General features: G+C 68.7%; 46 protein-coding genes, 2 tRNA genes and 1 riboswitch. Of the genes, 32 read left to right on the top strand and 16 right to left on the bottom strand.

Going from position 1 to position 43,560, the window contains the following annotated elements:
• The 3 genes from minC to minE form a co-directional block, all read left to right on the top strand.
• On the top strand, window positions 1–477 hold a 477-nt coding region (minC, locus tag ACT6S0_RS09845; protein ID WP_444763724.1), incomplete at its 5' end, for a septum site-determining protein MinC.
• A 34-nt stretch (window positions 478–511) separates the two neighbouring features.
• Window positions 512–1,327, top strand: a complete 816-nt coding sequence (gene minD, locus ACT6S0_RS09850; RefSeq protein WP_444763725.1) for a septum site-determining protein MinD — start codon at window positions 512–514, stop codon at window positions 1,325–1,327.
• Window positions 1,328–1,340: 13 nt separating this feature from the next.
• Window positions 1,341–1,604: a cell division topological specificity factor MinE gene (minE, locus tag ACT6S0_RS09855; RefSeq protein WP_444763726.1), complete on the top strand. Its 264-nt coding sequence runs from the start codon at window positions 1,341–1,343 to the stop codon at window positions 1,602–1,604.
• A 5-nt stretch (window positions 1,605–1,609) separates the two neighbouring features.
• Here minE and ACT6S0_RS09860 read toward each other — a convergent pair whose 3' ends face one another.
• Both ACT6S0_RS09860 and ACT6S0_RS09865 read right to left on the bottom strand, forming a co-directional pair.
• Window positions 1,610–1,852 carry a VF530 family protein gene (locus tag ACT6S0_RS09860; RefSeq protein WP_444763727.1) on the bottom strand — a complete coding sequence of 81 codons (243 nt, stop codon included), beginning with the start codon at window positions 1,850–1,852 and terminating at the stop codon, window positions 1,610–1,612.
• Window positions 1,849–2,439, bottom strand: coding sequence for a lysophospholipid acyltransferase family protein (locus tag ACT6S0_RS09865; protein WP_444763728.1), 591 nt, complete (start codon window positions 2,437–2,439; stop codon window positions 1,849–1,851). Before ACT6S0_RS09865 ends, ACT6S0_RS09860 begins: the two co-directional genes overlap by 4 nt.
• A gap of 88 nt (window positions 2,440–2,527) precedes the next feature.
• On the opposite strand from ACT6S0_RS09865, the gene ACT6S0_RS09870 reads away from it, so the two are divergent.
• Complete coding sequence (locus ACT6S0_RS09870; RefSeq protein ID WP_444763729.1) at window positions 2,528–4,240, top strand: serine hydrolase domain-containing protein; 1,713 nt, start codon at window positions 2,528–2,530, stop codon at window positions 4,238–4,240.
• On the opposite strand, the gene ACT6S0_RS09875 is transcribed toward ACT6S0_RS09870, so the two are convergent.
• Complete coding sequence (locus ACT6S0_RS09875) at window positions 4,224–4,502, bottom strand: 2Fe-2S iron-sulfur cluster-binding protein (protein ID WP_444763730.1); 279 nt, start codon at window positions 4,500–4,502, stop codon at window positions 4,224–4,226. The two genes, ACT6S0_RS09870 and ACT6S0_RS09875, sit on opposite strands and share 17 nt — an antisense overlap.
• A gap of 55 nt (window positions 4,503–4,557) precedes the next feature.
• A riboswitch (FMN riboswitch) is annotated at window positions 4,558–4,711 on the top strand.
• Between the two features lie 243 nt (window positions 4,712–4,954).
• Here ACT6S0_RS09875 and ACT6S0_RS09880 point away from each other — a divergent pair.
• From ACT6S0_RS09880 to ACT6S0_RS09890, 3 genes are read left to right on the top strand one after another with little or no spacing between them, the layout of a single operon-like run.
• Window positions 4,955–5,443, top strand: a complete 489-nt coding sequence (locus ACT6S0_RS09880; RefSeq protein ID WP_444763731.1) for a 6,7-dimethyl-8-ribityllumazine synthase — start codon at window positions 4,955–4,957, stop codon at window positions 5,441–5,443.
• 51 nt (window positions 5,444–5,494) lie between these two features.
• On the top strand, window positions 5,495–5,989 hold the full coding sequence (locus tag ACT6S0_RS09885; protein WP_444763732.1) for a M48 metallopeptidase family protein: 495 nt from the start codon (window positions 5,495–5,497) through the stop codon (window positions 5,987–5,989).
• Window positions 5,986–6,912: a tRNA dihydrouridine synthase gene (locus tag ACT6S0_RS09890; RefSeq protein WP_444763733.1), complete on the top strand. Its 927-nt coding sequence runs from the start codon at window positions 5,986–5,988 to the stop codon at window positions 6,910–6,912. The genes ACT6S0_RS09885 and ACT6S0_RS09890 overlap by 4 nt, the downstream gene beginning before the upstream one ends.
• 161 nt (window positions 6,913–7,073) lie before the next feature.
• Here the strand turns inward: ACT6S0_RS09890 and ACT6S0_RS09895 are convergent, their stop codons facing one another.
• Window positions 7,074–7,733 (bottom strand): peroxiredoxin, encoded by a 660-nt coding sequence (locus ACT6S0_RS09895; protein ID WP_444763734.1) that lies wholly within the window; start codon window positions 7,731–7,733, stop codon window positions 7,074–7,076.
• Window positions 7,734–7,817: 84 nt separating this feature from the next.
• Window positions 7,818–8,804, bottom strand: coding sequence for a transcriptional regulator FtrA (gene ftrA, locus ACT6S0_RS09900; protein WP_444763735.1), 987 nt, complete (start codon window positions 8,802–8,804; stop codon window positions 7,818–7,820).
• Window positions 8,805–8,868: 64 nt separating this feature from the next.
• Between ftrA and ACT6S0_RS09905 the strand changes: the two genes are divergently transcribed.
• The 6 genes from ACT6S0_RS09905 (at window position 8,869) to ACT6S0_RS09930 (ending at window position 14,425) form a co-directional block, all read left to right on the top strand.
• Window positions 8,869–9,261 (top strand): rhodanese-like domain-containing protein, encoded by a 393-nt coding sequence (locus ACT6S0_RS09905; RefSeq protein ID WP_444763736.1) that lies wholly within the window; start codon window positions 8,869–8,871, stop codon window positions 9,259–9,261.
• A gap of 25 nt (window positions 9,262–9,286) precedes the next feature.
• Window positions 9,287–11,500, top strand: a complete 2,214-nt coding sequence (locus ACT6S0_RS09910; RefSeq protein WP_444763737.1) for an alpha/beta fold hydrolase — start codon at window positions 9,287–9,289, stop codon at window positions 11,498–11,500.
• A complete protein-coding gene (locus tag ACT6S0_RS09915; protein ID WP_444763738.1) occupies window positions 11,497–11,841 on the top strand; it encodes a translation initiation factor Sui1 in 345 nt (114 codons plus the stop codon). Before ACT6S0_RS09910 ends, ACT6S0_RS09915 begins: the two co-directional genes overlap by 4 nt.
• A gap of 94 nt (window positions 11,842–11,935) precedes the next feature.
• On the top strand, window positions 11,936–12,637 hold the full coding sequence (locus tag ACT6S0_RS09920) for a hypothetical protein (protein WP_444763739.1): 702 nt from the start codon (window positions 11,936–11,938) through the stop codon (window positions 12,635–12,637).
• A 28-nt stretch (window positions 12,638–12,665) separates the two neighbouring features.
• Window positions 12,666–13,814 carry a M48 family metalloprotease gene (locus ACT6S0_RS09925; RefSeq protein ID WP_444763740.1) on the top strand — a complete coding sequence of 383 codons (1,149 nt, stop codon included), beginning with the start codon at window positions 12,666–12,668 and terminating at the stop codon, window positions 13,812–13,814.
• 14 nt (window positions 13,815–13,828) lie between these two features.
• Window positions 13,829–14,425, top strand: a complete 597-nt coding sequence (locus ACT6S0_RS09930) for a hypothetical protein (protein WP_444763741.1) — start codon at window positions 13,829–13,831, stop codon at window positions 14,423–14,425.
• A 13-nt stretch (window positions 14,426–14,438) separates the two neighbouring features.
• Here ACT6S0_RS09930 and ACT6S0_RS09935 read toward each other — a convergent pair whose 3' ends face one another.
• On the bottom strand, window positions 14,439–14,948 hold the full coding sequence (locus ACT6S0_RS09935) for a hypothetical protein (RefSeq protein WP_444763742.1): 510 nt from the start codon (window positions 14,946–14,948) through the stop codon (window positions 14,439–14,441).
• Between the two features lie 128 nt (window positions 14,949–15,076).
• Between ACT6S0_RS09935 and dbpA the strand changes: the two genes are divergently transcribed.
• From dbpA to ACT6S0_RS09950, 3 genes are all read left to right on the top strand, one after another.
• Window positions 15,077–16,477: an ATP-dependent RNA helicase DbpA gene (gene dbpA / locus ACT6S0_RS09940; RefSeq protein WP_444763743.1), complete on the top strand. Its 1,401-nt coding sequence runs from the start codon at window positions 15,077–15,079 to the stop codon at window positions 16,475–16,477.
• A gap of 122 nt (window positions 16,478–16,599) precedes the next feature.
• Window positions 16,600–17,472, top strand: coding sequence for a hypothetical protein (locus ACT6S0_RS09945; RefSeq protein ID WP_444763744.1), 873 nt, complete (start codon window positions 16,600–16,602; stop codon window positions 17,470–17,472).
• Window positions 17,473–17,609: 137 nt separating this feature from the next.
• Window positions 17,610–17,837, top strand: coding sequence for a hypothetical protein (locus ACT6S0_RS09950; RefSeq protein WP_444763745.1), 228 nt, complete (start codon window positions 17,610–17,612; stop codon window positions 17,835–17,837).
• A 20-nt stretch (window positions 17,838–17,857) separates the two neighbouring features.
• Here the strand turns inward: ACT6S0_RS09950 and ACT6S0_RS09955 are convergent, their stop codons facing one another.
• The 6 genes from ACT6S0_RS09955 to ACT6S0_RS09980 all read right to left on the bottom strand — a co-directional run bounded on the left by ACT6S0_RS09955 (window position 17,858) and on the right by ACT6S0_RS09980 (window position 24,282).
• On the bottom strand, window positions 17,858–19,624 hold the full coding sequence (locus ACT6S0_RS09955) for a glutamine--tRNA ligase/YqeY domain fusion protein (protein WP_444763746.1): 1,767 nt from the start codon (window positions 19,622–19,624) through the stop codon (window positions 17,858–17,860).
• Between the two features lie 55 nt (window positions 19,625–19,679).
• Window positions 19,680–20,495, bottom strand: coding sequence for a hypothetical protein (locus tag ACT6S0_RS09960; protein WP_444763747.1), 816 nt, complete (start codon window positions 20,493–20,495; stop codon window positions 19,680–19,682).
• A 10-nt stretch (window positions 20,496–20,505) separates the two neighbouring features.
• Entirely contained in the window at window positions 20,506–20,760 is a 255-nt protein-coding gene (locus ACT6S0_RS09965; RefSeq protein ID WP_444763748.1) for a hypothetical protein, read from the bottom strand.
• Window positions 20,761–20,810: 50 nt separating this feature from the next.
• On the bottom strand, window positions 20,811–21,590 hold the full coding sequence (locus tag ACT6S0_RS09970; protein ID WP_444763749.1) for a LytR/AlgR family response regulator transcription factor: 780 nt from the start codon (window positions 21,588–21,590) through the stop codon (window positions 20,811–20,813).
• Window positions 21,581–22,657 (bottom strand): sensor histidine kinase, encoded by a 1,077-nt coding sequence (locus ACT6S0_RS09975; RefSeq protein WP_444763750.1) that lies wholly within the window; start codon window positions 22,655–22,657, stop codon window positions 21,581–21,583. The genes ACT6S0_RS09970 and ACT6S0_RS09975 overlap by 10 nt, the downstream gene beginning before the upstream one ends.
• An 80-nt stretch (window positions 22,658–22,737) precedes the next feature.
• The gene (locus tag ACT6S0_RS09980; protein ID WP_444763751.1) at window positions 22,738–24,282 is read right to left on the bottom strand and encodes a helicase HerA-like domain-containing protein; all 1,545 of its coding nucleotides are present in this window, start codon (window positions 24,280–24,282) and stop codon (window positions 22,738–22,740) included.
• Window positions 24,283–24,358: 76 nt separating this feature from the next.
• Here ACT6S0_RS09980 and ACT6S0_RS09985 point away from each other — a divergent pair, with 76 nt between their 5' ends.
• The 15 genes from ACT6S0_RS09985 to ACT6S0_RS10055 all read left to right on the top strand — a co-directional run bounded on the left by ACT6S0_RS09985 (window position 24,359) and on the right by ACT6S0_RS10055 (window position 35,764).
• On the top strand, window positions 24,359–25,081 hold the full coding sequence (locus ACT6S0_RS09985) for a YebC/PmpR family DNA-binding transcriptional regulator (protein ID WP_444763752.1): 723 nt from the start codon (window positions 24,359–24,361) through the stop codon (window positions 25,079–25,081).
• Window positions 25,081–26,382, top strand: coding sequence for a phosphoribosylamine--glycine ligase (gene purD, locus ACT6S0_RS09990; protein ID WP_444763753.1), 1,302 nt, complete (start codon window positions 25,081–25,083; stop codon window positions 26,380–26,382). Before ACT6S0_RS09985 ends, purD begins: the two co-directional genes overlap by 1 nt.
• The gene (locus ACT6S0_RS09995) at window positions 26,379–27,029 is read left to right on the top strand and encodes a 1-acyl-sn-glycerol-3-phosphate acyltransferase (RefSeq protein ID WP_444763754.1); all 651 of its coding nucleotides are present in this window, start codon (window positions 26,379–26,381) and stop codon (window positions 27,027–27,029) included. The genes purD and ACT6S0_RS09995 overlap by 4 nt, the downstream gene beginning before the upstream one ends.
• Entirely contained in the window at window positions 27,029–27,964 is a 936-nt protein-coding gene (gene hemF, locus ACT6S0_RS10000; protein ID WP_444763755.1) for an oxygen-dependent coproporphyrinogen oxidase, read from the top strand. The genes ACT6S0_RS09995 and hemF overlap by 1 nt, the downstream gene beginning before the upstream one ends.
• Window positions 27,961–28,548 carry a nicotinate (nicotinamide) nucleotide adenylyltransferase gene (nadD, locus tag ACT6S0_RS10005; RefSeq protein ID WP_444763756.1) on the top strand — a complete coding sequence of 196 codons (588 nt, stop codon included), beginning with the start codon at window positions 27,961–27,963 and terminating at the stop codon, window positions 28,546–28,548. Before hemF ends, nadD begins: the two co-directional genes overlap by 4 nt.
• Window positions 28,549–29,304, top strand: coding sequence for a ribosome silencing factor (gene rsfS, locus ACT6S0_RS10010; RefSeq protein WP_444763757.1), 756 nt, complete (start codon window positions 28,549–28,551; stop codon window positions 29,302–29,304).
• A complete protein-coding gene (rlmH, locus tag ACT6S0_RS10015; protein WP_444763758.1) occupies window positions 29,304–29,771 on the top strand; it encodes a 23S rRNA (pseudouridine(1915)-N(3))-methyltransferase RlmH in 468 nt (155 codons plus the stop codon). Before rsfS ends, rlmH begins: the two co-directional genes overlap by 1 nt.
• The gene (locus ACT6S0_RS10020) at window positions 29,768–30,379 is read left to right on the top strand and encodes a Maf family protein (protein WP_444763759.1); all 612 of its coding nucleotides are present in this window, start codon (window positions 29,768–29,770) and stop codon (window positions 30,377–30,379) included. The genes rlmH and ACT6S0_RS10020 overlap by 4 nt, the downstream gene beginning before the upstream one ends.
• Before the next feature lie 61 nt (window positions 30,380–30,440).
• On the top strand, window positions 30,441–31,928 hold the full coding sequence (rng, locus tag ACT6S0_RS10025; RefSeq protein WP_444763760.1) for a ribonuclease G: 1,488 nt from the start codon (window positions 30,441–30,443) through the stop codon (window positions 31,926–31,928).
• A gap of 68 nt (window positions 31,929–31,996) precedes the next feature.
• A complete protein-coding gene (gene tolB / locus ACT6S0_RS10030; RefSeq protein ID WP_444763761.1) occupies window positions 31,997–33,280 on the top strand; it encodes a Tol-Pal system beta propeller repeat protein TolB in 1,284 nt (427 codons plus the stop codon).
• A gap of 97 nt (window positions 33,281–33,377) precedes the next feature.
• Window positions 33,378–33,917 carry a peptidoglycan-associated lipoprotein Pal gene (gene pal / locus ACT6S0_RS10035; protein WP_444763762.1) on the top strand — a complete coding sequence of 180 codons (540 nt, stop codon included), beginning with the start codon at window positions 33,378–33,380 and terminating at the stop codon, window positions 33,915–33,917.
• Window positions 33,917–34,687, top strand: a complete 771-nt coding sequence (gene ybgF / locus ACT6S0_RS10040; RefSeq protein ID WP_444763763.1) for a tol-pal system protein YbgF — start codon at window positions 33,917–33,919, stop codon at window positions 34,685–34,687. Before pal ends, ybgF begins: the two co-directional genes overlap by 1 nt.
• Entirely contained in the window at window positions 34,687–35,478 is a 792-nt protein-coding gene (locus ACT6S0_RS10045; RefSeq protein ID WP_444763764.1) for a tRNA threonylcarbamoyladenosine dehydratase, read from the top strand. Before ybgF ends, ACT6S0_RS10045 begins: the two co-directional genes overlap by 1 nt.
• Before the next feature lie 62 nt (window positions 35,479–35,540).
• Window positions 35,541–35,616: transfer RNA gene (locus ACT6S0_RS10050), tRNA-Lys, on the top strand.
• A 72-nt stretch (window positions 35,617–35,688) separates the two neighbouring features.
• Window positions 35,689–35,764: transfer RNA gene (locus ACT6S0_RS10055), tRNA-Lys, on the top strand.
• 98 nt (window positions 35,765–35,862) lie between these two features.
• Here the strand turns inward: ACT6S0_RS10055 and ACT6S0_RS10060 are convergent.
• The 3 genes from ACT6S0_RS10060 to ACT6S0_RS10070 form a co-directional block, all read right to left on the bottom strand.
• On the bottom strand, window positions 35,863–36,651 hold the full coding sequence (locus tag ACT6S0_RS10060) for a glycoside hydrolase family 19 protein (RefSeq protein WP_444763765.1): 789 nt from the start codon (window positions 36,649–36,651) through the stop codon (window positions 35,863–35,865).
• A gap of 110 nt (window positions 36,652–36,761) precedes the next feature.
• On the bottom strand, window positions 36,762–37,553 hold the full coding sequence (locus tag ACT6S0_RS10065) for a substrate-binding periplasmic protein (RefSeq protein ID WP_444763766.1): 792 nt from the start codon (window positions 37,551–37,553) through the stop codon (window positions 36,762–36,764).
• A gap of 31 nt (window positions 37,554–37,584) precedes the next feature.
• On the bottom strand, window positions 37,585–39,117 hold the full coding sequence (locus ACT6S0_RS10070; RefSeq protein ID WP_444763767.1) for a glycine betaine ABC transporter substrate-binding protein: 1,533 nt from the start codon (window positions 39,115–39,117) through the stop codon (window positions 37,585–37,587).
• 127 nt (window positions 39,118–39,244) lie between these two features.
• On the opposite strand from ACT6S0_RS10070, the gene ACT6S0_RS10075 reads away from it, so the two are divergent.
• On the top strand, window positions 39,245–39,448 hold the full coding sequence (locus tag ACT6S0_RS10075) for a hypothetical protein (protein WP_444763768.1): 204 nt from the start codon (window positions 39,245–39,247) through the stop codon (window positions 39,446–39,448).
• Between the two features lie 54 nt (window positions 39,449–39,502).
• Here the strand turns inward: ACT6S0_RS10075 and ACT6S0_RS10080 are convergent.
• The coding region (locus tag ACT6S0_RS10080) for a GH36-type glycosyl hydrolase domain-containing protein (RefSeq protein WP_444763769.1) at window positions 39,503–43,560 on the bottom strand (4,058 nt) is incomplete at its 5' end.

The following is a 43,560-nucleotide window of genomic DNA, read 5'->3' on the forward strand; positions in this document are numbered from 1 at the left end:
GCCCTGGCCCATGAGCTGGGCCTGGCCGATGCGGCGGACGAGCCGGCCGCAGAGCGCGCCGCCCCGGCGCCCGCCGAAACCCTGCGCGAAGTTGTGCGCGAAGTCGTCGTCGAGAAGATCGTCGAAAGGCCAGCCGCGGCCGTGCCGACCTTGATCGTCGACAAGCCGCTGCGCTCCGGCCAGCGCATCTATGCCAAGGGCGGCGACCTGGTCGTGCTGGCCCTGGTCAACCATGGCGCCGAAGTCATTGCCGATGGCAGCGTGCATGTCTACGCGCCGCTGCGCGGCAAGGCCATTGCCGGGGCGCGCGGTGATACCTCGGCACGCATCTATGCCCAGAGCCTGGAGGCGGAGCTGCTGTCGATTGCGGGCATCTACCGCACGACCGAGAACCCGCTGCCGGCCGATGTGGCGGGCAAGCCGGCCCAGGTCTTTCTGGAAGGCGAGAAGCTGCTGATGCAGCCGCTCGCTTTCTGAATCCGATTGAGTTGAACGAACAGGAAAGCTCCAGATGACCAAGATCGTCGTCGTCACCTCCGGCAAGGGCGGGGTCGGCAAGACCACCACCAGCGCGAGCTTCGCCACGGGGCTCGCAATGCGCGGCCTGAAGACCTGCGTCATCGATTTCGACGTCGGCCTGCGCAACCTGGACCTCATCATGGGTGTCGAGCGCCGCGTCGTCTACGACCTGATCAATGTCGTCAACGACGAGATCAAGCTGACGCAGGCGCTGATCAAGGACAAGCAGCTCGACAAGCTCTACATCCTGGCCGCCTCGCAGACGCGGGACAAGGATGCGCTCAAGCAGGAAGGCGTGGAGCGCGTGCTCAACGAGCTCAAGGCGATGGAGTTCGACTACATCGTCTGCGACTCGCCGGCCGGTATCGAGACCGGCGCGCTGATGGCCATGCACTACGCCGACGAGGCGCTGGTGGTCACCAACCCCGAGGTCTCGTCGGTGCGCGACAGCGACCGCATCCTGGGCATGCTGAGCAGCAAGACCAAGCGCGCCATCGAGGGCGGCGAGCCCGTGAAGGAGCACCTGCTCATCACACGCTACAACCCCAACCGCGTCGAAGGCGGCCAGATGCTCAGCCTGGACGACATCCACGAGATTCTGCGCACGCCGCTGATCGGCGTCATCCCCGAGAGCGAGAGCGTGCTGCAAGCGTCCAACCAGGGCACGCCGGCCATCCACCTGGCCGAGACCGATGTGGCCGAGGCCTACAAAGACGTCGTTGCGCGCTTTCTGGGCGAAGACAAGCCGATGCGCTTCACCGAGGCCGTCAAGCCGAGCTGGTTCAAGCGCGTCTTCGGCGGCAAGTGAAGGAGACCATGCAATGGGATTCCTGAACTTCTTCCTCGGTGAAAAGAAGAGCTCGGCCAGCGTCGCCAAGGAGCGCCTGCAGCTCATCCTGGCGCACGAGCGCAATGGCCGCAGCTCCAGCCCCGACTACCTGCCACAGCTGCAGCGCGAGCTGGTGGCCGTGATCAGCAAGTACGTGTCGATCAACCCCGACGACATCAAGGTGCACATGGAACGCCAGGGCGACCTGGAGGTCCTGGAAGTCAAGATTGAACTTCCCGAGACCGGCGGCCGCTAACGCGCCTACCGCGCGGTGCGAGCCTGCTCGCGCCGCATGAAGAGGTAAAGGCTCTCCACCTTCGCGCGCGCCCACGGCGTCTTGCGCAGGAACTTCAGGCTGGACGCCACGCTCGGGTCGATGCGAAAGCACTTGATCTCGATGCGCTGGCCCAGTTCGGCCCAGCCGAAATGCTCGACCAGCGCGGTCACGATGGCTTCCAGCGTGAGGCCGTGCAGTGGGTCCTTGGACGTGGTCGTCGTGTTCATTCGTGCGTGAACTGGTCTGAGTTCTTGCCCTTGTACTGGGCGTAGTAGCGCTTGATCTCGGTCATGTCGGCATCGACGTCGCCGGTCGGTCGGAAGATCGGGCCGAGACCGACGAGCTTGCGTGGGTAGTCCATATAGGCCATGACGATGGGCAGCTCCGCCGTGACGGCGATCCAGTAGAAGCCGGTCTTCCAGTAGATGGTCTTGCTGCGCGTGCCCTCGGGCGGCACGATGAGCTGGACCGGGCCGTCGGCAGCCCGCAGTGCCGCCGCAGAAGCTTCAACCAGGTTGTTGGACTTGCTGCGGTCCACCGGGATGCCGCCCAGCCAGCGCATCAGCCCGCCGAACGGGAAGCGGAAGATCGAGTCCTTGCCTATCCAGTAGGGCGTCAGCCGCAGCGCGAAGGCGGCGAACAGGGTGTAGGGCAGGTCCCAGTTGCTGGTGTGCGGCGCGGCGATGAAGACGCTTTTGCGCGCCTGCGGCAGCAACTCGCCCTGGACCGTCCAGCCGGCCAGCTTCAGCCAGGCGATTGACAGGCGCCGCAACAAGGTACTGACCCCCGGGGTCGTGAAGATGGTGCGATGCATGACCTGGATTATCCGAGGCTGATGCGGTTCGGTCCTCGCATCGTGCAGCCTGTCGCAGCCCGGTTTGTCTTGGCGCAAGGACTCGGCGATGCTGCGGCGTTTGCAACCCACCGGCCCACAGAGCATGCGCAATCCAAACATCCCGGTCACCGTCCTGCTGCCAGTCCTCGCCCTGTTGATTGGCGCGACCCATGCTGGCCAGCCGGCCACGCCCGCCGCGATGGCGGCCTATGCCGACAAGCTGCTGGACGAGCAGAAGCTCAACCGCGACGGTCCCGGCCTGACGGTGCTGGTCGCGCGCGGCGACCAGCTGCTGTACAAGGGCGCGCGTGGCATGGCCAGCATCGAGCTCGGCGTGCCGATGCAGCCCGACCAGCTGATGCGCGTCGGCTCGGTCACCAAGCAGTTCGCCGCCGCCACGCTGCTCAAGCTGATCGACGAGGGCAAGTGCAGCTTCGACGATCCGCTGTCGAAGTACCTGCCCGACTATCCCAACGGCAGCAAGATCACGCTGCTGCAGTTGCTCAACCACACCTCGGGCGTGAAGAGCTATACCGGCATCTCCGGCTACATGCGCAACCAGATCCGCCGTGACCTGAGCACGGCGGAGCTGATCGGCGAGTTCAAGGACCTGCCGGTGGACTTCGCGCCCGGCGAGAAATGGGCCTACAACAACTCCGGCTATGTGCTGCTCGGCGCCGTCGTCGAGGCCATCTCGGGCAAGAGCTGGCACCAGGCGCTGGACGACGCCCTGCTCAAGCCGGCACAGATCGGCACCGTCCACTACCAGGCGGGCGACAAGCTTTTCAAAGGCCTGGCCCAGGGCTACACGCTCAACGGCCAGCGCGAGGTCGCGCCGGCTGGCTTCCTCAGCATGACCCAGCCCCACGCGGCCGGCGCGCTGATCGGCAACACCGAGGGCCTGTGGCGCTGGAACCAGGCGCTGCACGGCGGCAAGCTGATCAGCCAGGCCAGCTACGACCGCATGACCGCGCCCGAAGGCCCGGCCAAGCCGCGCCACTACGGGTTCGGCATCGGCACGGACAGGCTGCGCGACCAGAGGGTGCTCACGCACGACGGTGGCATCAACGGCTTCTCGTCGTCGCTGAGCTATCTGCCGGCCAGCCAGGTCACCGTCGCCATCCTGCGCAACAGCGACGCCCCCGGGTTCGCAACTGGCTTGATGGCGCGCAAGCTCGCGGCCTTCGCCATCGGCGCGCCCTTTGCCGATCAGAAGCCGGTGGCCGTGCCGGCGGAGCAGCTCAAGGGCGCCGAGGGTGTCTACACCCGTGAGGACAAGGCAACCCGGACGCTGCGCGTGCAGGATGGCGTCTTGCTGAGCCAGCGCAGCGGCAGCGGTATGGCGGCGCTGATTCCGCTGGGCATGGACCGCTTCGCCTTCCCCGACTCGCTGAGCGAGCTGCGGGTCGAGCGCGGTGCCGACGGCAAGGCAGCGGCGCTGACTGTCTTCAACAACGGCGACAGCGACGGCGAGCGCTGGACGCGCAGCGGCGAGCTGGCCGCCGAGAGCGCCTACCTCACGCTCAGTCCGGCGCAGATACAGCCATTGCTGGGGGACTACAGCGCCCCGCAGTTCGCCATCAAGGTCTTCGTCGACGAAAAGGGCGTGCTGCGTGGTCAGGCGCCAGGGCAGCCTTCATTCGCGCTGCGGGCGCGCACACCGCGTCAGCTCCATGTGCCCGAAGTCGATGCCAAGCTCGACTTCAGTGCCGAAGAAGCTCAGGCCGCATCGGTGACGCTGCTCCAGGCCGGCAAGAGGCTGGTCATGCCCCGCAAGTGATCGTCACATCGCTGCGCGCCTCGGCGACGCAGGGCAGGACGAAGCCGTCGGCCTTCTCCTCGGCCGACAGCCCCGGCCAGGGTATGCGGTGCTCGATGCGCCCTTCGACGACGCGCGAGATGCAGCTGCGGCAAGTGCCCGCGCGGCAGGACCAGGGCAGCTTGACGCCAGCGGCCAGGCCGGCCAGCAGCAGCGTCTGGTCGGGCGCGGCGGAAAAGGTCTCGCCGCCGGGCTGCAGCGTCACCAGGAATGTCTCGGACATGACCGGCATCATGCCGCCCCGCCGTTAGCATGCGCGCGCTGACCCGCAAGGTCAGCAGCGTTCTCAGGGCGGGGCGGAATTCCCCACCGGCGGTATGCGCCCGAAAGAGCGCGAGCCCGCGAGCGCCTTCGCCGCTGCGCGGTGGAGGGTCAGCAGACCTGGTGCGATGCCAGGGCCGACGGTCACAGTCCGGATGAAAGAGATCGCGTGGCGAAAACGCCGAACGAGTCCCTTGCGGGCTGCGCATCCCTGCTTTGGGCGCTGCAGCGTTGCAAACCCTCGCCATGGATGGCTATGGCTCCGGTTTGCGCCTTGCAGTTCATCCCAAACCAGGGCGCGCCGCCTCGCCCGGGACCCGGCCGGCGTTTCCCGGCGCTTTCCGTGTGAGCGGAGAGGGCCGCTGCTGCGTGCGCTTGCCCTGATTCAGGAAAACCGTCTTTCAAGAGGACACCATGAATCAGACCCTCCCCAGCTTCAATCTGACCCGCCTGCCACGCGTGGCCATCCTGGCCGCCAGCTGGCACAAGGACATCGTTGGCGTTGCCGTCTCGGCCATCCGACACGAGTTCGGCCGATGTCGAATCCCTGCCGAGCAGGTCACCGTCGTCGACGTGCCCGGCGCCTTCGAGATCCCGCTGCATGCCAAGCGCCTCGCGCTCACGGGCCGCTTCGACGCCGTCATCGCCTGCGGCCTCGTCGTCGATGGCGGCATCTACCGGCACGACTTCGTCGCCCAAGCCGTCATCAGCGCGCTGATGCAGGTGCAGCTGGACACCGACGTGCCGGTGTTCTCCGCCGTGCTGACGCCGCACCACTTCCATGAGCATGGCGAGCACAAGCGCTTCTTCGCCGAGCATTTCTCCACCAAGGGCGTCGAGGTGGCGCGTGCCTGCCTCGCGACAATAGCGAGCTTGGACCAGATCAAAGCGCAGGCTGTCTGACCTGCTGTTCGCGCAGCGCACCCAAATGCGCTGCGCCTCATTCCCCACTGCATGCTTGCCGCCCGCTACCTTGCCGGTTATCCGCCCGAACTGATTGCCCAGGCCGAACAGCTGCGCCTGGACGGGCGCCTGGCCGACCACATCGCCCGCCGCCTGCCCGAGCGCCATGAGGTGCGCAGCGACGGCGCGCTGTTCGACTATGTGCAGGCGCTGAAGGCCCGCCACCTGCGCAATGCCGAGCCGTTGAACTTCGTCGGCTACGACGCCAAGCTGCGCGTGCTGCAGCAGGCGCTGGGCACGCATACCCGCCGCACGCAAGTGCAGGGCGCCAAGCTGAAGATGCGCCGCGAGATCCGCGTCGCCGCGCTATTCAAGCAAGCGCCCGCCGCGCTGCTGCGCATGATCGTCGTGCACGAGCTGGCGCATCTGCGCGAGCTGGAGCACAACAAGCCCTTCTACAAGCTCTGCCAGCACATGGAGCCGGACTATTTCCAGCTGGAGTTCGATCTGCGGCTCTACTTGATGCAGCTGGAGCAGTCCCAATGATTCTGCTGGCCCCGATGGAAGGCCTGCTCGACCACATCCTGCGCGACGTGCTGACGCGGGTCGGGGGCGTGGACCGCTGCGTGTCCGAGTTCATCCGCGTGACCGACCAGTTGTTGCCCAGCCGCGTTTTCACGCGCATCGTGCCGGAGCTGAAGAGCGGCGGCCGGACGGCGGCTGGCGTGCCGGTGCACCCGCAGCTGCTCGGCTCCGACGTGACCTGCCTGGCCGAGAACGCGGCGCGCCTGGCCGAGCTGGAGCCCGAAGGCATCGACCTCAACTTCGGCTGCCCGGCCAAGTGCGTCAACCGCCACCGCGGCGGCGCCGTACTGCTCGACGAGCCCGAGCTGATCCACGCAATCGTCTCCGCCGTGCGTCGCGCGGTGCCTGCTGGCGTGATGGTGTCGGCCAAGATGCGCCTGGGCTACATGGACGACAGCAAGACGCTGGACGTCGCCCGCGCCATTCATGCGGCCGGCGCCCAGGAGATCGTCGTGCATGCCCGCACCAAGGCCGATGGCTACAGGCCGCCGGCCTACTGGGAGCGCATCGCCGCCGTGCGCGAAGCGGTGCCCATCACCATCATTGCCAACGGCGAGATCTGGACCGTCGAACATGCCGAGCTGGCCCGCGAGCGCAGCGGTTGCGAGCACCTGATGCTGGGCCGCGGCATGGTGGCCGACCCGGGCCTGGCGCTGCGCGTCGCCGGCCAACGGGCTGAGTCGGTGCCGTGGGCCGAGCTGTTGCCGCTGATGATGGTCTTCTTCGATCAGGTCCGCGGCCATGTCGCCGCCAAGCACCAGGGCGGTCGGCTCAAGCAATGGCTGCACTACCTGAAGCGCGCCTACCCGCAGGCGCAGGCCGCCTATGCCGAGCTGCGCACGGTCAACGATCCGGACGAACTGGCACGCCGCTTGTTGGCCTAGTACTGCAGCTTCGGAGACCAGTTTTGCCGCGCCCCTCGGGCGTCGGGTCCAGGACGGACCACAGCAACGCGATGTCCGGTGCGTCGCGCGCGGCCATGGTGCGATCAGCCACGGCCGCTCGACTTGCAGGCGTGGGGCCTACAAGGCCTCGCTCATCCAGGTCAGCCCGGTTGCTTGGTAATGCGCAGATAGGGCTTGGGCGCCTTCCAGCCGCCGGGGAACAACGCCTTGGCGTCCTCGTCGGAGACCGAGCCCGCGATGATCACGTCGTCGCCCTGCTTCCAGTTCACCGGCGTGGCCACCTTGTGCCTGGCGGTCAGCTGCATGCTGTCCAGCACGCGCAGGATCTCGTCGAAGTTGCGGCCCGTCGTCATCGGGTAGGTCAGCATCAGCTTGATGCGCTTGTCCGGCCCGACGATGAAGACCGAGCGCACGGTGGCATTCGTCGCAGCCGTGCGGCCCTCGGACGTGCCCTCAATCTCGGCCGGCAGCATGTTGTAGAGCTTGGCGACGTTGAGGTCGTGGTCGCCGATCATGGGGTATTTGGGCAGGTGGCCCTGGGTCTCCTCGATGTCGGCCGCCCAGCGGTGGTGGTTGTCGACCGGGTCCACCGACAGGCCGATCAGCTTGGCGCCGCGCTTGGTGAATTCGGGCTCGATCTTGGCCATGTAGCCCAACTCGGTCGTGCACACCGGCGTGAAGTCCTTGGGGTGGGAGAACAGCACGGCCCAGCTGTCGCCGATCCAGTCGTGGAACTTGATTTCGCCTTGCGTCGTCTGGGCGATGAAGTCGGGGGCGATGTCGTTGATGCGCAGGGACATGGCTCGCTCTCCTGGGGATGGTGGGGAGGTGAATGATAGGAAGGCGGCAAGCCCATGTTGCGCATGAGCTTGTTCGGAAAACGCCTATGCGCCGAACGTGGCCCGGTAGGCCCGCGGCGCCAGCCCCAGGCGGGCCTGGAAATGGTGGCGCAGCGCCTGGACACTGCCGAAGCCAGCCTGCGCCGCGACCGCCTCCACCGTCAGCGCGCTGGCCTCCAGCAGCCGCTGTGCCTCGGCCACACGTTCGGCGGTCAGCCAGTCGCCCGGGCTCTGCCCGGTCGCCTCGGTGAAGCGGCGCAGCAGCGTGCGCGGGCTCGTCGCGCTGGCGGCGGCCATGCGCGCCAGCGTCCAAGGCGCGCCGAGGTCGGCGCGCATCTGCGCCATCAGGCCGGCGAGCCGGTTGCCGTGGTCGCGCGGCACCGGCCGTTCGATGAACTGCGCCTGCCCGCCGCCCCGGTGGGCCGGCATGACGAGGCGGCGCGCGACGCTGTTGGCCGCCGCCACGCCGAAATCACTGCGCACCAGGTGCAGCATCAGATCGATCCCCGCTGCGCTGCCGGCCGAGGTGAAGACGCGGTCCTCCTCGACGTAGAGCACGCTGGCGTCCACATCGATGGCCGGGTGGCGCGCGCGCAGCAGCTCGGCATAGCGCCAGTGCGTGGCGGCGCGCCGGCCGTCCAGCAGGCCGGTGGCGGCCAGCACGAATGCGCCCGAGCAGATCGACGCCAGGCGTGCGCCGCGCTGCCAGGCCCGGCGTAGCCGTCCTGCCAACGCGTCGGGCACCGGCACGTCGGCGCACTTCCAGCCGGCCATGACGATGAGGTCGGCCTTGTCGAGCAGCTCGATACCGCCATCGCTCGTGACGGTCAGCCCGCCGTGCGCACGCAACGGACCGGGCTCGATGGCGGCACTGGCGAAGCGGTACCAGCCCGGCCCCATCTCGGGCCGCGCCAGGCCGAAGATTTCGGCGGCGATGGCGAATTCGAAGGTGCACAGGCCGTCGTAGACCGGCGCCACGACAAGCGGCCCTGGGGTTGCCACGTTTGGCGTGATCTTGGTGGTCTTGGTCATTTCAGCCAATTGTGGCCCGGGCCCGGCAAGGCGACCATGGCCCATCTTTCCAGCGGAGCCCGCCATGCCCTCTCACGTCGCCGCCGTTCCCGCCGCCCCGCCGGCCCAAGCCGAGGCCCATTTCGCCGCCGAGTTCAGCTTCGAGACCGACTGCTGGGACGTGCACGACGCGCTCGCCGGCACGCCCGACTTCGTGCTGCTGGACGTTCGCTCGGCCGAGCTGTTCGCCCGCGGCCATGTGCCGGGCGCCATCCACTTCCCGCACGGCAAGCTGGTCCAGAGCAAGCTCACCGCCTGGCCGATGGACACGCTGTTCGTCACCTACTGCGCCGGCCCGCATTGCAACGGCGCCGCGCGCGGCGCGCTGCGGCTGGCGCGGCTGGGCCGGCCGGTGAAGATCATGGCCGGTGGCATCACCGGCTGGCTGGACGAGGGCTTCGCGCTGGCAACGGGCTGAGCGGCGGCGCGGCTAGCATGTCGCGATGAAGATCCTCATGACCCTGTTGGCCGCCGCCTGCGTCACAAGCGCCGCCCTGGCCCAGACCGCAGCGCTCAGCCTGGAACGCATCACCGCCGACCCGCCGCTCGCCGGCCGCCTGCCGCGCCAGGCGGAGATTTCGCCCGGCGGCCAATGGGTCAGTTTCCTGCGCCCGTCCGCCACCGACAGCGAAGTGCTGGAGCTGTGGGCCCAACCCGCCGCCGGCGGCGCGCCGCGCAAGCTGGTGGCGGCAGCCGACCTGCTCGGCAGCGCCGACCAGCAGCTCAGCGAGGCCGAGAAGATGGCGCTGGAGCGCCAACGCATCACGCAGCGGGGCATCACCGGCTACCAGTGGTGTGGCGCCGGCGACAGCGCGCTGCTCTTCCCGCTGTCGGGCGACCTTTACCTGGTGCGCCTTGGCGCCAGCGGTGCACAGGCGACGCGCTTGACCGATACGCCCGATGCGCCCAAGCGCGACCCGCGCTGCGCGCCAGACGGCAGGAGCCTGGCCTATGTGCAGGGCGGCAACCTCTTCGTGATGCCGCTTGCGGGCGGCGCCCAGCCGCGCCAGCTGACGACCGACGGCAGCGACATCGTCTCCTGGGGCCTGGCCGATTTCATCGCCGCCGAGGAGCTGGGGCGGCAGCGCGGCTACTGGTGGAGCAGGGACGGCAAGGCGCTGCTGGCCTTGCGCGTCGACGAATCCGGGGTGGCCGTCAAGACCCGCGCGCAGATCTTTGCCGACCGCACGGCGATGACCGAGCAGCGCTACCCCGCAGCCGGTGAGGCGAACGCCAAGGTCGCGGCCTTCGTCATCGACGCGGTGACGGGCGAGCGCCGCGCACTGCCGTTGCCGGCGACGGCCGAGTACGTCAGCCGCGCTGGCTGGTTTGCCGACGGTACGCCCTGGCTGCAGTGGTTCACGCGCGACCAGACGCGGCTCACGTTGACGGAATTCAAGGCGGCCACGGCGCCGCGCGACATCACCGTCGAGACCGACCCCGCCTGGGTCGAGGTGCATGATGACCTGTTCGAGACGCCGCGCGGCCTGCTCTGGTCCAGCGAGGCCACGGGCCGCCGTCAACTCCTGCTGATCGACCGCGCCAGCGGCAGGCGCACGCCGCTCACGCATATGCCCGAGCCGGTGGCGCAGTCGGTTTGCGTCGGCGAGCGTGGCGTCGTCTTCACCGCCGCGACCGACCGCGGCAAGGGCCAGGAGTTGTATCTCGTGCCGCTGGCCGGCGGCAACGCGCAGGCCCTGCCCGGCGCGGCCGCACGCCACAAGCGCGACGCCAAGGCGGATGTCGGCTGCAGCCACCTGCTCATCACCCGCTCCGCCTGGGGCCAGCCGCCGCAGCTGGAACTGCGCAGCCTCGGGGGTGGCGGCGTCATCGCGCTGGCGGGCGATGCGCCTGCCGCCGAGCTGATGGCCTATGCCAACACGCCGTTGGCGCTGGACCTGACGGCGGGCGACGGCCACACGCCGCTGAACGCCTTCTTCTTCGCGCCGCAGCCCAAGCGCGACGGCAAGCATCCCGTCATCGTGCTGGCCTATGGCGGCCCGGGTGCCTCCACCGTGCACTGGGGCTGGGGCCGCGACATGCCGTTGATCGCCTACTGGCAGCAACGCGGTTATGGCGTGCTGACGCTGGATGTGCGCGGCATGGAGCATCGCGACCGTGCCTTCACGCGCGCCCACCACCGCGCCTTCGGTCAGGTCGAAGTGGCCGACCTGTTCGCAGCCGTGCGCCAGCTGCCCGGCCGCGTGAGCAGCGTGGATCCGGCGCGCATCGGCTTCTTCGGCTGGAGCTATGGCGGCTACCTGGGCGCGCGCGCCATGCTGGACGCCGACACGCCCTTCGCCGCGGCCGTGGCCATCGCGCCGGTGACGGACTGGACGCTCTATGACACTGCTTACACGGAGCGTTATCTCGGCATGCCCGAGGGTGGCAAGGCGGCCGCCTATGCCCGCGCCAACCTCACCACCCGCGCCAACCTGCTCAGCAAACCCCTGCTGCTGGTGCACGGCACGGCCGACGACAACGTGTTGTTCGAGCACACGCTGCGCCTGGTGGAGGCGCTGCAGAACGCCGGCAAGACCTTCGACCTGCAGATCTACCCCGGCAAGGCGCATGGCATCGCCGGCCGTGCGGCGCGGCTGCACCTGTATCGCACGATGGATGTCTTCTTCGAGCGGCACCTGAAGCCCGTGCCATGAGCCTCGTCTATTCCACCGAGCTGGGTCGCGTCTGCCCCGGCTGCGGCCAGGCGGTCGCGCAGTGCACTTGCAAGGCCAAGGCGCGCCCAGCGGGCGACGGCAGCGTGCGCATCAGCCGCGAGACGGCCGGCCGCAAGGGCAAGGGCGTCACTGTCATCAGGGGCCTGCCGCTGGACGACGCGGCGCTGGCTGCGTGCGCCAAGCAGCTCAAGGCGCTGTGCGGTAGCGGCGGTACGGTCAAGGACGGCGTCGTCGAGATCCAGGGCGACCATCTCGACAAGCTGCTGGCCTGGCTGAAGGCGCGGCCCGAGGGCTGGACGGTCAAGCGCGCCGGTGGTTAGGCTGCCCCTGAGCGGACGCCCGTGAAAACCTGGAGGGCCGGCAGCCGGCTCGGCGGGTACATTGCCGCCCGATAAATCGAAGGGAGAGAAGAAGATGACGGCAACATTGCGCGCGCTGCTCGCCAGCGTGCTGATCTGCAGTGCCTCGCTGGGCGCTTCCGCTGCGGAACGCAACCTCGCGCCGGCCTTCCAAGGCCTGCCAAAGGCGGCCCGCCTCGTGCTGATGCCCGTGGACGTCGAGCTGTACTCGATGTCGGCCGGTGGCGTGAACGAGCCCAAGGCGGACTGGACGACCAACGCCCAGCAGCACATGAAAGCCGAACTGGTGCAGCGCACCCGCAGCCTGGGCCTGACCACCGAGGTCATGGACGACCGCGCCGCCGACGAGTTCGCCGAACCGATGGCCCTGCACGCGGCCGTCGCCCGCTCCATCGCGCTGCACCACTCGACGGGCGGCGCCTGGGCGCTGCCGACCAAGGGCGGCAAGCTGGACTGGAGCTTCGACGACGCGCTGCACGACCTGAAGGCCAGGAGCGGCGCGGACTACGGCCTCTTCATCTGGGTCCGCGACAGCTATGCCAGCGCCGAGCGCAAGCTCGCCATGGTGGGCCTGGCCCTGCTGGGCGTTGGCATCACCGGCGGCGCGCAGGTGGGCTACGCCTCGCTGGTCGACCTGAACAGCGGCCGGGTGCTGTGGTTCAACCAGCTCGCACGCGCCACCGGCGACCTGCGCGAACCCAAGGAAGCCGCCGAATCCATCGACGTGCTGCTGACCGGCTTCCCAAAGCCCCGATGAGCCCCCTTCGCCGCGCTGGAGCGGCCGCATGAAGCGCCGCGCGCTGATCGGCTGCGCGCATTGCCTGGCGCTGTCCAGCCTGCTGGGCCCGGCCGCCGCGCGCGCCCAGGGCCAGAGCTGGGCCGCGCCGCAGCGCTTCGAGCGCCCGGATGTGTCCACCGACGAAGGTGGCTTGTGGGCGCTGATGGATCGCGAGGAGACGCGCCTGCGCCGCAGTCCGTTCATGCTGCGCGACGCCGCCCTGCAGAAGTACCTGCAGGACATGGTGGCCAGGCTCGCGCCCGCGCACGCAGCCGACATGCGCGTCTACCCGGTGCGCACCCCTTTCTTCAATGCCAGCATGGCGCCCAACGGCATGATGCAGGTCTGGACCGGGTTGCTGCTGCGCGTGGACAACGAGGCGCAGCTGGCGGCCGTCATCGGCCATGAGATCGGCCACTACCTGCAGCGCCACACGCTGGAGCGGCTGCGCGACGCCAAGTCGCGCTCGGCCTTTGGCATGTTCCTCGGCATGTTCGGCCTGGTCGGCCTGGTGGGTCAGCTCGTCACGCTGGCCGGCGCCTTCGGCTTCTCGCGCGACCAGGAGCGCCAGGCCGACCAGATCAGCGTCACGCTGATGCGCCAGGCCGGCTACGACACGCGCGAGGCCGCCAAGGTGTGGGAGAACCTGCGCCTGGAACTGGTGGCTGCACATGGCGGCGACCCGAGCGAGCGCAGCCCGCTGTTCGCCTCGCATCCCGGCTCGGTCGAGCGCGCCGTGGTTTTGCGCGAGCTGGCCTTGAGCGACGCAGGCGGCCACCTGGGCGAGGAGGAGCACCGCCGTGTGCTCGCCGGGTTGCAGGCGCGCATGCTGGACGACGAACTCAAGCGCGGCCAGACCGGCGAGACGCTGGCGCTGATGGACCGGCTGATCGGCCGGGAGCCCGGGCGCGCCGACCTGCTGTACGCCCGCGGCGAGGCGCGCCGGCTGCGCGGCAGCGCCGATGACCTGGATCTGGCGCTGGCAGACTTGGAGCGCGCCGTGGCGCTGGGCGTCGAGCCAGCGGAGACGCACCGCTCGCTGGGTTACCTGCACCTTGGCCGCAACCAGTCCGAGCGCTCGCGCGAGGCCTTCGCGCGCTACATCGAGAAAGCACCCGCCGCGCCCGATGCGGCGTTGATCAAGAGCCTGCTGTGAGGAGGAAGAAGACCATGCAACCATCCACCCCTATCCGCGGCCGCGTCGCCGCGCTGGCCCTGAGCCTGCTGCTGGCCGCCTGCGCGGCGCCCGTCAGCCGCGTGGAGGTCGGCGAGGTCGTCATCGGCAAGCGGCTGGCCGTCCAGGTCGACGCGGCCTGGAACCAGTTTGGCGGCGGCCTGACCGCGGGCGTGCCGACCTGGACGATGGAAGGCATCACCATCGACGCGCTGCGCTTCTACACCGACATCAAGGACGGTCAGAACTTCGGCCCGAACAACCCGCCCAAGGGCCGCCAGCCGCTGGTCTTCAAGGCTTCGATGCAGACGGCGGACATCGTCGCGATGTTCCAGTCACTGCAGACCCAGGACGGCTCCAGCTTCACGCTGGACAAGCTCGAGCCGGCCCAGTTCCTCGGTGGCGCCGGTTTCCGCTTCGAGTATTCGAGCGTGCGCAAGGTCGACGAAGTGCCGCTCAAGGGCGTCGCCTATGGCCGTGTCCGCGACGGCGAGCTCTTCCTCGTCAGCTACAGCGCACCGCGCCTGGTCTTCTTCCCGCGCTATCAGCCGCGCGTCGAGAACCTGATCAAAAGCGTGAGCCTGCGCGGCTGATCCGCCGCCGGGCCTACTGTCCCATCTGGCGTGCCTTCTGGCGTGCCATATAGGCGTTGTGGGCCAGCTCGCGCTCCCGCTGCTGGCGCGCCTCGCGCGTTTCCCAGTCGCCGCAGCTGAAGTAGGAGCCGCCGAACAGCCAGCCCGTGAGGCTGGAGCCGTCGATGGCGCGGCCCTCGCCGCCAGTGCAGACCATGGCGGCCTTGGAACTGCTCTCCGCCATCAACGCCGACTGCACGAGCATGGAGCGCGACATCAGCACCGACGCCGGCATGCCCACGGCCAGCAATATGCCGCCGATGACCACGCCCTTCGCCCAGCGCGGTACGCCCTGCGTTGCCTCCGCTGCGACGGGTGCGACGGGGTGCACCTGGGGGCGCTGGTGCGGCACGGTGGCCGTGAAGGTCGTCGCCTGCGTCACCGTGCCGGTGCGCGAGCCTTCGCGGCCACCGCCCCCTGCGCCGCTGAGCAGGCGGTGCGGGGCAGGGTCGGACGGTGTGGAGGAGGGCGTGGCGGTGGGCATCCGGTGCGCTGGCGGACAAGGCGAATGGCATGCTATTGAGTCGTTATCGGTGAGATGTCAGCAATTGCAAGCTTGCAGGCGCCGGGGCGCGGAACTGCGCAGCAAGTCACAGCCTCGACAATCCACGTATGACCGATATCGCTTTCTCTACCCTGCCGCTGAGCCCCGCCATGCTGGCCAACCTCGACCAGCTTGGCTATGCGCAGATGACGCCCATCCAGGCGGCCAGCCTGCCGCTGGCGCTCGCCGGCCGTGACGTCATCGGTGAGGCGCAGACCGGCTCCGGCAAGACGGCCGCCTTCGCCATTGCGCTGCTGCACCGCCTGGACACCGCTCAATCGCGCGTGCAGGCCCTGGTGCTGTGCCCAACGCGCGAGCTGGCCGACCAGGTCACGCAGGAGATACGCCGCCTGGCCCGCGCGGCCGACAACATCAAGGTGCTGGCGCTGTGCGGCGGCAGCCCGATGAAGCCGCAGATCGAGAGCCTGTCCTTCGGCGCCCACATCGCGGTGGGCACGCCGGGCCGCCTGATAGACCACCTGGAGCGCGACACGCTGGACCTGAGCGGGCTGAACACCCTGGTGCTGGACGAGGCCGACCGCATGCTGGACATGGGCTTCCTGGACGACATTAAGGCGATTGCCAGGCGCGCGCCGGCCAAGCGTCAAACGCTGTTGTTCTCGGCCACCTTCCCCGAGGGCGTGGGAGAGATCGCCGCCAAGTTCATGCGCGAGCCGCAGACCGTGAAGGTCGCCGGCTCGACGAGCGCTGCGGCGTCCACCATCCGGCAGATCGCCTTCGAGGTGACCGAGGACCAGCGGCTGGACGCCGTGCCGCGCCTGCTGCGCGCCTTCCGCCCGGAGTCGGCCATCGCCTTCTGCAACACCAAACAGCAATGCCGCGACCTGGAGGCCGTGCTGGCCGGCCAGGGCTTCATCGCGCTGGCCCTGCACGGCGACCTGGAGCAGCGCGACCGCGACCAGGTGCTGATCCAGTTCGCCAACCGCAGCGCCACCGTGCTGGTGGCCACCGACGTCGCGGCGCGCGGCCTGGATATCGCCAACCTGGCCTGCGTCATCAATGTCGACATCAGCGCCGACGTCGAGCAGCATGTGCACCGCATCGGCCGCACCGGCCGCGCCGGGGCCGAAGGCCTGGCGCTGAGCCTGGCCAGCCTGGACGAGATGGGCCGCATCGGGCGCATCGAGCTGCTGCAAGGCGAGGAGTTCAAGTGGCAGCCGCTGGCCGACTTGACCGACGCCCCGGGCGGTCCGCTGCTGCCGGCCATGGACACGCTGCAGATCCTCGGCGGGCGCAAGGAGAAGATCCGCCCCGGCGACATCCTCGGTGCGCTGACCGGCGAGGCCGGCTTTGCCGGCGCGCAGATCGGCAAGATCAATGTCACGGACTTCCACAGTTATGTTGCGGTGCAGCGCGACATCGCCGCCGAGGCCGTGCGGCGGCTTTCGGCGGGCAGGCTCAAGGGCCGCAAGGTCAAGGTCAGACGGCTGGCCGACCTCGCGGACTGAGGTCGAAACCTAACGCGGAACCTAGGGAGAGTCGAGTATTCCCGAGGCTGCGCGGCAGGGCTACATTGAACCCTCGCTCCCCGGTCTTGCTCCCTATGCACAGACGCTACCTGCTCAAAGGAATGCCTGCCTTGCTGGCCGTGATGGCCGTGATGGCCGGGCCGGCACGCGCGCAGGAGCTGACACTGACGCTGCGCGCACCGGACAGCGAGACCGACCTGCGCAATGCCTACGTCCGCGACGCGGTGCAGCTCGCGCTCGACAAGACCCGCGCCAGCGACGGCCCTTACCGGCTGCAACTGTCGGCGTCCATGAACAAGCGGCGCGCGCTGCTGGAGGCCGCGCAGCAGGCGGCGCCCAACTTCCTGGTCGTCACCGGCCCGGAGGCCGGGCGTGCCGCCGGCCTGGTGCCTGTGCTGTTCCCTATCCATCTCGGCGTGAACCGCTACCGCGTCTGCTTCGTGCACGCGCCTCAGCGAGCCCTGGTGCGCGAGGCCGGCACACTGAGTGCAGTGGCGCGGCTGCGCCATGTGCAGGGCCGCGGCTGGGCCGACGCCGACATCCTGCGCACCAACGGCTTCACGGTTGCCGAGGTGAACACCTACGAGGCGCTGTTTCAGATGGTGGCCCTGGGCCGCGCCGACCTGTTTTGCCGCAGCGTGCTGGAAGTGGGCCAGGAGGTGCAGGCCCATCTCGGCCTGATGGGCGACAAGGGACTGGCGCTGGACGACAGCCTGCTGCTTGCCTACGACCTGCCGCAATACATCTACACCCACCCCGGCAACCATGTCGCCGTCGAGCGCATCACCCGTGGCCTGCGCCTGGCTTTTGCCGACGGCTCGCTACAGGCCTTGCTTCGCCAGCACCTGCAGCCTTCACTGGCAATGCTGAACCTCTCGCAACGCCGGTTGATGACGCTGAGCGTGCCAAGCCCGGCCATCGTCGAGATGAATGACCGGCCCTTCCAGATCGACTTGCTGCGCACACTGCGTTAGCTGTCAGGGGCAACCGCCCCGGTGTGACATCTTGGCGCCTGGGCAGTCAAGCGAGGGGGCGGGGGGCCGTGGCCGCGACCTTTTCACGCGCAGCGACGGGAGCTGGCGCCTAGTCTTCAAGCAAGACGAGGTGCCCCATGAACTCACGCCCCATGCCCCTGATGAGCGACGACTACGAGCTGAGGTTCGAATCCCTGTTCCAGGCCGGCCGCGCGCTCGCCTTTCCTTGCGACTCGCGTGGCGGCGTCAGGATGGATTCGTTGAGCGACCGGGCGCGGCAAAACTACCTGTTCGCCCGCGCCGTCGTCGGCCGCGAATACGCCACGCCCATCGTGCTGCGCTGCGGTGGTGCGCAGGACCACTGACCGCGCGCGGCGCCCGCCGCCTACTTCGAGAAGCCGTCCTTCAGCCCGGTGATCTTGTTGAATACCGGCTTGTCGGCGCGGTGGTCGACACGGTCGGTGACGAAGTAGCCATGCCGCTCGAACTGCCAGCGCTGGTCGGCGGCGGCGCCGGCCAGTGAGGGCTCGACGAAGCCGTGCACGACGCGCAGCGAGTTGGGGTTGAGGAACTCGATGAAGTCGCGGCCGCCGGCATCGGGCTGGGGCTCGGCGAACAGGCGCTCGTACAGGCGCACCTCGGCGGCGACCGCCTCGTGCGCGCCGACCCAGCCGATGGTGCCCTTGACCTTGACGGCGTCGGCACCCGGCGTGCCGCTCTTGGTGTCGGCAATGATGGTGGCCAGCGCGGCGGTGATGTTGCCGGCGGCATCCTTCTCGGCGCCGGTGCATTCGATGATGTAGCCGGCCTTCAGACGCACCTTGTTGCCCGGGAACAGCCTGAAGTAGCCCTTGGGTGGCAGCTCGACAAAGTCCTCGGCCTCGATCCACAGCTCGGGACCGAGCGAGAACTGACGCACGCCGAGTTCCGGCTTGTGCGGGTGAGCGGGCGTCTCGCAGGGCTCGCGGTGCCCGGTGGACCCGAAGACTTCGGCGTAGTTCGTCAGCTTGAGCTTGAGCGGCTGCAGCACCGCGAAGGCGCGCGGTGCCTGCGGCTCCAGGTCGGCGCGCAGGGCCTGGTCGAGCACGGTGTCGTCGATCCAGGCGTTCTGCTTGCTCGCACCCGTGGCCTCGACCATGGCGCGCACGCTGGCCGGCGTGAAGCCGCGGCGGCGCAGACCCACCAGCGTGGGCATGCGCGGGTCGTCCCAGCCGCTGACATGACCCTCTTCCACCAGCTGGCGCAACTTGCGCTTGCTGGTGACGACGTAATTCAGGTTCAGGCGACCGAACTCGATCTGCTGCGGCAGCGGGCGCGCGAGCAGGCCGAGGTCGGCAAGCTGCCCGAGCAGCCAGTCGTAGAAGGGCCGCTGGTCCTCGAACTCCAGCGTGCAGATGCTGTGTGTGATGCGCTCGAGCGCGTCCTCGATGGGGTGGGCATAGGTGTACATCGGATAGATGCACCACTTGTTGCCGGTGGCGTGATGCTCCGCATGCTTGATGCGGTAGAGCGTCGGGTCGCGCAGGTTGATGTTGGGCGAGGCCATGTCGATCTTGGCGCGCAGCACCATCGCGCCGTCAGGATGCTTGCCGTCGCGCATCTCGCGAAAGCGGGCCAGGTTCTCGGCGGGCGTGCGGCTGCGGAAGGGGCTGTCGACACCGGGGCGGCCGAAGTCGCCGCGGTTGGCGCGCATGTCCTCGGCGCTCTGCTCGTCGACATAGGCGTGACCGGCGTTGACCAAGGCTTCCGCGGCGGCGTACATGAAGTCGAAATAGCTGCTGGCCTCAAAGAGGTTGTCGCCCCAGCTCCAGCCCAGCCACTGCACCATCTCCTTGATGGCGTTGACGTACTCCAGCTCCTCCTTCTCGGGGTTGGTGTCGTCGAAGCGCAGGTGGCAGGCGCCGCCGAAGTCGCGCGCCAGGCCGAAGTTCAGGCAGATGCTCTTGGCGTGGCCGATGTGCAGATAGCCATTCGGCTCGGGCGGGAAACGCGTGCGGATGCGTGCCTCGTCCAGCGGGCCGGCGGCGTGGTGGGCGGCGTCGCCGGGCGTGCCGGCGAAATGGCGGCCGGCAAAGGCGCCCGTCTCCAGGTCGCTCTCGATGCGCTGGCGCAGGAAATTGGTGGCAGGTGCGGCGGAGGCGGGCTGGCTCATGGGGGGCTTCGAAAAAACAGAACCGGGCCACAGGGCCCGGCCAACATGCGCGATTTTACGGAGCGGACGGGCCCCGCCGCAGCGGCAGACGCACATGGGCCAGCGCAATGCTGATCCACACCGCGACGCTGAAGTACAGCGTCATCCACACCACCTCGCTGCGCCAGTGTGACCACTCGTGCGAGACATGCCAGCGGCTGGCAGCGTCCGCCACGCCGGCGGCAACGCTGGTGTAGGCCTTGTTGGTCGCCTCGTCGGCCACCCAGCGCGCCCAGTACATGGGCACGTCGATGAAGAACATGTAGGCGGCGTAGATCATGCCGGCGGCGATGGTGAAGCCCAGCCAGCGCCGTCCGCGGGCGCTGGCCTGCGGCCACATGCCCGCCAGGGCGACGACGGTGAGCACGGCGGCCGTGCCCCAGAGGATTTCCTCGATGACATGCCCGATGTTGCGCGTGGTCAGCACCGCGTACCAGGAGTGGACCTCGGCGACGGCGATCAACGGCACCACCGCCCAGGCCACGCACAGGCTGAAGCGCTGTCCGGTGGACTGCGCCGCGGCGCGCAGCAGCAGCGCCCATTGCGTGGCAAAGCTCAGCTCGGCAATCGTGGCCACCGTGCGGCCGACCAGCACGCTGGACGCCCACGAGTCGACCATCACGACACGCGGCACGTCGAACACCGGCAGCAAAGAGCGGTAGCCGCAGCCGAGCACATAGAGGGCCGACAGCAGCAGCTGCAGGCGCTGGTGGGGCCAGGTCGTGCCATCCGGTCGGTTGCGGTGCAGCCAGGCGGTCGACGCCGTCCAGAGGATCAGGTTGAGGCCGGCGATGGTGCAGAGCAGCTGCCACCATGAGGTTGCGTCCACCATCGTGTTCTCCTCAGGCCGATTTGCGCGGCCGCCCGGTCTTGACCGGCTCCAGCCGGTCCAGCGCCGCCGCCAGGGATTCGGCGTCCAGCAAGGCAAGTGCCTGCAGGCCGGCGCGCAACAGCTCGCTCTTCCTGGCCTCGCGCTTCACCGCGTGCAGGCGGTGCTTGAGCTCGGCCAGCAGGGCGTAGTCGGCCTCCGGCATGGTGAAGCCGTCGCGCACGAGCTTCTGGCGCTTTTCGGGGGCGGTTTTGCGGGTGTGGGCCATAACGATGAAAACCGTTTATACGGTTCCCATCGCCCCGCTTCTATCGTGCGCTACAGGGCTTTGAAACGATTTGCGTGCACGCGACTCACCGTCAGCTTTTCCGGGCGGCGGCGCAGCTCCAGCAGCACGGTGCCGTTCTCCTGGCGCAGCGCGCGGGCGACGGCGTCGATCTGCACGACGGTGGACCGATGCACCTGCCAGAAGCGCTCGGTGTCCAGCTGCGGCAGCAGCTCGCGCAGCGACACCCGCACCCAGTAGTCGCGCTCGGCCGTCACGGCGCGCACGTATTTGTCGGCGGCCTCCAGGTAGACGATGTCGTCCATCGGCACCAGTTCGATGGCGTCGCCGACGGCGGCCTGCAGGTGGCGCAGCCGCGCGACGGGCGTCATCGCCCGCGTGAGCAATTCCTGCAGCGAGGCCAGCGTCGCGGCCGCCGCAGCCGGCTGGGCCAGGCGCGCCTGCAGCCGCGAGACGCTCTGCGCCAGGCGCTCCGGCGTGACGGGCTTGAGCAGGTAGTCGGCCGCTGCCGCGTCGAAGGCCTGCAGCGCGTACTGGTCATAGGCTGTCACGAAGACGAACAGCGGCAGGGCGCCGGCAACGTCGGGCCAGTCCTCGCTGATGGCCTGGGCGGCTTCCAGCCCGGTCATGCCGGGCATGCGGATATCGAGGAAACAGACCTGGGGCCGGTGCAGCAAGGCCAGTTCTACGGCGGCCGTGCCGCTGCCGGCCTGAGCGGTGACCTGCAGTTCGGGCCAGGCGGTCGCCAGCTCGGCGCGCAGGTTCTCGGCCAGCAGGGGCTCGTCTTCAGCGATGAGGGCGGTCACTTCCATACGGTGATCTCGATGCGGGCAATGCTGCCGCCTTGGGTCTGCGGTTTGAGCTCGAAGCGGGCGGCGTCGCCATAGCGGTGGGCCAGCCGTTCACGCACCTGCGCCAGACCGAATCCCGTGCCCACGCCAGCCAGCTCGCCGGGCGTGGCCAGGCCCGCTCCGCTGTCGGCCACTTCGAGCACCAGGTGGCCGTCGTCGCGGGCGGCGCTGACGCGCAGCTCGCCACCGTCCACATGCGGCTCCAGCCCATGCTTGATGGCGTTCTCCACCAGTGGCTGCAGCAGCAGCGGCGGGATGGCGATGGCGCCCAGTTCGGCCGGCAGGTCCAGCTTCACGCGCAGCCGCTCGCCCATGCGCAGCTGCATCAGCGCGAGGTAGTCGGACAGGCGCTCGAACTCGTCGGACAGCGGATGCTCGGTCGCGCGGCTGGCCTGCAGCGTGGCGCGCAGGTAGGCGATCAGCTGGTCCAGCATGCGCTGTGCCTCGTCGGGCCGGAGCTTGATCAGCACGCGCAGGTGGGCCAGCGTGTTGAACAGCATATGGGGTTCGAGCTGGCTCTGCAGCAGTGTCAGCCGGGCTTCGGCCGCTTGCCGCTCAGCCTCGGCGCGCTCGATGCGGGCCGAGTTGAGCTTGAACAGCGAAAAGAAGAACCACGTGGCAACCACCGAGACCAGCAGCGTGAAGCTGATCGACAGCGCGACGCGCCGGTCGGCGACATGCCAGGGCTGCAGCGAGCGGCCGCCGCTGATGAGGTCGCCCAGCCAAAGCCCGCCGCTGTAGCCGGCCAGCGAGCCGATCAGGATGCAGGGCAGCATCCAGCCCCAGCCCACCCAGCCATGGCGCAACGCCGGCGAGTCTCCTTGGCGTTGCCGCAGCAAGGCGGCCAGCCCGTACATCAGCAGCGAGATGTAGGTCGAAATCTGCACGCCCACCGTGAACGAATACAGCATGCCGTGCCAGAACTTCCCGCCGCGCATGACGTAGTTCAGCAGGCCCACCACCAGGCAGATGGCGACGGTGCCGCCGACATAGGTCGGCCAGTCGCGGCGGGAAGGGGCAGAGGTCATGCGATCAGCATCGCGCCGACCCTGCATCGGCGCCAGCCGCCTGCGACGAGCGGGGCAGGCAGGGTGCGGAAGGCATGCCGTCAGCGCCGGCGGCTGCCGCCACCCAGGATGCTGCCAAGCACGCCGCGGATGATCTCGCGGCCGACGGCCGAGCCGATGCTGCGCACGGCCGACTGCGCTGCCTTCTCGGCCAGCCCGGGATGGCGGCCACCGCGTGGGCCGGTGGTGCCGAACAGCACGTCCTTGAGGCCGCCCAGCATGCCGCCGCCTGCCTGCGCCGGGGCGGGTGCGGCTGGGCCGCCCTTGAACACGGCGCCGCCTTCGGCCGCCAAGCCGCCACCCGCCGGGCCAGCGTGCTGGGCAGCCAGCCGCTCATAGGCTGATTCGCGATCCAGCAGCTTTTCGTAGACGCCTGCAACCAAGGAGTTGGCCAGCAAGGCCTGGCGCTGGGCCGGCGTGATGGGGCCGATCTGGCTGCCCGGCGGCAGCACGAAGACGCGCTCGGTGACGCTGGGACGGCCCTTTTCGTCGAGCAGGCTCACCAGCGCCTCGCCCACGGCAAGTTCCGTGATCGCCGTGGCGATGTCCAGCCCGGGCTTGGCGCGCATCGTGTCGGCCGCGCTCTTGACGGCCTTCTGATCGCGCGGCGTGAAGGCTCGCAGCGCATGCTGCACGCGATTGCCGAGCTGGCCGAGCACCGCGTCGGGGATGTCCAACGGGTTCTGAGTGACGAAATAGACCCCCACGCCCTTGGAGCGCACCAGGCGCACGACCAGTTCGATGCGCTCGACCAGGGCGTCAGGCGCGTCCTTGAACAGCAGGTGAGCCTCGTCGAAGAAGAACACCAGCTTGGGCTTGTCGAGGTCGCCCACCTCGGGCAGGGTCTCGAACAGCTCGGACAGCATCCACAGCAGGAAGGTCGCGTACAGACGCGGCGCGTTCATCAGCTTGTCGGCGGCCAGGATGTTGATGATGCCGGCGCCGCCGTCCACCTGCATGAAGTCGGCGATGTTGAGCATGGGCTCGCCGAAGAATTTGTCGCCACCCTGGGCCTCGATCTGCAGCAGGCCGCGCTGGATGGCGCCGACGCTGGCGGCCGACACATTGCCGTACTGGGTGGTGAACTGACTCGCGTTGTCGCCCACGTGCTGCAGCATGGCGCGCAGGTCCTTCAGGTCCAGCAGCAGCAGGCCGTGGTCGTCGGCGATCTTGAAGACCATCTGCAAAACACCAGCCTGGGTCTCGTTGAGCGCCAGCATGCGGGCCAGCAGCAGCGGGCCCATGTCGGACACGGTGGCGCGTACCGGGTGGCCTTGCTCGCCGAAGACATCCCACAGCGTCGTCGGGCAGGCCAGCTTCTCGGGCGCGTCTATGCCGCGGTCCTTCAGGGTCGCCAGCAGCTTCTCGCCGGGGTTGCCGGCCTGGCTGATGCCGGTCAGGTCGCCCTTCACGTCGGCCATGAAGACGGGCACGCCGAGCCTCGAAAAACTCTCGGCGAGCTTCTGCAGGCTGATGGTCTTGCCGGTGCCGGTGGCGCCGGTGATCAGCCCGTGGCGATTGGCCAGGGCCGGCAGCAGCAGGCACTCGATGTCGCCATGGCGGGCCAGCAGGATCGGGTCGGTCATGGTGCGTCCTCTAAAATCGCGAGCTTGCCAACGATAAATCAGGCGGCCTTCGATGCCGCCTCCAGGAGCCAAACATATGGCCGGTCATTCCAAATGGGCCAACATCCAGCATCGCAAAGGCCGCCAGGACGAGAAGCGCGGCAAGATCTGGACGCGCATCATCCGTGAGATCACGGTGGCTGCGCGCCAGGGTGGTCCGGACATCAAGGACAACCCGCGCCTGCGCCTGGCTGTCGACAAGGCCAAGGCAGCCAACATGCCGGCCGACCGCATCAAATACAACATCGACAAGGCCAGCGGCAACATCGACGGCCTGACGTACGAAGAAATCCGCTACGAAGGCTATGGCATCGGCGGCGCAGCCATCATGATCGACACCATGACCGACAACCGCGTCCGCACCGTGGCCGAGGTGCGCCACGCCTTCAGCAAGTACGGCGGCAACATGGGCACGGACGGCTCGGTGGCCTTTCAGTTCAAGCACTGCGGCCAGTTGCTGTTCGCGCCCGGCACCTCGGAAGACAAGGTCATGGAGGTGGCACTGGAAGCCGGCGCCGAGGATGTCGTCACCGGTGACGACGGCGCCATCGAGGTGCTGACATCGCCGGCCGACTACGAGGCCGTCAAGGCCGCGCTGGAAGCCGCCGGCCTGGTGCCGGAGCTGGCCGAAGTGACCATGCGGGCCGAGAACACCATTGCGTTGACCGGCGAGGACGCCGAGCGCATGCAGAAACTGCTGGACGTCATCGAGGACCTGGACGATACCCAGGCCGTCTATCACAACGCGGAAATCAGCTGATGCGAGTCCTAGTCATCGGCAACGGCGGTCGCGAGCACGCACTGGCCTGGAAGCTGGCCCAGGGTGAGCGCGTCAGCCAGGTGTTTGTCGCACCCGGCAACGGCGGCACGGCGCGCGACGAGCGGCTGGAAACGGTGCCGATCGGCATGACCGACGTGAAGGCGCTCGCCGACTTCGCCGTCGAGCACAAGATCGCGCTGACCGTCGTCGGCCCCGAGGCGGCGCTGGCCGCCGGCGTCGTTGACGAGTTCCGCGCGCGCGGCCTGCGCATCTTCGGGCCCACCAAGGCCGCCGCGCAGCTTGAAAGCTCCAAGGCCTTCGCCAAGGACTTCATGAAGCGCCACGGCATCCCGACCGCGGCCTACGAAACCTTCACCGACCCCGCCGCCGCCCATGCCTACGTGGATGGCAGGGGCGCGCCCATCGTCATCAAGGCCGACGGCCTGGCGGCGGGCAAGGGCGTCGTCGTCGCGATGACGCTGGACGAGGCCCACGAAGCGATCTCGTGGATCCTCGAAGACAACAAGCTCGGCGTGACGCACAACGCCGGTGCGGACGGGCTGGCAGTGCCGCGCGTCGTCATCGAGGACTTCCTGGCCGGCGAGGAGGCCAGCTTCATCGTCGTCTGCGACGGCAAGCAGGTCGTGTCGCTGGCCACCAGCCAGGACCACAAACGCCTGCTCGACGGCGACGTCGGCCCCAACACCGGCGGCATGGGCGCCTACTCGCCCGCGCCGGTGGTCACGCCCAACGTGCATGCCAAGGTCATGCACGAGATCATCCAGCCGACCATCGCCGGCATGGCCAGGGACGGCCATCCCTTCACCGGTTTCCTCTATGCCGGCCTGATGATCGACGAGCTTGGCCAGCCGCGCACCGTCGAGTTCAACACGCGCATGGGTGACCCCGAGACCCAGCCCATCATGATGCGGCTCAAGAGCGATCTCTTCGAGCTGATGATGCATGCGACCGATGGCACGCTGAACGAGGTGGAATTGCAATGGGACCGCCGTGTGGCGCTGGGCGTCGTGCTGGCCGCCGAGGGCTATCCGCTGACCCCGCGCAAGGGTGATGCCATCGCAGGGCTGCCTGAGGACGAGGAGGAGGCCATGGTCTTTCATGCCGGCTCGGCAATGCAGGACGGCCAGCTCGTCACCAGTGGCGGACGCGTGCTCTGTGTGACGGCTCTGGGCGAGTCCGTGCGCCTGGCCGCGCAGCGCGCCTACGAGTTAGCGGCGGGCATCCAGTTCGCCGGCCGCCAGTACCGCAGCGACATCGGCCACCGGGCCATCAAGCGTTGAGCGCGACTTCCACGCTTCAACCCGCTGCCCTGACCGGGCCGCTGCGGCCGCACCGCCGCCCGAGCATCCTGGCGCGCCGGGTGCTCGGCCTGTTCGGCTGGACGGTGGATGCGCCCGGCTTGCCGGCGGAGCAGGGCGTCATCCTCGTCTACCCACACACGTCCAACTGGGACTTCGTCGTCGGCCTGATGGCCAAATGGGCCGTTGGCATCGAGCTGCGCTTCTGGGGGAAGGACAGTCTGTTCAAGGCGCCGGTGGTCCGCCACTGGATGCGCTGGGTCGGTGGCGTGGGGGTCGATCGCAGCAGCCCGCATGGCATCGTGGCGGACACCGTGCGCCAGATGCAGGACGCTGCGGCGCGCGGCGAGCGCTTCTGGCTGGCCGCGGCGCCCGAAGGCACACGCGCGCTGACAAGCGGCTGGCGCACGGGCGCCTATCAGGTGGCCGTGCAGGCCGGAGTGCCGGTCGGGCTTTGCTATTTCGATTTCCGGCAGCGGGTCGTCTCCGTCACGCGCTTCGTCATGCTGACGGGCGACATGCAGGCTGACTTCGCCGCGTTTGCCGACTATCTCGGCCCGCGCGTCGGCAAGCGCCCTGAGCTGGCCAGCCCGATCCAGCCACGCGCCGTGCCGGGGCCGCGCACATGATGAATACCCAAGCCGTCCGTGACTATCTGCTGGGCTTGCAGCACCGCATCGTCACGGCACTGGAGGCGGTCGACGGCAATGCCTTCCTCAGCGATGGCTGGACGCGCGAGCCCGGCGGCCGGCTGGAAGGCGATGGCCTGTCGCGGCTCATCGAGGGTGGCGCGGTCTTCGAGCGCGGCGGCGTCAATTTCTCGCATGTGAAGGGCCGCGTGCTGCCGCCCTCGGCCACGCAGCATCGCCCCGAGCTGGCGGGCGCGCCCTTCGAGGCCATGGGCGTGTCGCTGGTGCTGCACCCGCACAACCCTTTCGTGCCGACGGTGCACATGAATGTGCGCGCCTTCATCGCGCTGCCCCCTGAAGCTCCAGCCGTCACCTGGTTCGGCGGAGGCATGGACCTGACGCCCTACTACGGCTATGAGCGCGACGCGCAGCACTTCCACCGCGTCTGCCGCGATGCGCTTGCACCGCACGGGCCGGAACTGCATCCCAAGTTCAAGGCCTGGTGCGACGACTACTTCTTGCTCAAGCACCGCAACGAGCCGCGGGGCATCGGCGGCATCTTTTTTGACGATTTCTCCGAAGGCGGCTTCGAGGCCGGCTTTGCGCTGATCCAGTCGGTGGGCGACGCCTTCCTGGGCGCCTACCTGCCCATCGTCGAGCGCCGCCAGGGCTATGCCTACGGCGAGCGCGAGCGCGACTTCCAGGCCTATCGCCGCGGTCGCTATGTCGAGTTCAACCTGGTCTGGGACCGTGGCACGCTGTTCGGCCTGCAGTCCGGTGGCCGCACCGAATCCATCCTGATGTCCATGCCGCCGCAGGTGAAGTGGCGCTACGACTGGGCGCCCGAGCCGGGCACACCGGAGGCGCGGCTTTACAGCGACTTCCTGCGCCCGCGCGACTGGGCCGACGAAACACCAACCGCACTGTGGCTGTGAAACTTGCGCTCTTCGGCGGCAGCTTCGACCCGCCCCACCTTGGCCACCTGGCCTTCGCGCGCTTTGCGCTGGACGCGCTGTCGCCCGACCGTCTGGTCTGGCTGCCTGCGGGCCGGCAATGGCAGAAACCCGATCAGATCATGGCCGCGGCCGTGCACCGCGCCGGCATGATCAAGCGCCTCATCGCCGGCGAGCCGCAATTCGTCCTCGACGAACGCGAGCTGCATCGCCGGGGTCCCAGTTTCACGGCCGACACGCTGCGCGAGTTCGCCAAGCAGGATCCCGGCGCCGAACTGATGTTCCTGATCGGCCAGGACCAGTACGCGCGACTGCCGACGTGGTACCAGGTCGAGACCATCGCCGCCTTGGCGACGCTGGTCGTCGTCCCGCGCGCGGCGCATCAAGTCGTGACGCCGCCAGGTCTGCCGCCGCATCGCCTGCAGGTGCTGGTCCTGCCCGAAAACCCCCTTTCGTCCACCGCCGTACGCGACGCCGTCGCGCGCGGCGAGGACATCAGCCCCATGGTGGGCGCCGAGGTGGCGAGCTATATTGCCTCGCACCGCCTCTACGAGAAGAAGTACTGAATGGACATCCGCAAGCTTCAACGCGCCATCGTCGATGGTCTCGAAGACGTCAAGGCCCAGAACATCGTCGTGTTCAACACCGAGCATCTGTCGCCGCTGTTCGAGCGCGTCATCATCGCCTCGGGCACGAGCAACCGGCAGACCAAGGCCCTGGCGTCCAGCGTGCGTGAATCCGTCAAGGGGCGGGGCATGCAGGTGATGCGTACCGAGGGCGAGGACAACGGCGAGTGGATCATCGTGGACTGCGGCGCCGCTGTCGTCCACGTCATGCAACCGGCCATCCGCGACTACTACCACCTCGAAGAGATATGGGGCGGCAAGCCGGTCAAGCTCAAGCTCGGCAGCACCGAGACCAAGCTCGTGAAGGCCTCCGAGGAGCCCGCTGCCGCACCGGCCAAGACGACGGCGCGCAAGGCGACCGCCTCCAAGCCCATCACCACCAAGCCTGCCGCGCCGACGAAGGGTGCCAACCGCGCCGTGCCTTCGGCCGCTGCCAAGAAGGCTGTGGCCAAGAAGGCCGCGGTCGGCACCCAGGCGCCCAAGAAGGGCGTGACCCGCAGCGTGGGCGTGAAGACCGCAGCGTCCGCGCCGGTCAAGACCCTGAAGGTCGGTGCCGGCCAGGGCGTGGGCAAGGCGGCGGCGGCCAAGCGGGCCGCGCCTGCCAAGACTGCAGCCAAAAGCACCGCAAAGCCGGCTGCCAAGGCTGCACCGCGTGCAGCTGCCAGGCCGGCCGGCCGCACGACGAAAAAGGGCTGATGCGCCTGCTGCTGGTGGCCGTGGGCCAGCGCCAGCCGCCCTGGGCCGACACCGCCTACGAGGATTTCGCCAAGCGCTTTCCGCCCGAGCTCAGGCTGGAGCTGAAGGCCGTCAAGGCCGAGACCCGCGGCAGCAAGACGGCCGAGCAGCTGATGGCTGCGGAAGCCGCCCGTATCGAAGCGGCCTTACCCAAAGGCGTGCGCCGCATCATCCTGGATGAGCGCGGCGAGCGCCGCACCTCGGTGCAGCTGGCGGGGCGCCTGAAGCTGTGGATGGGCGAGGGCCGCGACGCCGCCCTCATCATCGGCGGCCCCGATGGCCTGCATCCCGAGCTCAAGGCGACGGCGGACGAGACCTTGCGCTTGTCCGACTTGACCCTGCCCCACGCCTTTGCCCGTGTGCTGCTGGCCGAAGGCCTGTACCGGGCCTGGACCGTGACGATCGGCCACCCTTATCACCGCGAATGACTATCGACCTGCGCTCCATCTACCTCGCTTCGCAGAGCCCGCGCCGCCGCGAGCTGCTGGCGCAGATCGGCCTGAGGCACGAGTTGCTGCTGCCTGCGGCCGACGAGGATGCCGAGGCGCTGGAGGCCGTGCAGGCCGGCGAGCTGCCCGAGGCCTATTGCGTGCGCGTCACGGCCGCCAAGCTCGACGCGGCCACGGCCCGCCGCGCCGCCCGCGGCCTGCCGCCGGCGCCCATTCTGTGCGCTGACACGACGGTCGCCGTCGAAGACCTCATCCTGGGCAAGCCTGCGGACGAGGCCGATGCGCAGCGCATGCTGGGCCTGCTATCGGGCCGCATGCATCGCGTCATCACGGCCGTGGCCGTCGCCGACGCAACACGCCGCGAAGCCGCGCTGAACGTGTCCCAAGTCGAGTTCGCGCCGCTGTCTGCCGCTCAGATCGAGCGCTATGTCGCCAGCCGTGAGCCCTTCGGCAAGGCTGGCGCCTATGCCATCCAGAGCCAGGCCGCGGCCTGGATCGTGAGGATTGCCGGAAGCTACTCGGGGATCATGGGGTTGCCCCTCTTTGAGACGGCACAGCTGTTGGAGAAATTCGGATTTGAGTTTTGACGTCGAGTTCTGATGCGTGCCGCTTCGGCCGGCGGCACGCATCAGCATTCAAAGGTTCGCGATGGAAGACATTCTGATCAACTGGTCACCGCAGGAGACGCGGGTGGCCGTGGTCGAGAACGGCGCCGTGCAGGAACTGCACATCGAGCGCACCCTGGAGCGGGGCCTCGTCGGCAACGTCTATCTCGGCAAGGTCGTGCGCGTGCTGCCTGGCATGCAGTCCGCCTTCATCGATATCGGCCTGGAGCGCGCCGCCTTCCTGCACGTGGCCGACCTGCACAGCGCCTCGCAGTTCGGCCATGGCCGCCACGCGCAGAGCCCCGACACGCCGCCGACGCCCATCGAGCGCCTGGTCTTCGAAGGCCAGCCGCTGACGGTGCAGGTCATCAAGGATCCCATCGGCACCAAGGGCGCGCGTCTGTCCAGCCAGATCAGCATCGCGGGCCGCATGCTGGTCTATCTGCCGCAGGATGAGCACATCGGCATCAGCCAGAAGATCGGCTCGCCGGAGGCACGTGAGGCGCTGCGAGCGCGCATGATGACGCTGGTGGGCCGCAAGGAGCAGGGCGCTGGCGGCGGCTTCATCCTGCGCACGAACGCCGAGGACGCCAGCGATGAAGAGCTGGCTGCCGACATCGCCTACTTGCGCAAGACCTGGCAACAGATCCGCGCGAAGGCGCTGACGACGCCGTCGGCCAACCTGCTGCACCAGGACTTGAGCCTCGTCGAGCGCGTGCTGCGCGACCTGACGAGCGAGCGCACCGGCTCCATCCGCATCGACTCCAAGATGCAGTACGACGTGCTGCGCGAATTTGGCGAGACCTTCATGCCGGCCGCCACCGCCAAGCTGGAGCATTACCGCGGCGAGCGGCCGATCTTCGACCTGTGCAATGTCGACGCCGAGATCGCGCGGGCGCTGCAGCGCAAGGTCGAGCTGAAGTCCGGCGGCTCCCTCGTGTTCGATCAGACCGAGGCGATGACCACCATCGACGTCAACACGGGCGGCTTCGTCGGCGCCAAGAACTTCGACGACACCATCTTCAAGACCAACCTTGAAGCAGCAGGCGCCATCGCGCGCCAGCTGCGCCTGCGCAACCTGGGTGGCATCATCATTGTCGACTTCATCGACATGACGCGCGAGGAGCACAAGACGGCCGTGTTGTCCGAGTTCCGCAAGCAACTCGGTCGTGACCGCACCAAGGTGACCGTCGGCGGCTTCACGCAGCTGGGCCTGGTCGAGATGACGCGCAAGCGCACGCGCGAGTCCTTGTCGCGCATGCTGTGCGAACCCTGCCCGACCTGCGAGGGCCGCGGCCAGGTGAAGACGGCGCGCTCGGTCTGCTACGACATCCTGCGCGAGATCCTGCGTGAAGCGCGCCAGTTCTCGCCGCGTGAGTTCCGCGTGGTGGCGGCGGCCAATGTCGTCGAGATGATGCTCGACGAAGAAAGCGCGCATCTCGCGGGCCTGTCCGACTTCATCGGCAAGCCGATTTCGCTGACCGCCGAGCCGACCAACCAGACCGAGCACTACGACATCGTGCTGCTCTGAGTCGCGCCAGCGGCAACGCGGTCTTGTCTGACGTAACAAGTTGCTCAGCTGCGGCAAAATCGCGCGCCATGCTCGATTACGTTTCCCGCCGCCTCAGCCTCGCAGCCCTTGCCGCCTTCGGCGTCAGTCTCTGCGGTAGCGCGCTCGCTCAGGTCCGCATTGACATCTCCGGCGTTGGCGGCACCCGTGTGCCGGTGGCCATCGTCGACTTCCGCGATCAATCCAAGTCGCCCCAGCCCATCGCCGCCATCGTGCGTGCCGACCTGGAGCGCAGCGGCCAGTTCCGCAGCGTCGATGCGCCCGCCGGCCTCAGCGAGAGCAGTAGCCCGGCCTGGACGGAATGGCGAGGCCGCCAGGCCGATGCGCTGGCAGCAGGGTCCGTCACTCGCCTTGCCGATGGCCGGCTCGACATCCGCTTCAAGCTCTGGGATGTGGTCAAAGGGACGGAGTTGGTGGGTGAGGCGCATGCCGTGCATCCGGATGATGCGCGCCTCGCGGCCCACCGCATCGCCGACACCATCTACCAAAGGCTGACCGGCGAGCGCGGCGTGTTCGCCACGCGCATGGCCTATGTCACCAAGGCTGGCCCGCGTTACAGCCTGGTCATCGCGGATGCCGACGGCGAAGGCGCCAAGGTCGCGCTGACCAGCCCCGAGCCCATCATCTCGCCCGCCTGGGCGCCGAACGGCCGCGAGCTGGCCTATGTCAGCTTCGAGAGCCGCAAGGCCACCGTACGCATCCAGGACGTGCAGACCGGCGTGCGCCGCGTGCTGGCCGACTTCAAGGGCACCAACAGCGCGCCGGCCTGGTCGCCCGACGGCCAGCAACTCGTGCTCAGCCTGTCGCGCGACGGCGGCACCCAGCTCTTCGTCATCAACCGGGATGGCTCGGGCCTGCGCCGCCTGACACAGAGTGGCTCGATCGACACCGAGGCGACCTATGCGCCCGATGGCAGCAAGATCTACTTCGTCAGTGACCGCGGCGGCGGCCCGCAGATCTACCGCATGCCCGCCAGCGGCGGCGCGGCCGAGCGCGTGACTTTCAATGGTGGCTACAACATCAGCCCCGCCGTCAGCCCCGACGGCCGGACCCTGGCCTACATCACACGGTCAGGCGGCGCCTTCCGCTTGTCCGTGATGGACTTGGCCACCGGTCAAACCCAGCAGATCAGCGAGGCCAATGACGATGAGAGCCCGGCCTTTTCGCCCAACGGCAAGCTCATCGTCTATGCCAGCCGCGCCGGTGGCAAGGAAGTGCTGATGACGACAACGCTGGACGGCAAGATCAAGACGCCGCTGCTTGTCACCCTGGTCGAAGTACGCGAACCTACCTGGGGTCCATTTACGCGCTAGGACTTGAGTTTCGCTCCATGTCGGACAATGGCGGGCTTGCACCGCAGTCCGCCGTGCCCTTGTTTCTTGCCCCCCGTCCGTTGTGGAGACCATTCGAATGAAACTGACCCGCTTTGCGTTCACCTTGATTGCCGCAGCAGCTCTGGCCGGTTGCGGTTCCGCCGTCAAGCTTGACGAGCCCGCACCGGTCGAGACGCGCCAGACCGTCACACCGCCGGTGACCACGACGCAGCAGCCGGCCGAGCCGGCCCAGACCGCCGTGCCGACGGTCGATCTGTTCACCCAGCTCACGCAGGAGGTCAACAGCGTTGGCAAGCGCGTCGTCTATTTCGACTACGACAGCGACGTCGTCAAGGAAGAGTACCGCCCGCTGGTTGAACTGCACGCCAAGCGCCTCAACGCCAACAAGCGCGCCGCGCTGAACCTGGAAGGCCATACCGACGAGCGTGGTGGCCGCGAGTACAACCTGGCGCTCGGCCAGCGCCGCGCCGAAGCCGTCGCCAAGTCGCTGACGCTGCTGGGCGTCGGTGCTGCTCAAGTCGAGGCCGTCAGCTTCGGCAAGGAGCGCCCGGCCGTGCAGGGTGGCGGCGAAGAAGCCTGGGCCAAGAACCGCCGCGTCGAGCTCAAGGACAAGTGATGCGTCTGTCGCTGTTGGCGCTCGTCGTAGGCGCCCTGTTCGCGCAGCCGGCCTCGGCCGGCCTGTTCGAGGACGACGAAGCCCGCAAGGCCATCATCGAACTGCGCGCCAAGGTGCAGGCCAACGAGAGCGTGGCCAATCAGCGGGCAGAGCAGCTCAATGCACTGGTGCAGGACCAGCTCCAGCCGTTGCGCCGCAGCTTGCTGGACCTGAACGCCCAGATCGACGTCCTGCGTGCCGAGATCGCCAAGCTGCGCGGCGCCAACGAGCAGTTGGCCCGCGACCTGGCCGACACCCAGCGCAAGCTGGCCGATCAGTCGCAGTCCGTCGAAGCGCGCTTCAAGCCGCTTGAGCCGCAGAAGGTCGCCCTCGACGGCCGCGAGTTCCAGGTCGGTCCGGACGAGCGCAACCAGTACGAAGCCGCCATCGGCCTCGTGCGCCGCGGCGACTTCGCCGAGGCGGTTGCCGCGTTGAATGCCTTCCTGAAGCGTTACCCCGCCAGCGGCTATACCGACTCGGTGCGCTTCTGGCTTGGCAATGCACAGTACGGCAAGCGCGACTACAAGGACGCCATCGCGACCTTCAGGGCCTTCATCGCCGGCAATGCCGATCACCCGCGCGCCGGGGAAGCACTGCTCGCGCTGGCGAACTGCCAGATCGAACTGAAGGACAACCGGGGTGCGCGCCGCAGCCTTGAGGATCTCATCAAGGCCTATCCCGGGACCGAAGCTGCCCAGGCAGCGAAAGAGCGCCTCGCCGCTCTGCGCTGATGACGGGTCAGCTCGACGCTGATCTGGAGCGCCGCTTCGGCGGCCTGCGCCGTCTGCATGGCGACGCGGCCTACCAGCGCCTGCGTACGGCTCGATTCGCGGTCGTGGGCCTGGGTGGCGTCGGCTCCTGGGCCGTCGAGGCACTCGCTCGCAGCGGTGCGGCCCAGCTGACGCTGATCGATCTCGACCAGGTTTCCGAATCCAACATCAACCGCCAGATCCAGGCGCTCGGCTCCACCGTCGGCATGGCCAAGGCGGAGGCACTGCGCCGGCGTATCGCCGACATCCACCCGGGCTGCGCGGTGCGCGTCATCGAGGAGTTCGTTGAGCCGGACAACTGGCCCGCGCTGGTCGGTGGCGCTGAATTCGACGGCCTCATCGACTGCTGCGACCAGGTTCGTGCCAAGGCCACCCTGGCAGCTTGGGCCATCTCACAAGACTTGCCCTTTGTGACGGTCGGCGCCGCCGGTGGCAAGCGCGAGCCGCATCGGGTTCAACTCGACGACCTCGCTGCGACGACTCATGACCCGCTGCTCGCCTCGCTGCGACAACGCTTGCGCAAGCACCACGCCGCATCGCGTACCGGCAAGTTGGGCGTCGCCTGCGTTTACTCATGTGAACCGGTCCAGCTACCTGCGCAGGAAGCAGGCGTAGCTTGCGATGTTGATGGCAGCCTGAACTGCCATGGCTACGGCTCCAGCGTCGCTGTGACCGCGACTTTCGGTCTGTGCGCCGCCGCAGAGCTGCAACGTCTGCATATTGAGCGCACCCGGCCGATGGCCGTTCAGTAAACTGCAGAAATTCTTGCAGAGACTCGAAAAACCTGCCTACAATGGCAGGCTCTGCTTGACGCGGGATGTTAGCTCAGTCGGTAGAGCAGCGGACTTTTAATCCGTTGGTCGCAGGTTCGAATCCTGCACATCCCACCAGACTTTCCAGCGGGGATTCGACGGAATCGACGCTACAATCTTTGGCTTAGTTGGGGCAACCCGGCTGAATCAGGGCTCTTAGCTCAGTTGGTAGAGCAGCGGACTCTTAATCCGTAGGTCGAGTGTTCGAGTCACTCAGGGCCCACCAAAATTTAAGAATGAGAAAAGCACTTGGCAGCGAAAGCAGCCAGGTGCTTTTTTCTTTTTCGCGCCGCTGCAAGGCGCTGCACCGACCGTGGTCAGGCATCAGAGCACCAACAGCGCCTTCGCGCGAGCCAGGTGCTCGAGACGATCATCCAGCCCGTTGTACCCGCCATTGATCCGCTTGGTGACCGCCTTGGCGTCATCGGCATCGGCCAGCGGGCCAATCTTGCGCGAGTGCCAGAACCAGCAGGCGACGTCGACACAGGCGTACGGGTCCAGCGCCACCCGCGTGGGATCGCTGACGTAGTCGATGCCGGTGTGGCGGCTGTATTGCGTGTAGTTGTTGCGTCCAGTCAGCTGAATCAGGCCCCGCCCCTTGAACCGCGGACCGTCGCCGGGTTCACTGTTGCCCAGATCGGTACGGCCGTTGTAGGCGCTGCCATCGGCCAGCTCTTCGGCATACAGCAGCGATCCGGACTCATGGGCAAGCTGGGCAATGAAATGCGCGATCTGCCGCGGTGTATCGATGCCGTAGCGGGTCATGCCCTGAACCAGAGGCTCGTAGTAGAGGTCAATGCGCTTTGGCATGGCTCGCGGCATCACGACCGTGAGCTTCTCCTTGGTCGGGCCTGGGGGCAGCCCCGACAGCAGCCGGGCCATCGTGGCGTCGCCGGGAGCAACCAGTCCATCCGACTCCGGCAGTCCCATCGCGCGGGTTTCAAAAGCGCGGATCGCATCGATGGTGCTCGGCCCGATGCGCCCATCCACTTCCAGCTGCCGGTGCGAATCGGCGCTCCAGGCTTCGCTGTTGAGGTTCAGCAATACCTGGATGATGCGGACGTCCGCCACATCATTGCGGGCACCCAATCCGACGCTTTTCGTGATGCACATGGCAGCTCGTCCTTGGCGGTTGAAACAACCAGCCGACGTTAGGCCCAGGTCCCCGGCCGCGAATCCCCAATCGGCATGAAGCGCGGGCCCCGAGGCACCGCCCCGGCCGCTCAGGGCGTCAGAGGCCGGACGCTGCCGGCGAGGCTGCCCGGCGGATAGCTGTCGATGTAGATTTGCCAGATGCGCCCGGACCTGGCCAGTTGCGAGAACGCCTGGCGCAGCAGCCGGCGGTCCGCGTCGCCGAGCGTGTGCCGGGACAGGTAGACGCCGCTTTCCGACCAGCCCAGTTCCTCCAGCGCGTCGGTGCGGAGCTGCCCGACGAGCGGCGAGAGGTCGGGCTCGTTGGCCAGCGTGCCGATGAAGATGGACGCTGTCATGATCGATGCCTGCGCAATGCCCCGGCGCAGCGCACGCGCAACGCCAGCGGCGTCGGGTTCTTCGATCAGGCGCTTCTGGGCGCGCAGCGCGGCCATCGCGCTGTCGTACGCCGGGCCGAAGCTGAAGCCGCGCACGACGGCGATCTTCAGCTCGGGCTGGGCGACCAGTTCGGCCAAGGAACGTGGTGCAGGCCGGTCGCGCGCGAGCGTCAGCAAGCTGGCCCGCACCTGCACCAGCGGGACAAACTCGCCGTCGACGTCGCGTGAAGGATTGGCAGACGCCGGTATCAGCAGGTCGGCCTGACCAGACTCGAACATCTTCTGCAGCCGTGCCCGCGGCACACGCTGCACCCGGAAGTCGCAGTTGGCGCTGGCGCTCAGTTCGCGCAGCAGCGTCGGATAGATGCCGGCGCTGCGCTCGCCATCGAAGCTGACGCTCAGGCCGATGGGCGACATCGGCACCCCGATGGGACGTGAGCAGCCGGCCTCGGCGGCCGGAGCGCAAGCCGCCAGCCAGCAAGCCATCCACAAGCCTGATCGCGCCTCTGCTTTCATGTCATCCTGCCTGGAACGCCCGATTGTGCTGTGGGCCGGGTGTCACCCACCGTTCCAGCACATCGAAGGCCAGTTGCACGACCACGGCGAGGGCTGCGGCGGGCAGCGCGCCGGCCAGCATCAGCGTGCTGTCGTTGACGGCCAGGCCGGCCACGATGCGCTCGCCCAGTCCGCCGGCGCCGACGAAGGCAGCCACCGTGGCCGTACCGACATTGGTCACGGCAGCCGTCTTCACGCCGGCCATCAGCGTCGGCAGCGCCTGCGGCAACTCAATGGCGCGCAGCGTCTGCCGGCGGCTCAGGCCCAGTGCCAGGGCCGCCTGGGTCTGGCCCGCGGAGATCGCCTGCAGGCCGGCATGCGTGTTGCGCACGATCGGCAGCAGCGCATAGATGAACAAGGCCAGCAGCGCTGGCAGGAAGCCGATGCGGCCCATCAGCGCGATCAGCACCGCCAGCACGGCAAGGGACGGCAGCGTCTGCAGCAAGCCCGCCACCGCCATGAGGGGCGGCGCCAGTCGGGGCAGGCGGTGGGCCGCTATACCGAGCGGCACGGCAACGGCCACCGCCAATGCCAGTGACGCCAGCACCAGCGCGACATGCTGCGCCAGCAGCTTGGCCAGGTCGGGCGCGAACATTCTTGCCATCAAGCCGTTGGGTTCAGGTGCGACGTTCGCGCCCGCCTGCAGAAAGCCGCGCGCCACATCCGCAAACGGCCGCCCTTGCAGTTCCGCCGCCGCGTTCAGGCGAATCATCTCGGCCTCCGGCAGTCGCCCGGCCACGCGCTGCAGCGGCCTGTCATCGACTGCCACGCGCATCAGCAGCACGGCGTCGTAGCGCGGGAAGAAGCTGCGGTCGTCGCGCAGCACGCGCACCGGTTGGCGGGCCAACTGGGCGTCGGTCGTGTAGACGTCGATCAGGTCGACCTGGCCGCCCGCCAGCGCGGCGTAGGCCAGGCCATGGTCGAGCCCCGCCCCGGGCGACAGCTTCAGGCCATAGGCGCGCTGCAGGGCCGGCCAGCCGTCGGCGCGAGCGATGAACTCGTGTGACAAGCCCGTCTTGAGCGCCAGCGCCTCTTTGTCAATCGACGCCGCCAGTTCCGAGATCGTCGAGATCCCCAACCGTGCCGCATCCGCCTCGCGCATGGCCAGGGCATAGCTGTTGTTGAAGCCCAGCGGCACGCCGGCCTTCAGCCCGAGTGGTTTCAGCCAGGCATTGATCTGCGTCAGCGACGCCTGCGCGTCGGCAGTGGACTCGCGCTTGAGCAACTCTCGCACGATGGTCCCGGTGTACTCGGGGTAGAGGTCGATCTGCCCCTGCTGCAGCGCTGCAGCCAGGATGGCTGTGTTGCCCAGACCCTGCCGATGCTCGGCGACAATGCCTTGGGCCATCAAGGTCTGCTTGACGATCTCACCGATGACATAGCTTTCGGTGAAGCGTTTGGAGCCCACCTGCAGGGTTGGGGCGCCATGTGCAGCGCCGGCCAACCCTGCCGTTAGCAGGGTCAACAGGATTTGTAGTTGCCAGCAGATCCGCATGGGCGCATGGTGCCTGATCGGACGGGCCGCTGTGTCAGACGACACCTACATGTAAGCACCGCCAGGTCCGAGTGCAATACCGCTCACTCCTGCCTACAGTTGGAGACAGTTCTCAAGGAGGTCTTTCATGTCCCGCGCTACCGATCATTTGCTTCGTCAACATCGCGACAGTCTTGGCGTTCACCTGCGCCAGTGCCGCACGATGTCCGACCGTCAGCAGCGCATGTTGTGCTCGCTGGAGGCCATCGATGCGGCAGTGGGCGAGCGCATGTTCACGACCGTCGTCATCGGCAGCGCGCTGATGGCGCTGGTGCTGAGCTTCATCGTCTAGTTCCCTCCTCCCTAGAAACAGCGGCTTTCGAGCCGCTGTTTTTTTTGGGAGGCTTCACAGGACGGATGCGGGCTCGGGCAGGCGGGCCGGCATCGCCTGGGTGACGGGCACCCACAACAGCAGATCGCCGTCCACCTCGCTCAAGGCCAGCGAACTGCCGGGCACCAGTGTTCGATAGCCGGGCGGCGGCGCGGCTCCAGCGCCGGGGGACGCACGCTGCAGCAGCACCTCGATGCGACGCCCCCGATGCAGCAGCCGCACGCGGGCCTGCGGCCAGTGCGACGGCAGGCAGGGCTGGACGCGCAGCTGGCCGTCACTCAGCTTGACGCCACAGATGGACTCGACGGCCGCGCGCAGCAGCCAGCCCGCCGCGCCCGTGTACCAGCTCCAGCCACCACGCCCGGCGTGCGGTGCGGCGGCTTCGATGTCGCCTGCCACGGCAAATGGTTCCAGCCCGTAGACGGCGCCATGGGCACCACGGTGGGCAGGGCTGATGGCCGTGAAGGCCGCCCAGGCCCGCTCGGCCTGGCCGAGACGGGCGCTGGCCATCAGCGCCCAGACGGCGCCGTGGTTGTACTGGCCGCCGTTCTCGCGCACGCCGCCGGGGTAGGCCTGGATGTAGCCGGCTGGCGGCTGGTGGTCCTTCAAGGGCGGCCACAGCAGGCGCAACAGGTGCGCATCGCGGTCATGCAGCTCGCGCCAGGCGCTGTCCAGCGCCTGGGCTGCGCGCCCGGGCTGGGCCGCGCCGGTCAGGACCGCCCAGGCCTGCACGATGAGGTCGATGCGGCATTCCGTGTCGCTGTGCGTGCCCAGCACGCTGCCGTCGTCGAACCAGCCGCGCCGGTACCAGCGGCCATCCCAGGCCTCGGCGTCCAGCGCGGCGGACAAAGCCATGCGCGCCTGTTGCCAGCGCCCGGCGCGGTCCGACTCGCCGCGCGCCAGGGCCAGCGGCCGCAGCGCGTCGATGACGCCGCACAGGAAGAAGCCCATCCACACGGATTCGCCGCGGCCCTCGGCGCCGACGCGGTTCATGCCGTCGTTCCAATCGCCGGTGCCGAACAGCGGCAAGCCGTGCGCGCCCACCGGCAGGCTGATGTCGATGGCGCGCGCCGCGTGCTCGTAGATGGTCGCCGTCTCGTCGCTGACGGCCGGGATCTCATAGACATCCTCCTGTCCCTCGGGCACCGGGCGGCCCTGCAGGAAAGGCAGCACCTCGTCGGCCAGTGCGGTGTCGCCCGTGCGCTCGACGTAGAGGGCCAGGCCCAGCGCCAGCCACAGCCGGTCATCGGCGAAATGCGTGCGCACGCCGGCACCGGCGGGCTCGTGCCACCAGTGCTGCACGTCACCCGGGGGAAACTGGCGCGCCGCATGCTTGCGGATCTGCGCGGCCAGCCGCTCCGGCGCGTGCGCCACCAGTGACATCGCATCCTGCAACTGGTCGCGAAAGCCAAAGGCACCGCCGGCCTGGTAGAAGCCGGCGCGGCCCCAGATCCGGCAGCCCAGCACCTGTGTCGGCAGCCAGTGGTTGACGAGCGCGTCGAAGGCGGGGTCAGGCGTGTCCACCTGCACCGGCGCGCTCAGCGTGCGCCAGACCTCGCGCTGGGCGGCGAGGCGGCGCAGCGGGTCCGCCTGCCAAGCGCTTGCGGCCTGCTCGCGCGCGGCCGCCAGGCTGGGCGCATGGCCCAGCAGCACGGTGCAATGCCAGGCATGGCCAGCCTCCAGCCGCAGCGGCACGGCCAGCAGGGCGGCGGGGTCGGTGGCCGGGCCGGCCTGGCCGTCCAGCGCATGCGGCATGACGAGGCGGCCCTCGTCGTCGAACAGCAGGCGGCGGTCGCCACTGGCCTCAATGGCGGCCGTCCAGGGCCGCGGCACATTGAGGTCGGGCGTGAAGCCGGCGTCCACCGGCCAGGGCCACAGCGCCTGGTCGCTGGAGAGGGCCTCGATGTGCTCGGCGGTCACGTCGCCAACGCGCACCGGGCGCAGCGCCAGCCAGGCCGTGTGCCCGCCGAAGCCGTTGAGGCCGTCGGTCTGCGTCGCCAGCGCCAGCAGCGGGCCTTCACCGGCCGCGGGCTCCAGCCGCGTGACGACGCTGCGGCGTGCGCCGCTGTCCATGCCCAGCTGCCACTGCGCGGCGGCCAGCAGGCGCATCGGCCGCGGCGGGCGGCCGGGCGCGGCGTGCAGCTCCACCTGGCATTGCTTGACGGCGGTCGTCGCGTCCACCGTCCAGCGCAGCCGCACGACCATGCCGGGCAGCATGAAGCTCATGGCCGACGCGCCGGGCACGTGGGCCACGGATTGTTGCGGGCTGGCGCGACCCAGCAGCCAGGCCTTGCCGCTGGCCAGGCAGTGCAGCACCAGCCATTCGCCGGGCGAATCGAGCAGCGCGTCGTTGGACCAGGGCGTGATCTGGTGCAGGCGGCTGTTGCCGGCCCAGGCCGTGCCTGCACCGCGCTCCGACACCTGGCAGCCGAACTGCTCGTTGGCGATGACGTTGATCCACGGCCGCTGCGGTTGCGCGCCCTCATCCAGCTCGAAGACGCAGGCGCCGCTGTCGGGCTCGAAACGGCTCTCGGGCGTCGTCGTGCCAGGGCGCGCGGGCACCGTGGACACCAGCGTCGCGCCGTGGCCGCGCCTCGCCTTGGCAGCCTGCTCGTGGCTGATGCCCAGCCGCTCCAGCTGTTGGGCCAGTGGGCGGCCGTCGGCAAACCAGCGCACGCGCGCCAGCAAGTTGAGCGCAAAGCGCGTGTCCGGCCCCACGGTCTCGTCGGACAGCACATGCACCCGGCAGCGCCCGTGGGCCTGCTGCTCGGCCAGCGAGCGCAGCGCGCGCGAGACCGGCGCCAGGTAGGACGGCGGCTCGGCGTCCAGCACGACCACGTCGACCGGCAGCGGGCTGCCCTGGGCCTGCAGCAGCGCGCAAAGCTCGCGCACCATGACAACGCCGGTCGCGTCGGCCGCGCGGATCAGCACGATGGGGTCGTCGCCGGAGATGCCGTGGCGCCACAAGGCGTCGCGCTCGAAGCCAATCTCGGGCACCGGCAGCGGTTCGCGCGCGGCCTGCGAGGTCAGCAGCGTCTGCAGCGTCAGCCCGGCGCGCCAGGCGCCCGGTGCCAGCGCCGCGCCCTGCGTGCGCACGCTGGCCATGGTGTGCGCCAGCGTCAGCGCGCGTTCGCACAGGGCCGGCTGGCGCAGCTTGTCGAGCAGGTGGTTCAGCGTCTGCGGTTCGCGCGACGCGGCGGTGGCCAGCGTCAGCGTCACGCTGGCGCCGGGTGGCAGCTCCAGCATCAGGTGCAGCAGCGAGATCGGGTCATTGCCCGTATCCAGCATGCCCGCCGCGTTGTTCAGGCCGGCCACGTCGCTGGCCTGCAGCGCCGCGGCCGCCGCATGGGCGATGACACCACCCGGCTGGCCCGGCATGCCGCCGCGGGCCAGCCAGTGGGCGCGGTCGGCGCTGGCGCGCACGCGGTTGACCCGCGCGCCGCCGTCCAGATCGACGCCGACCAGCGCATGCACCGCATGCAGGCCGGACTCGTTCGGGCTGCGCGGCAGGCGCTGCCAGTGCAGCGCATGCTGGCTGGGCTCCCAACGCACCTGGAGGAAGAGCTTGCCGAACGCCGGGTGGGCGAGGTCGGCGCGCGCCGGTGCCAGCACCGGCTCGAAGCTCGACACCAGCGCCAGCCGGCGCGGGCGCTCGGAGAGATTGCGCAGCGTGATGCGGCGCAGTTCGACGTCGTCCTCCACCGCCACCCAGACTTCGGTGTGCGCGTGCAGTTCCTCGCCCTGGGCGGTGAACTGGGCGCTGGCGGGATGCAGGCGCACGCCATAGCGCCACTGCGGGCCCGGCGTGGGCTTGAGCGTCAGCGAGCGCCAGGGGCTGGTCTCGGGGTTGCCGTTCCAGGGCAGGTCCAGGTCGCGCAGGTGCAGGTGATGGCCCAGCAGGTCCTGCGCCAGGTCGTCGCGCCAGCGGCTCACCAGCACCTGGCTGCCCGGCTCGCCCCAGACCAGCGTGCCGCCGCCGTGCTCGCGCACCATGGCGCTGAGCTTGCCGTGGCCCAGCCAGGCCGTGGCGGGCAGGGCGCGCCCGTGCAACTCGGGCACGACCAGCGAGATGC

The organism is Roseateles sp., assembly GCF_052436255.1.
Lineage (GTDB): Bacteria > Pseudomonadota > Gammaproteobacteria > Burkholderiales > Burkholderiaceae_C > Pelomonas.

Coding starts and splice junctions, on each gene's coding strand:
- dbpA (WP_444763743.1), top strand. CDS start 15,077: ATGACCGATATCGCTTTCTCTACCCTGCCGCTGAGCCCCGCCATGCTG.
- minD (WP_444763725.1), top strand. CDS start 512: ATGACCAAGATCGTCGTCGTCACCTCCGGCAAGGGCGGGGTCGGCAAG.
- ACT6S0_RS09985 (WP_444763752.1), top strand. CDS start 24,359: ATGGCCGGTCATTCCAAATGGGCCAACATCCAGCATCGCAAAGGCCGC.
- ACT6S0_RS09880 (WP_444763731.1), top strand. CDS start 4,955: ATGAATCAGACCCTCCCCAGCTTCAATCTGACCCGCCTGCCACGCGTG.
- ACT6S0_RS09885 (WP_444763732.1), top strand. CDS start 5,495: ATGCTTGCCGCCCGCTACCTTGCCGGTTATCCGCCCGAACTGATTGCC.
- ACT6S0_RS10075 (WP_444763768.1), top strand. CDS start 39,245: ATGTCCCGCGCTACCGATCATTTGCTTCGTCAACATCGCGACAGTCTT.
- ACT6S0_RS09945 (WP_444763744.1), top strand. CDS start 16,600: ATGCCTGCCTTGCTGGCCGTGATGGCCGTGATGGCCGGGCCGGCACGC.
- ACT6S0_RS09965 (WP_444763748.1), bottom strand. CDS start 20,760: ATGGCCCACACCCGCAAAACCGCCCCCGAAAAGCGCCAGAAGCTCGTG.
- ACT6S0_RS09905 (WP_444763736.1), top strand. CDS start 8,869: ATGCCCTCTCACGTCGCCGCCGTTCCCGCCGCCCCGCCGGCCCAAGCC.
- ACT6S0_RS09890 (WP_444763733.1), top strand. CDS start 5,986: ATGATTCTGCTGGCCCCGATGGAAGGCCTGCTCGACCACATCCTGCGC.
- pal (WP_444763762.1), top strand. CDS start 33,378: ATGAAACTGACCCGCTTTGCGTTCACCTTGATTGCCGCAGCAGCTCTG.
- ACT6S0_RS09955 (WP_444763746.1), bottom strand. CDS start 19,624: ATGAGCCAGCCCGCCTCCGCCGCACCTGCCACCAATTTCCTGCGCCAG.
- tolB (WP_444763761.1), top strand. CDS start 31,997: ATGCTCGATTACGTTTCCCGCCGCCTCAGCCTCGCAGCCCTTGCCGCC.
- ACT6S0_RS10020 (WP_444763759.1), top strand. CDS start 29,768: ATGACTATCGACCTGCGCTCCATCTACCTCGCTTCGCAGAGCCCGCGC.
- ACT6S0_RS09950 (WP_444763745.1), top strand. CDS start 17,610: ATGAACTCACGCCCCATGCCCCTGATGAGCGACGACTACGAGCTGAGG.
- ACT6S0_RS09915 (WP_444763738.1), top strand. CDS start 11,497: ATGAGCCTCGTCTATTCCACCGAGCTGGGTCGCGTCTGCCCCGGCTGC.
- ACT6S0_RS10070 (WP_444763767.1), bottom strand. CDS start 39,117: ATGCGGATCTGCTGGCAACTACAAATCCTGTTGACCCTGCTAACGGCA.
- ACT6S0_RS09865 (WP_444763728.1), bottom strand. CDS start 2,439: ATGCATCGCACCATCTTCACGACCCCGGGGGTCAGTACCTTGTTGCGG.
- ybgF (WP_444763763.1), top strand. CDS start 33,917: ATGCGTCTGTCGCTGTTGGCGCTCGTCGTAGGCGCCCTGTTCGCGCAG.
- hemF (WP_444763755.1), top strand. CDS start 27,029: ATGAATACCCAAGCCGTCCGTGACTATCTGCTGGGCTTGCAGCACCGC.
- ACT6S0_RS09970 (WP_444763749.1), bottom strand. CDS start 21,590: ATGGAAGTGACCGCCCTCATCGCTGAAGACGAGCCCCTGCTGGCCGAG.
- ACT6S0_RS09860 (WP_444763727.1), bottom strand. CDS start 1,852: ATGAACACGACGACCACGTCCAAGGACCCACTGCACGGCCTCACGCTG.
- ACT6S0_RS09960 (WP_444763747.1), bottom strand. CDS start 20,495: ATGGTGGACGCAACCTCATGGTGGCAGCTGCTCTGCACCATCGCCGGC.
- ACT6S0_RS10065 (WP_444763766.1), bottom strand. CDS start 37,553: ATGGCTTGCTGGCTGGCGGCTTGCGCTCCGGCCGCCGAGGCCGGCTGC.
- minE (WP_444763726.1), top strand. CDS start 1,341: ATGGGATTCCTGAACTTCTTCCTCGGTGAAAAGAAGAGCTCGGCCAGC.
- ACT6S0_RS09875 (WP_444763730.1), bottom strand. CDS start 4,502: ATGTCCGAGACATTCCTGGTGACGCTGCAGCCCGGCGGCGAGACCTTT.
- ftrA (WP_444763735.1), bottom strand. CDS start 8,804: ATGACCAAGACCACCAAGATCACGCCAAACGTGGCAACCCCAGGGCCG.
- rlmH (WP_444763758.1), top strand. CDS start 29,304: ATGCGCCTGCTGCTGGTGGCCGTGGGCCAGCGCCAGCCGCCCTGGGCC.
- ACT6S0_RS09920 (WP_444763739.1), top strand. CDS start 11,936: ATGACGGCAACATTGCGCGCGCTGCTCGCCAGCGTGCTGATCTGCAGT.
- ACT6S0_RS09975 (WP_444763750.1), bottom strand. CDS start 22,657: ATGACCTCTGCCCCTTCCCGCCGCGACTGGCCGACCTATGTCGGCGGC.
- ACT6S0_RS09910 (WP_444763737.1), top strand. CDS start 9,287: ATGAAGATCCTCATGACCCTGTTGGCCGCCGCCTGCGTCACAAGCGCC.
- ACT6S0_RS10060 (WP_444763765.1), bottom strand. CDS start 36,651: ATGTGCATCACGAAAAGCGTCGGATTGGGTGCCCGCAATGATGTGGCG.
- ACT6S0_RS10045 (WP_444763764.1), top strand. CDS start 34,687: ATGACGGGTCAGCTCGACGCTGATCTGGAGCGCCGCTTCGGCGGCCTG.
- ACT6S0_RS09870 (WP_444763729.1), top strand. CDS start 2,528: ATGCTGCGGCGTTTGCAACCCACCGGCCCACAGAGCATGCGCAATCCA.
- ACT6S0_RS09980 (WP_444763751.1), bottom strand. CDS start 24,282: ATGACCGACCCGATCCTGCTGGCCCGCCATGGCGACATCGAGTGCCTG.
- purD (WP_444763753.1), top strand. CDS start 25,081: ATGCGAGTCCTAGTCATCGGCAACGGCGGTCGCGAGCACGCACTGGCC.
- rng (WP_444763760.1), top strand. CDS start 30,441: ATGGAAGACATTCTGATCAACTGGTCACCGCAGGAGACGCGGGTGGCC.
- ACT6S0_RS09930 (WP_444763741.1), top strand. CDS start 13,829: ATGCAACCATCCACCCCTATCCGCGGCCGCGTCGCCGCGCTGGCCCTG.
- ACT6S0_RS09935 (WP_444763742.1), bottom strand. CDS start 14,948: ATGCCCACCGCCACGCCCTCCTCCACACCGTCCGACCCTGCCCCGCAC.
- ACT6S0_RS09925 (WP_444763740.1), top strand. CDS start 12,666: ATGAAGCGCCGCGCGCTGATCGGCTGCGCGCATTGCCTGGCGCTGTCC.
- rsfS (WP_444763757.1), top strand. CDS start 28,549: ATGGACATCCGCAAGCTTCAACGCGCCATCGTCGATGGTCTCGAAGAC.
- ACT6S0_RS09895 (WP_444763734.1), bottom strand. CDS start 7,733: ATGTCCCTGCGCATCAACGACATCGCCCCCGACTTCATCGCCCAGACG.